Source organism: Methylocystis sp. (genome assembly GCF_021731785.1).
Taxonomy (GTDB): domain Bacteria; phylum Pseudomonadota; class Alphaproteobacteria; order Rhizobiales; family Beijerinckiaceae; genus Methylocystis.
The window spans coordinates 1-45,842 of record NZ_JAKFWS010000133.1 but is presented as its reverse complement, the minus strand read 5'-3'; the positions used below and the strand labels follow the sequence as shown (position 1 = coordinate 45,842).

Sequence of the window (45,842 nt, the reverse complement as noted above, 5' to 3'; positions counted from 1 at the left end):
AGAGCTGGCCGTTGCGGCCGATCATGACGCCGGGCGCGGCCGAGCCGCCGAAAAGCGAAAAGACGAGCTGATTTTTCGCGCGCACGGAAATCGGAAAAACCGGCGACATTCGGCCGAGATTTGTCGACACCGCCTTTTGCGTCTCGCCGGAAAGAAAAGCGTCGAGCGTCCAGGGCGCGGGCTTTGGCTTTGCGACGCCAGCGAGCGGCCAGGCGCTGCGGATGCGCAGCTTTGGCCAATCGCGTTCAACGGCGAAATTCCATAAATTGGCTAGGAAAAGAAAGGCGATGAAGCCCGCACAGCCAAAGATCGGCAAGCGCGCGAAGGTGAGCGACTTTAGAAAGGCGCGCGCGAAAGAGGCAGGCGCCGGCGCCGCCGCTCCCAGTTCCGCTTGATCTTTCTCGACGCGTCTATCCATTTCGGCTCGATCGCCCGTCCGCTTCAAAAGCGAAAGTAGATGAACGGCTTGAAGGGATCGGCCAGTCCCTTCGCCAGCGCTGCAAGAAAGAGCAGCGATAGCGCGCTGTTCGACGCCATCGCGTAACGCTGCGCCGCGCTTCCCCAATCGAAATCCTTGACATAAAGCGAGAGCCGCTGCGCGACGCAAATCGCCGCGGCGATCAGCGCCACCACGACATATTCTTCCGGAATGGCGATCTCAACGCTCGCTTGCGCTGTAGGATTCGCCATCAACGCCAGCAGCGCGCCCGCTTGAGACAGGGAGGTCGCGCGAAAGAACGTCCAGCCGACGATCACGACGATCATCGTGACGATATTGGCGCACCAATCCGGCAATCGCTGCAGGCGCTTTACCAGAAACAGCCGGTCGAGAACGAGAAACACGCCGTTATAGGCGCCCCAGGCGATATAGGTCCAAGCGGCGCCGTGCCAAACGCCTGAGGCGAAGAAGCAGATCCACAGATTGAGATAGGTGCGCGCTTCGCCGCGCCGATTGCCGCCGAGCGGAAAATACAAATATTCGCGAATCCAGCTGGTAAGAGAAATGTGCCAGCGCCGCCAGAAATCGGTGATGCTCGTCGCCACATAGGGCATGTTGAAATTTTCTAAGAGCCGGAAGCCGAACATGCGCGCAAGACCGATTGCCATGTCGGAATAGCCCGAGAAATCGAAATAGATTTGGAAGGTGAAGAACAGCACGCCCGCCCAGGCTTGCGTGAAGCCGAGAGAACCGACGTCGCGCGAAAAGATCAGGTCCGCGCCGCTCGCCAGCGTATCGGCGAAGAGCAGCTTCTTCACGACGCCGAGCATAAAGCGCGAAAAGCCGATGACGAAATCATCGACGTCGGCATGCGGCATCTCGTCGAACTGGCGCGCGATATCGTGATATTTGATGATCGGTCCGGCGAGGAGCTTGGGAAAGAAGAAGACGTAGAGCCCATAGAGCAGCGGCCCGCGCGCCGGCGCGGTGACGCCGCGATAGACGTCGACGAGATAGGTGATCTTTTCGAACACGATGAAGCTGACGCCGATCGGCAGAGCGATCTGGGGAATATTGATCCCGGGCAGCGTCAGCGCCTTCAAAATCGCATCGAGATTGAGCGCGAGAAAGCCCGTGTATTTGTAATAGACGAGGATCGCGAGATTGGCGACGACGCCAAGCGCGAGCCAGAGCTTGCGAGGTTTTTGTTCTGGCAAGGCGGCGATCTTTTGCGCCACATAAAGATCGAGCGCGACCGACGCGAAGACGAGGAAAATGAAGACCGGCTCGCTCCAGGCGTAAAAAATGACGCTCGCCGCAAACAGGATGATCGCCCGCCGTATGCGGACTTCGCCGAACGCCAGATAGATGAGGTAAACGGCCGGGCCGAACAGAAACAGGAACAGCGGCTCATAGAAAAGCATGATTGTCCTGCGTTCGTCGGCGCGCCGGCGCGAGCGCTAAGGCCTGCGGCTTCTATCAAAAGCCCCGGCATGGGGCAAGAAAGCCGCCTGCCGCGGGGACAATCTCTGAGAATTCTCGAATTCCTGTTGGCCGGCGCGGCGGCGGACCCTCCCCCGCTTCGCGGGAGACGGGGGAGGTTGCGCCCGTCATCACGAATGCATCGAGCCGCATTTGGGCCATTACTTCGGCATGTCCGACACCGAAGCGGAGCCATCGAACAGGCCGGCGGTTAACAACAAGCTTTGAGCGGCGGACGAAAAGCGGTCTTCGGATCGTTGCGATCGTCGCGCCATTGGGGATGATTGAAATGGATAACGTAATCGCCATTATAGGATGCGATAGCGTTGTCGAAGGTCAACCGGCCGATGCGCCGCCAGTTCTCGAATGTCCATTTGACGTTTCCAAACTTTCTCTTCTCGACGCCCTGATCGGTGACCTCCACGTTGAAAACGAGCTTGGGCTTTGGCCTCGGGTCGCCTCTGTCGAAAATCTGCGCCAAGATTTCGTCGCGAAAATCGAGGCCTTCCCCTTCGATCCTCGGCTGATCAGGCGCGACGGTGAGACGCAGGAAGGCAGGCGTCCGTGTCGGCTCGAAAGGCGGTTTGTCGAGTTCCGCAATCGTGTGCACCTGGCGCTGCGATGAGAACTTGTCGGTGAGGCTAAAAACGATGCCATTGACGAGCAGCACCGCTAGGCCAAGGCCTTGGCGCAATGGCGTTACATTCGGCGCGTTACGAAGCTCGGCGTCGTTGATATAGTCGGAGTAGGCGCCGCCGATATCCTCCTGGGTGAAAAAATTCGCTGTCCGCAGCGGATCGGCGTGATTGGGATCGTCGGTAGGATAGAGTTTTCCGACAAGCGAGAGAGAGCGCGTCTTCTGCCCGCGCCGCGGAAGCCTCGACGAATAGCGGGCAATGACGAGCGCACGGCTCCCGCGCTTAAAATAGCCAGAGTAAGCGGTCTCTTCGATAATCTCCCAAAGACCCGTGAGACAGACGCCGTTGGGATGAAGCAGGCGCAGGAATCCCTTGCCATCCGGCCCCCAGCGCAGATCGGCGTGCGAGTCGACCGCGCGCGCCGCAGCCTTGGCGAACCAATATCGCCGCCCGAATGTCCAAATCCCCCGCAGTACATTGGATAGACGCGTCGGCGTATCGGGCAACGGCAGTTCGTCCTCGACGCCCCAAACCTTGTAATAGGGATTGGCGGATACGGCTGCTCGGACATCGGCAAAACGCGAGCCGCGATAGTTGCGATCCTCATCGGTCACGCCTTCTTCGGCGCCAATTAATTTCTCGACCATGATGCTATCCCTTCTGTGAAATAATTTGCCCCGCAAAGTCGGCAAAAGCCTCACCTGCGGATTCCAACGAAGCAACTCGGGCGTAACGGGATAATGCCGCCCGGGATTTCTGAAAGATGTAATTACAATTACGCAATTACGTGCACTTACGCAATTGCGGTGACATGACGCCAATTCGCTTTTTCGTAGCGCGAGGCCCGGCCGCCGCCTTGCGCCGCCGGCGCGCAGCGCCTATCACCCAGCCTCATGACTTCCCCCAGCGATTTCACGCCAAAATCCGACTTCCTGCGCGCGCTCATCGAGCGCGGCTTTGTTCATCAATGCTCCGATTTCGAGGGCCTCGACGAGAAGGCGCGATCGGGGACGCTTTCCGCCTATATCGGCTTCGACTGCACGGCCCCGTCGCTCCATGTCGGTTCGCTGCTGCCGATCATGATGCTCGCCTGGCTGCAACGCGCCGGCGGCAAGCCCCTGCCGCTGATCGGCGGCGGCACCACGCGGGTCGGCGATCCTTCGGGCAAGGACGAGAGCCGCAAGCTTCTGACCGTCGAACAGATCGACGCGAACAAAGCATCGATCAGGACCGTCTTCGAACGCTTCCTTAGCTTCGGCGACGGCGCGACGGATGCGCTGTTGCTCGACAACGCCGATTGGCTGACCGGCTTGAACTACATCGATTTCCTGCGCGACGTCGGCCGCCATTTCTCCGTCAATCGCATGCTGACCATGGATTCGGTGAAGCTGCGGCTCGAGCGAGAGCATGAGCTCTCCTTCATCGAGTTCAATTACATGTGCCTGCAGGCCTATGACTTCGTCGAGATCAACCGGCGCCATGGCGCGCTGCTGCAGATGGGCGGCTCCGACCAATGGGGCAACATCGTCACCGGCCTCGATCTCGGGCGGCGCATGGGCTGTCCGCAACTTTACGCGCTGACCTCGCCGCTGCTGACCACAGCGTCGGGCGCCAAGATGGGCAAGACCGCCACCGGCGCCGTATGGCTCAACGCCGACATGCTGTCGCCCTATGACTATTGGCAGTATTGGCGCAATACGGAAGACGGCGACGTCGCCCGCTTTTTAAAGCTCTTTACCTTCCTGCCGATGGAAGAGATCGCGCGCCTCGCGGCGCTGCAGGGCGCCGAAATCAACGACGCGAAGAAAACGCTCGCGACCGAAGCGACAGCGCTCATTCACGGTCGCGCGGCGGCGGAGCAAGCGGCGGAAACCGCGCGCGCGACTTTCGAGGAAGGCGCGCTTGCGCTGTCGCTGCCAAAGGTCGCCGTTCCTGCTGAAGAAGTCGCCGCAGGCCTCGGCGTGCTGACGGCCTTCGTCAAAGCGGGACTGGTTTCGTCGACCGGTGAAGCGCGACGCCAGATCAAGGCCGGCGGACTGCGCGTCAACGACGCGCCGGTGACCGACGAACGCGGCGTGATTGGCGAAAGCGATTTTGCGAGCGAAGGCGTCGTCAAACTCTCGCTCGGCAAAAAGAAGCACGTGCTGCTTGAGCGCGCCTGACGTAACGCGCCAATCCTACCGCTGTTGCGGCATGCGCGCGGTGCCGTCGATGACGCCCATGATCTTGCGCATCAGGCCGGGCGCGATCGCCGACAGCGGATTGACATTGATCGAAGGCGACGACAGCGCGCCGTAAAGGCGATAGCTCAGACCGAAGACGCCTTCATGCTGTCCGCCGGCGAGCACCACGCCGACGACCGGAATGTTCGACAGGAGACTGTTCAACGCATAGGCGGGAACATAGGTGCCGACGAGATCGAGCCGCTCGTGCTGGAAGTCGATATAGCCGTCGAAGGTGAGGCCGATCTCAGGACCGGATAGCACGCCCTCGCGCACGGTGAGTTGTCCGCCTGACCAGCCGAACTCGCTCTCCAATCTGCCGACGCGGACGAGGTCGGGGTCGAAGCGGTAGTTGCCCCGATCGTCGGTTCGCGCCGTTCCGCTTTGGGCCATCAGCTGGCGGACGGTCGGCTCGCCGCGCACATAGAAGTCGCGGATGCGCAATGCGCCGTCGGCGCGGTTCTGGCCAAGCTGCACAGTCGCGCTCAGCGCGCCGCTGTCCATCTTTCGATAGATATCGAGGAAGGAGAGAAGCGAGCCGCCGTCGTTCGTCGAAATTTCCAACTGCGGTGGGCCGTTTGTACTGCGATCCAAGCCGACGACGATCGGTTCGCGGCCAAAAGCGCCCGTCAGCGCCACCGCACGCGGCTTGCCGCCGCGCCGCGCCAATTTCAGTTCCACGTTAGACAAAATTTGCTTGTTATGGCCGGTGACGATCGGGGCCTTAAAGTCAAGATCGAGGTCTTCGATCGATCCTTTTGCGCCGTGGTCGGCGCGCAGCAGCCCCTGCATCAACGGCCGCGCGTCAAAATTCGCGCCGCGCGCGACGATCTTGAGGGACTCGCCGCCGCGCTGCACGTCGACGCGCATGTCGTCTCCTGGCGAGAGCCGCGCTTGCGTGAGACGCGCGGCGCGGAAGGCGCCGTCGCGGCCGAATTCGATGACGCCCTGCGCCTGCGTCGGCCCCGCGTCAAACACGAACTGCTCGAGCGCCATCGCCTCGCCGCGGCGCGTCAGATTGAACGAGGCTCTCGCTGGCTTTCCCGCCGGCTTCGCCAAACCCGGGAGCGGATTGTCGAAAGTCGTCCGCGAAAGATCGAGTTCAATCTGCGTGTCGACGTTCTCGACCGGGATCGGCGTGCGTATCGTCGCCAGGATCGGGCCGCTGACGCCGGCGATGGCGTAGCCCGCGCGCTGGCGCGCCGCGTCGTCAAAGGTGAAGGCGACAAGCGCTTGGGCGGCGCCTTTGTCGCCAAAACCCCGGCGCAGGTCGAGAGTCGCCGGCGCGTTGAAGATGCGGCCGGCGCCGCTGATGCGCAATCCGGCCCGATCAGCGACGACGTGCAGCGAGCCGCCCTCGAGTTTCTCCTTGCCGATCAGATTGTCGACCACGAGGTTCGACGTCGTCGCATCGATGGCGAACGTCGTCGCGTCGTCGCGGGCGGTCGAGCCCGTCTCGAAATCGACGCGCAAACGTCCTTCGATCGACCCTTTCAACGCGCCCGGCGCAACGGGAACCGATGCATGTTCGGCGATTGCCGGCAATGTCAGAAGGTCAGCGACGGCTTCGACGTCGCCGGTCACATCGACCTCGACCACGGCGGGAGTTGGGCGCAGCGCGCTGTCGGCGATGATGAAGCGGCCCGAGGAGAGCGAGAGGCGCCGCCCAGGCCCCGTCTCCATGACTCCTGAAGTCGCGGCGAACGACACCGTTTGCCCGGTAATGCGCAGGCGTCCGTTGATGCCGCTGAGCGGCGCCATGCCCGGCAGAATATCGGTGACAGCGCCTTCGACAATGTCGCCTTCGGCGAACAGCGATCGATCCGGCGGCGCCTGTTCGTATCGCATCGCCGTCAACGCCGCGCTATCGAAATCGGCGGCGTAATTTGCCCGCTTCAATACGCCCGTTGGCACATGGTCGACAAACCAGGCGCGCACGGACGGCGCGACATGGGTCGGCCACAGGCGCGCCAGCGCGCCTATCTGCGTTTCCTCGATGCCCATTTTGAGCGTGATGCGAATGTCATCGCGCCAACTCATCGCGCCGCTGACGTCGATATGCGTATCCGGGCCGGCAAAGGCGAATTTGTCGAAAACGATTTGGCGTTCATCGCGAAAGAGCCGCGCGTCGAGCAACCCGCTGTCAATCCGAATGTTCTTTTCGCCCGCGCGCTCGGGCGCGACCACGGTTGGCGCTTTCAGGCCAAGCGCGATCGTCCACGGCCCGTCGAGGCGCGCCGCGTCAGCAATGCTCGTCGCCCCTGCGGGCGGACGCGCTTCGCCAACGACAGTCATGTCGAAACCGCCCGCCTTGAACACAAGCGGCGCAATCACCAGCTTGCGCGCGCCTCTGTCCCAGGTCGCAACGCCGGCGACCTTCTCGATCATCACCGGCTCATGGTCCGGTTCGTCAAAGCGGAAATAGCCGCGGCCCATCTCCGCTTGGCCGGACGCTTCGAGAACCTCATCGCCGGCGCCGAGCGCAAATCGCAGATCGAAGGAGAACGGCGCGTCAGTGTCGAAGCGGGCGGTACGGAATCCGCCGGCTAGCGCGATCTCGTCGATCGACAAGTCGCGAAACTGGGCATGAAAATCGCGCCGTCCGCCAGGCGCGCCCTTTGCGACGGCGACGGCCGTCCAACGCCCCGCGGGGCCCTTGGCCGCCGCAGAGAAGCGCATGCCGTTGCCGCCCTTGTCGAGACTGAGCGTCACGTCTTCATAGCGGATGGCGCGATCGATCGTGCGATCGTCGATGGTGAGCCGGCCATGCGCGACGCCAAGGCGATCGAGCGCGCCGATCGGACTGTTCGGACTGGTGGCGAGGTCCATCAGCGCCCGCAACGCCCCGGCAGCGTCGCGCCGCAACGTCGCGTGCTGCGTCCCCGCCTCTGACGGCTCGATTCTCGGCGCCTGGGCCGGGACGGGATGAGCGCCGGCTGAAATCGCGACCGCGCCGTCCCGATCGACGGAGAGCCGCAAATCCAGATCGAGCACCTCCAGCCGTCGCAGCTTTACACGGCCGATCAACAACGAATTCAGGTCCAGCGACAGCTCCGCTCGCGGCGCCGCGACGATCGGAAGGCCGTCCTTCTTGACGACGAAATTGTCGACCGACAGCGTGGGGCCGTGATCGCCGTTGCCGATCGAGGCGGTCGCCAGCGAAAATTCATAGCGTCCGCCTGCGAGCTCATCGAGCGATTTGACGATGTGCGGCGCGAGCCAGGCGAATGTGATGGAGCCCTGCGAGAGCAGCAGAACAAAGCTGCCGAACGCCAGCGCGCAAAGCAGCGCAACGGCAAGCCCGCTCAGCATGATCAGGCGGGGAAGTCCGCTACGCGGCGCCCAATATTTTGGTCGCCACGCTGCGCGACAGGCCCGCAACATCGCACGCCGCGCCATGTCGACGACGGCGTCGCCGCTAGGCTTGCGCCCCGTCCTGTCGGTCAATTGGCCTCGCTCTCGGCTCCCTGCAGCTTGGGCGCGGGCAAAAAGCCGGTGTTGAATAAAGCCGGTCTTGCCGGCTGGCGCGCAGTCTGCATTCTAAGCGCTGATTTTAGCTGCGGATGCGACGAAAGGAAGGCGCCATGAGCACGACCGTCGGGAAGGTGGGGGAAGCGGGGCTAAAGGAGGGCGAGTTGGCGCCCGAATTCGATCTTCCGGGCGCGGGCGGGGAAAAGCTCTCGCTCGCCGCGTTCAAGGGCAAGAAAGTCGCGCTCTATTTCTATCCGAAGGACGACACCTCGGGCTGCACCAAGGAAGCCATTGATTTTAATTCATTAAGCGACAAATTCGCGAAGGCGAAGACTGTCGTCGTCGGGATGTCGCCGGACCCCGTCAAGAGCCATGACAAGTTTCGCGCCAAATACGAGCTGTCGCTCCCGCTCGCGTCGGACGAAAAAAAGGACGCGCTCGGTGCCTATGGAGTCTGGGTCGAGAAGAGCATGTATGGCCGCAAATACATGGGGGTCGAGCGCACGACGGTGCTGATCGGTCCCGACGGCCGCATCGCCAGAATCTGGCGCAAGGTCAAGGTGCCGGGTCACGCCGAAGAGGTCCTGGCGGCGGCCAAGGCGCTGTAACGCCCTTTCGCCGCCGGGAATTGGAAGTGAGCATTTGTTCGATCACGCCTGCATACGGGCGTAATCGCCCGATCGCAGCAAAAGCCATCGATTCCAAAGTTTAGAGCGCGCCTTGCGCGAAACGCCGGCGTCGGCTTTCTGGCGGCGCGCTAGTTGTGGTCATGCTCGGCCGCGGGAGCAGCATCGGTCGGCGTCGCCCCGCCGGACTCCTTTTTGGCGATGAGCCTCGCCATGTCCGCGGCCCCCTTCTTTGCCGCGACGAGATCTGGCTTCACCGCCAGCGCCGCCTCGTAATCAATCTTGGCGCGGGCGAAGTCCTTCTTGGCGCGCCAGGCGTTGGCGCGGTTAACAAGGGCATGGACATAGTTGGCGTCGATTTTCAACGCGGCGTCGAAATCGCCGATCGCCTTGTCGAGCTCACCCTTGGCGTAGTGACAGGCGCCGCGTCCGTTGCGCGCCGCGGCGAGTTTCGAATCGCGCTTGGCGGCCTCAGAAAAGGCGGCGATGGCGCGGTCGTGATCGCCCTTCGCGTGGTGCAGAGCGCCAGCCGTGACAAGCGGCGCCGTCGATTTTGGTTCGGCCTTGGCGGCAGCCTCGAGATCGGCGAGCGCCTTCTCGACATCGCCCTTGGCGCGCCAGACGTGGGCGCGCGCCAGAAAGGCCGCGGCGTTTCTCTTGTCGAGCGCGATCGCCTGATCATAGTCGGCAAGCGCACGGTCGAGATCGCCCTTGGCGAGATGCGCGGCGCCGCGTGCGCCAAAAAACACCGAAGATTTGGAATCAATCTCCAGCGCCTTGCCGAAATCCTCGAGGGCGTGGGCGTAATCGGCCTTCGCTTGATAGGCGCCGGCGCGATTGACATAGGCCGCCGCCTGATTGTGTCGGTTTTCCTTTTCGATCTCCTGAATCACCTGCGTGCATCCGGCGATGCGCGCGTCGGGATCGGGGGCGCGGCATTGGTCCCAGCCTGGACTGACGCCCCCCTTATGCGCGGCCAGGGCCGGCGCGCCGATCAGCGTCGAGGAGAGAATAATGGCCGCTGAAAACCTCGCCCGCGCGGCCGCTCGCGCAGCGGAATTGAGACGTTGATACATGTGTCGGACGTGGCTCCCCGATAGAGTGGCGGCGGCATGCTATCGTAAGGAGCGCCGCCCGCAACTCGGAATTCTCCTTTTATGACGGTCCAGGCCGCCGCTGCGGCTCAAAACCAAAAAAGTTGCGCGCTGGCTTGCCCGTTCCGGCCTGGAACGGAGTCGAGGCCGCTGAAGCATAACAAACGCGCCTTTGATCACGCTGCTTTGGGGCGAACCGCTAAAAATCAGATAAATTGTTTGATCTCAAAGATTTAGCGCGCGTTTTGCGCAAAAAACCGGCTTCCACTTTTTTGCAGCGCGCTCTAGGACTTCAGACCGACGACAAAACCGTCTAAAATAAAACTCAAATGAGTCTGCTCACCACCAATACGGAACTGGTTGCGGTCTGCGATCGCTTCGCTCAGCATCCCTTCGTCACCGTCGACACCGAATTCCTGCGGGAAACAACGTTCTGGCCGCGCGTCTGCGTCATCCAGCTCGCGTCGCCGGAAGAGGCTGTGGCGATCGACGCCCTTGCCGACGATCTTGATCTTGCACCGTTTTTTGGCCTCATGGCCAATCCCGGCGTCGTCAAAGTGTTCCATGCCGCGCGTCAGGATCTCGAAATCATCTGGCGTCTCGCCCGACTCATTCCCGCGCCGCTGTTCGACACTCAGGTCGCGGCCATGGTCTGCGGATTCGGCGAACAAGCCTCCTATCTCGAGCTGGTGAAAGCGATCACGCGCGCCAATCTCGACAAATCGTCGCGTTTCACCGACTGGTCGCGGCGTCCGCTCTCGGGCGCGCAGATCGAATATGCGATCGCCGACGTCACCCATCTTCGCGACATTTACACAGCCTTGCGGGAACGACTCGAACGTTCGAACCGGCTCGAATGGCTCGCCGACGAGATGGAGACGCTCACCTCGCCCGCGACCTATGAGCAGCATCCGGAAAACGCCTGGGAACGCCTGCGCCACCGCGCCCGCAAGCCGCGCGACCTCGCCGTTCTGATGGAGCTTGCCGCCTGGCGCGAGCTAGAGGCGCAAATGCGCGACGTGCCGCGTTCGCGAGTCCTGAAGGACGACGTGCTGCTCGAAATTGCGCAAGCCGCGCCGCGCTCGATCGAAGCGCTCGGCAATCTGCGCTCCTTTCCAAAGGGCATGGAGCGTTCCCGCGCGGGGGCGGACATTATTGCCGCGGTTGAGCGCGGCGTCGCCCGCGATCCCGTCACGCTGCCGCGCATCGAGCGCGATCGTCGCAACTCGAACGGCGCGACGGTCGAGTTGCTGAAGGTGTTGCTGCGTTTGGTGGCGGAAGAAACGGGCGTCGCCGCCAAGATGATCGCTACCGTCGACGACCTCGAAGCCATCGCCCATGACGACCATGCCGACGTTCAGGCGCTGAAGGGCTGGCGCCGCACGATCTTCGGCGAGAAGGCCCTGGAATTGAAACGCGGCCGGCTTGCGCTTGCGGTTGAAAACGGCCGGGTCGTGACATTCGACTGGCAAGAGGCCGCTGAGCCCGCAACCGCCGAGTAACAGGGAACTTTTCTGCCGCAACGCAAAATATATTATCGCCGCGAGCAGAACGACGACCGCGCTGGCTAAAATTTGAGCAAGCGAAGAAATGTATATATTTCAGCTAATTATAGTACATAAAACATGTTTAATCGCGCCGCGCTATTGCTTGGGTGCAATGCAATATCCACTTCCAGTTCGAGCGGGGCGCGCTGTGGCCAAGCGCGATCGCGCGTCTTGCTCCGAAGATGGAAGGAAAAGACATGACCACAGGAAATCGAATTGTCGCGGCGGCGTTCGGCGGAGCGCTGTGCCTTGCAACAGGTTCGGCCCTGTCCGCCGCCGACGCCTCCGTGACGATGAAGCCACTGATGGCGGCGAGTTTTGACGCAGGGTCAAAGCATGTCGTGAGCTATTTCGCCTCGGGCGAGAACGGCTGCCGTCTTACGATGATGGTGATCGACTCGGCGCTGGATGAGCAGGCGACGCCCGAGACCCAGGCGACGCGGCTTGTCTTCACCGTCGCTGACGGTAAGGCCGCACACTTCGACTCGGCGGTGGGCACGTCCCTGCGCTTCAGTTGCGCCTCGGGCGCGGAGTCGATGCGCGTGGACAAGATCGATCGAGTCGCGGCGCATCCCGCGGCCGAATAAATCTCTCCTGGATACGGCGGCGCAAACTACGCCGCCGTAGCGTGGCCCTATCGAAACCCTGGAATTGGCGACGGCTGGCCTTTGCGTCTGCCGTCGCACTCGTGACTATGGTTGCGAATAAGACCAATTCCAGGGAGGAAGAGATGTCCAGCCTATACGAACGCCTGGGCGGCGAAGGCGCAGTCAACGCGGCCGTCGAGCTTTTTTATCGTAAAGTCCTCGCAGACGGCCGGATCGCGCACTTCTTCGACGACGTCGACATGGAGAGCCAGATCGCCAAACAGAAGGCTTTTCTCACCATGGCGTTCGGCGGACCCAACAATTACACCGGCGCCGACATGCGCAACGCGCATAAGCGGCTTGTCGACAAAGGTCTGAACGATTCGCATGTCGACGCGGTGATCGAAAACCTCAACTACACGCTGCGCGATCTTGGCGTTCCCGAAACGGCGGTGAAGGAAGTCGCCGCTATCGCCAATTCCGTGCGCGACGACGTGCTCAATCGCTAGTCTCGTGACGCTCGTCACACACGAGGGTCGTGCGGTCGACGTCGCGCCGGGCGAAACCGTTCTTGAAGCGTTGCTGCGCGTGGGCGTGAACGCGCCGCATTCATGCCGCGCCGGCAACTGCCATAGTTGTATGCATCGGGCGATTGAGGGCGCGCCGCCGCCTCAATCACAGTCCGGCCTGACCGACGCGCAAAAGGCCATGGGCTATTTTCTGCCTTGCATATGCCGGCCGACGACGCCGCTGACGATCCTGCGGCCAGATGATCTCGGCGCGAGTCTCGAAGCGATCGTTCGCGCCATCGATCCTTTGAGCGACGATATCGTCCGGCTGCGGGTCGAGGCGGCGGATTTCGCCTATCGGCCCGGACAGTTTGTCGAACTCAGCGCCAGAGAAGACCTGAAGCGCCATTATTCGCTCGCAAGCCATCCGGAAGAAGATCCTTTCCTTGAAATGCACATTCGCCTCCATCAAGACGGACGTATGAGCCGTCATTTGGCGGAAGAGCTGCACGCCGGCGACAGTGTCCACGTTGCGGGACCATCGGGCTCCTGCTTTTACGAGGGCGTCCATACGGATCAGCCGATGCTGCTGATCGGCGCGGGCACGGGTCTCGCGCCGCTGTATGGCGTGCTGCGCGACGCCTTGCGAAAGGGCCATCGCGGGCCGATCCGGCTGTACCACGGCGCGCGCAGCCGCAGGGGACTCTATCTTTCGGACGAACTGCAGACGATATCGAACGCGCGCGACAACTTCGCCTACCTCCCTTGCGCGTTCGATCCAGCGGCGCCGCACGGCGGCGACGTTGCGGCGACGGCGCTCGAAGCCGAACAAAGCATCTCCGACGCCGCGATTTTTCTGTGCGGCGGCGAAAATCTCGTGAAGCGCCTTAAGCGCGAACTGTTCATGCGCGGCGCGAGCCTGAAGAATATTCGATCGGACGCCTTCACGCCGGCGGTTCGATCGGCTGCTGCCTAATGCGATAAAAATTTGAACGGTTCGGTCGGCGTGAATTTGTCCGAAACTTCGCCAGATAAAATCGGATTGCCAACCAGATCGAGCTTCGCCGGCTTCTCGCCCGGTTCGAGCTTCAATTTCGTCACGTCCACCCAAAAGATCGCCGGGTTCAGCGTCGGCTCGAAATAATAGAGCCGATCCTTGATGTCGGTGACCGAACGCCAGCGCGTCGAGGCGATGTTGGGCTCCTGCGGCGTCGCGATCCCAAGCGGCACCGAGACGTTTCGAATGATCGAAAAGACGCTGGCGATCGCCAAGCGCCTGCCCGCAACCTCCGGCGTCGCGTTCAAATTCCAGCTGGCGCGCGCAAAGCGATCGGACGCGCGTTGCGTGCCGGGAAGGAAATTCGACCCGCCGATCTCGACCCAATAGGTGTTGAGCGCGAGCTGCTGATCGAACGGCGGCGAATTGGTCATCACCGTGTATTTGCGGTTGTGATGGATGATGAGTTTTCCGCCGAGATATTCGAGGATCGCGCTGTCGCCCGACCCGTCGGCGAGCGCCATATGGCTCGCCGCTTTGACGCCGCCGGGAAGGTCGGGCGCGACGATCGCGAAGGGCTCCTTTTGCAGCGCCTTCACCGCCTCCGCGACGCTCGCGAAATTGTCGAGCACATATTGCGCCCAGCCGCCGACGGAAAGCAGCGGCTTTCTTGACGCTTTCGGGTCTCCGTAATCCGCCTCGGCGAGATAGAGAAGGCTAACGACGAGGCCTGCCTCGTTGACGCCCTCTGCCGTAGCCGCATCATAAAAATCGGCGATGAGCGAACCCTGTTTCGACGTCCATTTGATCGAGCCGGGACCAACGCCGCCGTCGCGCGCCATGCCGCGCGGAAAGGACCACAGGTTTGTTCGCGGATCGACGTCCCAATCCATCGTCCGGCCGACGATATAGTCCTTATCGGCGGACTGATAGAGCACGCGCGTGCACGCCTGTGCGCCGGCGCTCATCAATGTCAGCCCGACGCAAGCGAGAAGCCAACTTGCAAAGAACTTTCTCATGCCGGATTCCTTTCAATCGAATCGTCTTGAACTTAGGGCGCCCGCGCCTTCAGGACCCGATTTCGATGCGCGCGTCGACGCCCATGAGCTTGCCGAGCGCCTTCAATCGATTGAGCACGCGCTCGCTCGCCAGATCGGCGAAAGCCTGCGGCAGAGTGAGCGTCGCCGCGCGGTCGCAGATCCGCAGACGCGTGCGCGGCAGCACGCCCGGCATCGACGCCGACAGCAGATAGCCGACGCGCATGAGCGCCCCGAGAATGCGCGCGCGCATGAACAGACGCGTCGTCAACAGGGTGCGCAGATCCGACAGCCCCTCAGCCCCGTCGAGCCCTTCGTGACGAAAGACGATGGCAAGAGAAAGGAAAGCGCGGCCCGGATGATCGATGGCGACGAAGGGCCCCTGCGTGACGATATTCATGGCGCGCTGCGCGCGATATTCCGGATGGGCGCGCCAAGCGATGTCGGAGAGCAGACAGGCGGCGTGACGCAGGCGGCGCTCGTCCTCGGTTTCGTCGATTCCGCTTTTGTCCATAAAAACGTCGGTCCAATCGACGAGATCATCGCCATAGCCTGGGGCGCGCGCGAATGTCGCCTCCAATTCGCGGGTCGCCGAGAGCAATGGATCGATGCGCCGCTCGGCTGACGGCAGCCGCTCATACAACATGCCTTCACGCACGCCTGCGGCGGAAATGACGATCTCGCGAGGTTTGGCGCGGCGGATGATTTCATCGAGCACGATCGCGCCATAGGCGAGCAACGGCCGACGCGCGGCCGAGACGACATTGATGTCTTCCAGGGCTTCGCTGTCGATATGCTCGACAAGCTCCGCAAAGTCGGCGGCCTCGCTCGTCTGGATGCGGTAATGATGCATCACGCCGAGGGGATAATTGCGCTGACGCATGTGGAGTTTTGCGAGCGAGCGCCAAGTGCCGCCCACGGCGTAAAACGTGCGGCCCTTGAGATGTTCGAGCGGCTTGGCGTCGGCGATCGCCTTGCGGGCGATGCGCGTCGCCTCGCGCATCGAGCGCTGCGACGCGTCCATGAGCGCCAATCCGCCGAGCGGCAGCGTGGCGCCCTTGCCGAGCGTCTCCTTTTGGACGTCGATTAGCTCCAGCGAGCCGCCGCCGAGGTCCCCGACGACGCCGTCCGGCTCATGAATCGCCGAAACGACGCCGAGAGCGGAAAGCTCCGCCTCGCGACGTCCCGAAAGCAAAGAAATGTCGCGCTGAATGGCGTCGCGCGCCGCTTCGAGAAACACCGTGCCGTTCTTGGCGTCACGCACCGCCGCGGTGGCGATAACCTCGATGTCGTCGACGCCCATCGTCTCGCAAAGCGCGCGATAGCGACGCAGCGCCTTGATCGCCTTGTCGACGCCCTCGTCTGGCAGCCGGCCTGTCGTGACGACGCCCTTGCCGAGGCCGCACATCGCCTTTTCGTTGAAGATCGGCGTTAGCGCCCGCACAAGCGCCTGATAGGCGACGAGACGCACCGAATTCGAGCCGATGTCGACAATGGCGACAGGTCGTGGCTCTGAATCTGGCCGCCGCGTCATGTGACGCTGCGGAGTCTCAAGCATTCTGCCCACGCTTCAGCAGCAGCCGCGGCCGCGAGTCCTTGAGCGACTTGCCGCGACCCGAAAGCGACGGGTTGGTCATGAAATATTTGTGTGCGTTGAATCGCTCCTCGCCCTCCGGCGGAACGATGCGCAACGAGGAGCCGTCCGGCAGGACGCGATAACTCTGCTCATTATCCATCAGATTGGCGAGCATGATCTGGTCGAGCACCTGCTGATGCACCGTCGGATTGACGATCGGCATCATCACCTCGACCCGGCGATCGAGATTGCGAGGCATCAGGTCGGCGGAAGAAATGTAGACATGCGCGCGCTGATGCGGCAGCGCATGGCCGCCGCCGAAAGCGTAGACGCGCGCATGTTCAAGGAAGCGTCCGACGATCGACTTCACGCGAATATTGTCGGAGAGCCCCGGAACGCCGGGCCGCAGACAGCAGATGCCGCGAACGATGAGATCGATCGAGACGCCCGCTTGCGATGCGGCGTAAAAGGCGTCGATGATTTCCGGATCGACGAGCGCATTGCATTTGGCCCAGATGACGCCGGGCTTGCCGGTCTTCACGAAGGCGATTTCCTGCTCGATATGCTCAAGAAGCTTCTTCTTGAGCGAAATCGGCGAGACTGACATGCGCTCCAATCCCGCAGGCTCCGCATAGCCGGTGATGTAATTGAAGATGCGCGAGATATCCCGTCCGATCGCCGGATCGGCGGTGAACACTGAAATGTCAGTGTAAATGCGCGCCGTCACCGGGTGATAATTGCCAGTGCCGACATGGCAATAGGTGACGAGACCCGAGCCCTCCCGGCGCACGACGAGCGACAATTTGGCGTGCGTCTTGAGTTCGATGAAGCCGAAGACGACCTGCGCGCCGGCGCGTTCGAGATCGCGCGCCCAGCGGATGTTCGCCTCCTCATCGAAACGCGCCTTTAATTCGACAAGGGCGGTGACGGATTTGCCCGCCTCTGCCGCCTCCACAAGCGCGCGCACGATCGGACTGTTATTCGAAGTGCGGTAGAGCGTCTGCTTGATCGCGATGACGTTCGGGTCGCGCGCCGCCTGTTGCAGGAACTGCACCACGACGTCGAAGGATTCGTAAGGGTGATGGACCGCAAGGTCCTTCTGCTTGATCGCGAGAAAACAGTCGCCGCCATTGTCGCGCACGCGCTCGGGGAAGCGCGGATTATAGGGCTTGAACTTAAGTTCCGGCCGATCGAGCGCGACAAGCTCGGAGAGATCGTTGAGCGCCAGCATGCCGTCGATTTCGAACGTCTCAGGCTCGTTGACGTCGAGTTCCTCGGCGACAAGCGCGCGCAAGCTCGCCGGCATGTCGGCGGCGACTTCGAGCCGGATCACCGAACCGCGCCGGCGCCGCTTCAACGCCGTCTCGAACAGCAGCACGAGATCTTCGGCTTCTTCCTCGACTTCGAGATCGCTGTCGCGGATGACCCGGAACAGCCCCTGCCCCCGAAGCAGATAGCCGGGGAAAAGCCGCTGCGCATTCATCGCGATCAGCGTTTCGAGAAGCATGAAGCGCTCGCGACCCGCGCCGCCGGTCGTCGGCAAAGGCACGAAACGCTCAATCTTCGGCGGCAGCCTGACCAGCGCCTGCAATGTTTTGCGATCGCCGGGACGCACCAGTTCGAGCGCCAAGGTGAAGCCGAGATTGGGGATGAAGGGAAATGGATGCGCCGGGTCGACCGCAAGCGGCGTCAGAACCGGAAAGACGCGGCTGAGAAAATAATCCTCAAGCCACTCGCGATCGGCCTTGGAGACATCGGCGGGCTCGACGATGACGATTCCCACTTCTTCGATCTCCGCGCGAAGTTCGCGCCAGCGCCGCAACTGCTCGCTCGTCAACAGCGTGACGCGCTCGGTGATCTTGGTCAGCTGCTCGGCGGGCGTCAGCCCGTCCTCGGAGCGCGCGGTCACGCCGGAGCGCACCTGCCCGCGCAAGCCGGCGACGCGCACCATGAAGAATTCATCGAGATTATTGGCCGAGATCGACAGAAACCGCAGCTGCTCGAGCAGCGGGTGATTGCGGTTGGAGGCCTCCTCGAGGACGCGACGGTTGAACTCGAGCCAGGACAATTCTCGATTGATGAAGCGTTGCGGAGAAGCCGCAAGCTTGGCGGGATCCTCAACGAGGATCTCATCGGCGCGATCCATGACAACGATATCGGCGCCGGTGCGCTCGGCGGCGAGTTGATCCTGGGCGTGGGGTTTCATTTCCATTTTCCGGTCGGGCCATCATGGCACAGGCTTGCGCCGCGATGAAAGGCGCAGCGTTAATCTCTGATGAATTCTTCCATAACCTTGGCCGCCAGCGCCCGTGTGACAGGCCGCCCCCTCGCCAAAGCCTCGCGATCGAGCGCGGCGACGAAGGAGCGCGCCGCGTCGAGAGACCGCTCCAGCCTCAGCGCCGCGAAAGCCAGCGCCGGCGGCTCGACGGTCAGTTGACGGTCCGCAAAAAGCTTCACCAGCACGGCGCGCACCAGTTCATCGTCCGGCGCACCGATTTCGACGGCCGGCGCACGGCGCAGGCGCGACAGCAGGTCGGGAAGCCGCACCCCCTCAGCCCGCGGCGCGCGCATCGCGCTCATGAGCAGAAAAGCGCCGCTTTCGGACACAAAATTCAGCAGATGAAACAGCGCCGTTTCGTCGGACGCGCGATCGACGTCGTCGATAAGGATCGCTCGCGGCGCCTCCGCGGCGAGCTGATCCAGCGTCGGCAAGGCCTCAGGCGCAACGGCGCGCGCGGCGGCACGCCCCGCCCAAATGGCGCAGAGGTGGCTTTTGCCCGCGCCTCTTGGACCGATCAGCATCAAAACGCGATCCGGCCAGTCCGGCCAACGTTCGATCAGTTCGAACGCTGCGCTGTTTGAGGCCGCGGGCAGAAATTCCTCGCGTCCGAAACGGGGCGTCGTTGGCAGATCGAGCGGCAACTGCTGCCCCCATACGCAGTCCTCTGGCGCGCCCGCCTTCGTCATGCGCGGTCCGGCACCGGGTGCTGATAGAGCGCGCTCGTGCGGTAGCGCTGCGCGAGAAAGCGCATGAAGGCGCCGAGCGCTGCCGCGACGGGCACGGCGACGATGAGGCCGGTGAATCCGAACAGCGCCCCGAAAGCGAGCAATGCGAACATGATCCAGACCGGATGCAAGCCGACGGACGCGCCGACGAGCCGCGGCGATAGAACATAGCCGTCCATGATCAGTCCGGTGGTGACGATCGCCACCGCCTCTATCGGCAAATTGATATGCGGCCAGCCCTGAACGATCGCTACGATGATCGACAATACAAAGGCGGTGATGGAGCCCACATATGGGATAAAGCTCAGGAAACCAGCGCTGACGCCGATGAGGAAACCAAAATTCAATCCGATCGCCGAGAGCCCCCCGGCATACCAGACGCCAAGAAACAGGCAGACGAGCGACTGTCCGCGGACGAAGCCTGCGAGCGCGCGGTCGATGTCGCGCGCCAGCGAACGGACGTCATCGCGATGGCGCGGCGGGATCAGATCGTCGATGATCGTGACCATGTGATCCCAGTCGAGCAGCATATAGAAGGCGACGACCGGCGTGATGACGATCAGAGAGACCACGTTGATGAGCGCATAGCCGCGCCACAACAGCGATTTCAGGAAATCGCCGAGCAGCGTGGCGGCCTGGCTCGTCAGATCGTTGATGTATTTTTGCGCGTCGAAGGTCGCCGTGCCGCCGAGTCCGAATTCCCGCAGCCAGCCATTGATCGAATCGCTGGTGACACGCTCGCTCCATTGCGTAAGCAGCCCGTGCAGCGTCTGCAGATAGCCCGGCAGCGAGGTGATGAAGCCGGCAAGCTGGTGCGAGAGAATCGGAACGACTATGACGGCCGCGGTTCCCACCACGAAAAGAAAGACGACGAGCAAAAGCCCCGCCGCGCCGAGCCGCGACAGGCCGAGCCGCTGCAGGCGGTCAGCGATCGGGTCCAGCAGATAGCCAAGCGCGGTTCCGGCGACGAAGGGCGCGAGAACCGGGCTCAGAAAATACAGGGCCAGTCCCAACGCCAGAAGCGCCAAGCCCCACAGCGCGAGCTGCCTTTCGACACTCAACCCCGCCCATTGCAACTGCCGCATCTCGGCGTCTGTGTCCGATTCGAGCGGCTGCGATGGGAGGGCGGCCGACTTCACAATGTCGGAACCGACCGGCGGCTTTCTCTGTGACATGTCACAGCCTCATATGCTGTACCCAGAGCCACAGATAGACGCAGGCGGAAGCCACGGTCAATGCGGCGACGAGCGCGACCAGCGCCACGTTTAGGGGCGGAATGTGAACGCCATATGCCTGCGCGGCCAGGATGACGCCGGCCAGCGCCAGTTGCGCCGCCGTGGTCGCCTTTGAAGAAAAATGTGGATGCACCTTCATCGGCCGGCCCATCAGCCAGGAGAGCGACACCGCGCCGGTGATCATGAAATCGCGAAACACGACCATAATGGCGAGCCAGGCCGGCAATGCGTCGACAATGGCGAGCGTCACGTACATGGAAACGATCAGCGCCTTGTCGGCGATGGGATCGAGAATCGCGCCGAGTTCCGATTGAAGCTTGAAGGTCCGGGCGAGCCAGCCATCGAGCGCATCCGAAAAGCCGGCGACGGCGAAAAGCACGAAGGCGGCGCTCCATTGACGCTCGACGATCAAGGAGACCGCCACCGGCGTCAGAATGAGACGGCCGATGGTGATGAAATTCGGAACCGAAGCGAACCAACTGTTGTTCATGGCGCCTTATCCGGCGAGTGCGAGGCAGTTTTCGGCACGCGTAAATTGCGGCCCGTGCGCCAGTAGGAAACAAGCGCAGCAAGTCCGAGCGATACGGCGACGAGCGCGAGAAGCAAAGTCGAAATCGCATTGATCTGCGGCGAGACTCCCAAACGCACTTGAGAATAGATACGCATCGGCAGCGTCGTCGCGCCGGGGCCGGTCGCAAAGCTGGCGATGACGAGATCATCGAGTGAAAGAGTAAATGCCAGAAGAAAGGCGGTGACGATCGCCGGCGCGAGCTGCGGCAGCGCGACGCGCGCAAAAGCCTCAGGCGGCGTTGCGCCGAGATCCATCGCCGCCTCTTCGAGCGTCGGATCGCAGTCGCGCAACGCCGCGAGAAGCGCGACTGTCATAAAGCACATCGTCAGCGTGACATGGCCGATGACAAGCGTGACGAAGCCTCGTCCAACGCCGAGCGCCACGAAACAGGTGAGCAGCGCGAGGCCCAGCACCACTTCCGGCAGAACCAGCGGCGCATGCACGGCGCCGAAAAACAGCAGGCGGCTGCGAAAGCCGCCAAAGCGCGCCAACGCGACGGCGGCAAGAAGGCCCAGCACAGTGGCAATTGCGGCCGAGGCCAATGCGGCGGCGAGACTGATTTTCGCCGAATGCAGCAGCTGCGCGTTCTGAAGAAGCGCCGCGTACCATTTCGTCGAAAATCCCCCCCATACGGAAACCAGACGCGAAGCGTTGAAGCTCATGACCGCTAGAACGACGATCGGCGCATAAAGAAAGACGAAGCCGGCAACAAGAGTTGCGGCACGCGCCCACGCGGCCGCCGCGCTCATCGCGCCTCCTCCTCTTCCTTAAGACGTGCGCGCTCCCACGCCAGCAGCGGGACCATCAACAGAGCGACGAGCGCGATCGCCGCGGCGGAGGCGGCCGGCCAGTCGTGATTGGAGAAGAAGTCGTTCCACAGAGTTCGCCCGATCATCAGCGTCTCGGAGCCGCCGAGGAGATCGGGAATGACGAATTCGCCGACCGCCGGAATGAACACGAGGAGCGACCCCGCAACGACGCCTTCGCGCGAAAGCGGCAATGTCACGCGAAAAAAAACCTGCGCCGGGGACGCCCCGAGATCAGCCGCCGCCTCGCGAAGACTCACGTCCTGACGCTCCAGCGCGGCATAGAGCGGCAACAGCATGAAGGGGAGATAGGAATAGACGATGCCGACGACGACGGCGCCGGACGTCGCATACATCTGCAGCGGCGCCGAAATGAGCCCAAGCGCCATCAGCGCGTTGTTGATCAGCCCTTCGTCCTTCAGGAGCGCAATCCAGGCGTAGACGCGGATGAGAAAGCTTGTCCAAAAAGGCGCGGCGGCAAGACCGATGAGAAGGGGACGCAGGCGCTCGGGCGCGCGCGCGATGGCGAGCGCGAAAGGATAAGCGACGATCAGCGTGATCAGCGTCGAAACCGCGGCGATCGTTAGCGACGAGAGATAGGATTCGACATAAAGCGTGTCGCTGACGAGCGCGCGGTAGGAGTCAAGCGTAAAATTTTGCGCCTTGGCCCAGAGGTCGGCAAAACTGTCGGAAAGCTGAAAAATCGGTCGATAGGGCGGACGCGCCAGCACCGACTGCGAGACGGAAATCTTGGCGACGAGCAACATCGGCGCAAGGAAAAAAGCGGCGATCCAGAAATAAGGCGCCGCGATCACGAGCCTTTCGCCCAACGAGAGTCTTCGTCGCCCGCTCATTCCGCAGCGCCGCCGTAAGCGCCCTCATCCTGAGGAGCCTGCGCAGCAGGCGTCTCGATGAGGAAATGCTCGTTACGCTGCGCGTTCGTTGTTACTCTCACCCTATTTCTCCTCCGCGAGAAGCGCGCCGGCGTCGGACGGAAAGCGCAGTCTCACCGCATCGCCGATCGCGTGGCGCTCGCCGTGGCCGGCCGCCGCGCGCAAAACGACGTTCTCGGCGACGCGCACCCGCAGCAGCGTGGTTTCGCCGCGAAACACGAAATTCTCGACGAAACCCACGATTCCTTCGCCGCCTTGCGCGACGCCGATGCGCTCGGGACGCATGCTGAGCGTCGCCCGCGCGCCGTCGGGAACGTCGCCGGGATCGCAGGGAATTGGTCCAAACTCGGTGATCAGCGCGGCGCCGGCGTTGCGCGCCAGCCGCCCCTCGATGAAATTGGTTTCGCCGACGAAGCCCGCCACGAAACGCGTCGCGGGACGATCGTAGATCTCCATCGGCCCCGCGACTTGCTCCACCCTGCCCGCGCGCATCACCGCAATGCGGTCGGCGAGCGCCAGCGCCTCGTCCTGATCATGGGTGACGATGACGAAGCTCGTTTGCGTCAGCCTTTGGATTTCCTTGAGCTGAAACTGGGTCTCCTCGCGCAGCTTGCGGTCGAGCGCGCCGAGCGGCTCGTCGAGCAGCAGCATTTTGGGGCGCGGCGCAAGCGCGCGGGCGAGCGCGACGCGTTGCTTCTGTCCGCCCGACAACTCGCCGATTCTTCGATGTCCATAGCTCGAAAGCTGGGTCATCGCGAGTAGTTCGTCGACGCGCGTGTTGATCGCGACTTTAGTTTCGCCCTGCCGGCGCAGACCGAACGCGATGTTTTCGAAAACGTCGATATGGGGAAATAGCGCATAGGACTGGAACATCATGTTCACCGGGCGCCGAAACGGCGGCACGCCGGAAAGATCGGCGCCGTTCAATATAATCGCTCCGGCGTCGGGCGTTTCGAATCCCGCGATGCAGCGCATCAGCGTGGTCTTGCCGCAGCCCGACGGCCCGAGCAGTGCGAAGAATTCGCCGGCCCCGACATCGAGCGACACGTTTTCGAGCGCGACGACTGCGCCGAATGTCTTGCTGACGTTGGCGATCGACAGCAACGGCGCGCTCACGCGCCAGCCTCGTCGCGACGAAACTCAGCGCGCCAGTGGCGAAGGAGATGGCCACTGGGGGGAATGTCCTCCAGCAAGACAAGCCGAAGGCCGTCGACGGCGAACGATTCGATGGTGGTTCGCGTGAGCGGCCATGGCGGGCCGCCAAGCGCTTCGTCCTCATTGCGCGCCCGCGAGATGACGAGCAGCGTGCCGCCCGGCGCGACAAAAGACGCGAGCGCCCGCGCGGCGTCGGGCAGAAGCGTCTCGGGAAGCGCCTGCAGCGTATAAAGCTCGTGCACGAGATCGAAGGCGCCGCGCCATTCATCCGGCGCATTGAAGAGATCAGCGACTTGATAGTCGACCTTACTCTGCGGAAAGCGCTCGCGCGCCCAATGCACGGCGCGCTCGACGAGATCGAAGGCGGTAACGCGCGCGCCGGCGCCCGCCAGCGCCTCGGCGTTGTCGCCAAGCCCGCAGGCGACGTCGAGCGCGCGGAGGCCTACGAGCGAACGAGACTGCAGCCAATCTTCAAGAAGCGGACGCGGTTCAAGATAGGCCCAAGGAACCCCCGCGGGATCGCCGTCCGCGAGCGTGTAACCCGCTTCGAACCATTCGCGGCGCTTGGGGTCGGCCTCGATCCCTCCGGGGCGCTTATGCGGATCGACGGCGTCGAGCTTTTCAAGCGCCCGGGCGCGGCGCTCGGCGAACTCTTCGCCTAGGACTTCGGTTCGCACGCCTTCTCTTCCCATCCGCCGCCCTCGCTCTGCTGGTGATAGACGAGGCTATAGCCCAGGTCGCGCAGTTCTTTCCATTGCGCCCGCGCATCGGCCAGCTCGTCATCGTCGCGCCCGTCGAACAACAGCGCGGCGCGTTGGCGCGGCGCGCCGGCGCCGGCGAGCGCCGGAGCCATGCGCGCGGTCTCGACGAAAAAGCGCGCATCGGCGTCGTTGGGATTGTCATTCTCGCAAGTCAGATAGATCGGCTGCGTCGCGGGCGCGCCGTCCGCCTTTGTCCCGTGCGGGAGAAAGCTCTCCTGACGATACGACCAGAGGTCGGCGTCGAGTTTGGCGAGGCAGGCTTCGCTCGTCGCCTGCACGATAGCGCGCCAGCCGCGCGCGCGGGAGCGCTCCAGAAGCTTCGGCAGCGTCTCCGCCACCGTCGCTCGGGTCAGATGATAGAAGGCGATCTCGGGCATGGCGCTTGGGGGCATCTTGGCATGATCGCCCCTATGTCGAAACTCTCTGCTTTGCGCAAGTTCGACGGCAGGCCGCGCGCCCTACGGGGCGCCTGTCACCCCGGCGTCCACGATGGCGGATCGCTCGCAGGGAAGGATTCCACCCCGGCCTCATAGACTGCGTCCTTTGGCGCCTCCCAAACGACGCTGATGTCGAGCGCATTTCTGACTTTGATGAAGGAAGAGGCGGTGGACGCGGCGTATTCCGCCTCCATCCATTCGGCCGCCGAGGCGACGGAGCCCTTGAGCACGACGTCGTCGCCCTCGATGTTGATCGAGATCGCCTTGGGGTCCGCCACGCCGCTTGCTTCCAGCGCCTCGCGGACCGCGGCGCGAATCCATAGCTTCTCTAACCCAGTCATCGCAGCCTCGGCCAAAAGCGCCGCAGCCCAAAGGCCGCGGCGCGCTTTCATCCTACATATGGGCCGTGGTCACCGAATGTTCCATCGGCTTGGTAAAGCCAATGAACAGAAGAACGATCGCCAAGGCCGCATGCAGCCAGTGGTCGGCGTGGTTCATGGCGATCGCCCCATCGAGAGAGGCGACGTCGGGCGCGACGAATCCGAGGACTGCGATCGCTGTATACGCGACGGCCAGCGTGCGGATCATGAGAACCGGGAAGCCGAAATAGGGGCTGAGGAGCAGGAGCGCGCCGGTGATCAGGTGCACGAAGTTATGCGCGGCATTCACCTGGAAGTAGCCGACGTCGGATACGAGCGGATTGGGAATAAATCCGAGAAGGCCAACCGCGACGAAGATGACGCCGAGGATGGTGGCTACAAACCTAGCGTTCCACTGAGACTCAATCATGATGCGTTCCTTTCAGTCCAGGACAACTGCACTGAGCATCAGATCGGGCGGCGCTGAAGCGTTTCCAATTAAAAAATGGAAATGCCATTAGATAATCCGTCGGTAAAAAGCTTTAGCGCCACTTGTTCCGGATTCTTAAGCTAATAATATCAGCTAATACGGAGCAATTCGGGGGCTACTGCAAGCGACAAGACCTCCACTACTTGAGGCCCGCCCAGTCGACTTGAACTGAAGCCCAGATCTCATGGCGCGCGCAAACGCCTAAACTTTGCGCTGCGGCATGTCGCCGGCTCAGCTCTCGTAATAGTCGCGCACCAGCCGGTCGAGCAGCCGCACGCCCCAGCCGGCGCCCCAGCTTTGGTTGGTGTCGCTCGTCGGCGAGCCCATGCCGGTGCCGGCGATGTCGAGATGCGCCCAGGGCGTCTTGCCGACGAAGCGCTGCAAAAAATGCGCGGCGGTGATCGAGCCGGCGTGGCGGCCGCCGGTGTTCTTCATATCGGCGAATTTCGAGTCGATCATCTTGTCGTAGGCCGGGCCCATGGGCAAACGCCACAGCTTCTCGCCGATGTGGCTCCCGGCTTTGGTCAGGCGATCGGCGAGTTCGTCATTGTTCGAGAACAGCCCGCCATATTCCTGACCCAGGGCGACGAGAATGGCGCCGGTAAGCGTCGCCAGATCGACGATCGCCGCGGGCTTATGCTTATCAATGACGTAAGTCAGCGCGTCGGCGAGAACGAGCCGCCCTTCGGCGTCGGTGTTGACGATTTCGATCGTCTGGCCCGACATTGACTTGACGATGTCGCCCGGCCGTTGCGCCTTGCCATCCGGCATGTTCTCGACGAGGCCGAGGACGCCGACGACATTGGCCTTGGCCTTGCGGCCGGCGATGGCGTACATCGCGCCGGTCACGGCCGCCGCGCCGGCCATGTCGCCCTTCATGTCCTCCATCGAGGCTGCAGGCTTGATGGAAATGCCGCCGGAGTCGAAAACGACGCCCTTGCCGACAAAGGCGATCGGCGCAGCGCCCTCGGCTCCGCCGCTCCAGCGCAGGATGACGAGGCGGCTGCCTGCCTCCGACCCCTGGCCGACGCCTAACAGGGCGCGCATCCCGAGTTCGGACATAGCCTTCTCGTCGAGAACCTCGACCTCGACGCCGAGCTTCATCAGCCCCGAAGCGCGGCGGGCGAATTCCTGCGGAGTCAGCACATTCGCCGGCTCATTGACCAGAGTCCGCGCGAGGATCACGGCTTCCGCCAGATGGCTGCAGTCGGCCATCGCGCCGCCGACGCCGTCGGGATCGGCGACGGCGACGACGACCTCCATCAAGCCGTCGCGATCCGCTTCGTCCTTCTTCTTGGTCTTGTATTGGTCGAATTTATAGGCGCGCAGCCAGCCGCCCAAGGCGAGTTGCGCAACCGCGTCTTGTGTGGCGGGCGTTCCCGCCGGCAGGTCGAACAATATCACGGCGCGCGCGCCCGGCCCGATTTTCCCGGCGGTCTGTCCGCCGAGCGCAAAGAAATCGTCGAACGGCTTGGCGGCTTCGCCGCCCTCTTCCTCGGCATCGTCGCCTTTGCCGACGCCAATGAGGATCACCCGGCTGGCGGGCGCCCCGGGCGCCGCGAGAATCTCGATCGATGTTCCTGATTTACCCTTGAATTTGGCCGCCGAGGCGGCGCGCGCGAGATGAGGGGCCGCGTCTTTAAGAATGCTCGCGGCGCGCTCGCCCATGGCGAGATCGCGGCCGACGAACGCCACCAGCGTGCGCGGATGCCCCTCCTCTTCCGGGTGGCGCAGCAGCGCTTCAGCGGCGTCGAATGGCTGGAGTTCATATTTCGCGTTGACGAGCATCAGGGCCTCTGCCTCCTCCGCCGAAGCGGAAGCCGTTCCGGCGCGATTGCGCCGGATTTTTGGGAAAGTTAGCGCCGGCGGGCGCGCCAGGCGCGCATTTTGACAGGATTGGCGCGCAATATCTTCCGGCGGGCGGCCGCGGTCAATCGCGGCCGGGTGGTTTTTGAGCCATTCCAGGCTCGATGTCCCCGCCGCGGAATCGCCGCGATCGTTCCGCAGAAATCCGACGTGGCGCAAAAGCAACGCTCGCAAATTGAATGTGTTGGAGCGGCTCGATGGAGCCGCGCCACGCTTGCGCGCAAAGATGCGAGCGTTTAGCGATCGTTAACTGGACAGTAGCTGCTCGCGCCTGGCGCGACGCGCCAAAAATACGAAGGGGGGAGCCGCAGCCATGATCGGGGCGACGATCACGCGCTATTTCGCGCTGCGGTTCATGCGCACGATCCTGGCGATTTTCTTCACCATATTCTGCCTGATGTTTGTCGTCGTTTTCGTCGAGATGCTGCGGCGCGCGAGCGACAATCCGCAAGCCGGCGCCGCGACCGTCGCCTTGTTGACGGCGATGCGGGTGCCCGCGGCCGCGGAGATGATCCTGCCCTTCGCGGTCCTGTTTGGGTCCATGGCGACTTTCGTCGATCTCACGAGAAAGCTCGAACTGGTCGTCGCCCGCGCCGCCGGCATGTCGGTCTGGCAGTTCATCGCGCCGCCGGCGCTGACCGCCCTGCTCATCGGCATTGTTTCTGTCGCGATCTACAACCCGCTGTCGGCATCGATGAAGCAGCGCTCCGAGCAGATGGAATGGGATCTTTTCGGCGTGCCAGGCAGTCTGCGCATCGATCACGGCGTCTGGCTGCGCCAGCACGGCATTGATGGTCTCGCCATCATGCACGCCATGAATTCGTCTAACGCCGGCACGGAGCTGGCGAATGTCAGCGTCAATATTTACGCGCCCAAGGGCGGCTTCCTTGAGCGCATCGAAGCGGACCGCGCGCGACTCGAGCCGGGAGTCTGGGTGCTCGAGAACGCGCAGGTGAGCATGCCGGGAGAAGCGTCGCGCAGAGTAGGCTCCTATATGCTGGCGACCGAACTGACGCCGGCGCAGGTCGCGGCGGCGACGACGCCCCCGCAGGGCACGCCATTCTGGTCGCTGCCGGAAATGGCCGCGCGCACCGCCTCAGCGGGTCTCGACGCGACCGGCTATCGGCTACAGTTTCAATCGCTTCTTGCGCGACCTTTGCTCCTCGTCGCGATGGTTCTCGTCGCCGCTTCCTTTTCATTAAGATTCTTTCGATTTGGCGGCGTCGCCAAAACCCTTTCCGGTGGCGTGGCCGCAGGCTTCGTGCTTTATATCGTTACCAAAGTCCTCTCGGATCTCGGCGGCGCGGGCATGGTAAGCCCTGTCGTGGCCGCGTGGTCGCCTGCGCTTGTCGGGAGCATGTTGGGCACGGTGATCTTGCTGTATTCGGAGGACGGCTGATGACGCTCGCCAGTTCCTCCCGACGCCTTCTCATTCTAGCGGCCGCGCTCGCGATCTTCGGGGCGGCCTTCGCGAATCGCTCCGCGGCGGCGCAGCCCGCGGCCGGCGAGCGGATGGTCGTCGAGGCCAAGGAACTCGTCTACGACGAGAAAAAGAACACGGTCACGGCGCGCGGCGACGTCCAGATTTACTACAAGGGCCGGCTGCTTGAAGCGGACCGGGTCACCTATGACCGCAACACGTCACGCGTTTTCGCCGAAGGCCACGCAAAGCTGACCGAAAAGGACGGCTCGGTCGCGCGCGCTGATCGTTTTGACCTCACCGACGACTTCAAGAACGGGTTCATCGAAAGCCTGCAGGTCGACACGGTCGACAACACGCATTTCACCTCGCCGCGGGCCGAACGGGCCGGCGAGACGACGACCTTCGAGATGGGCAGCTATACCGCCTGCGAAGCCTGTCGCAACGATCCTTCGAAGCCGCGAACATGGCAGATCCACGCCAAGCGGATCATCCACGATAACGTCGAGAAGATGGTCTATTACGAAGACGCATCCTTGGAAATGCTCGGCGTGCCGATCGCCTATGTGCCGTTCTGGTCCTCGCCGGATCCGTCGATCAAGCGCAAGTCCGGATTCCTGTCGCCGGTATTCGTGTATCGCTCGCAGCTCGGCGCTGGCGTCGGCGTGCCCTATTTCTGGGCGCTGGCGCCGGATTACGACCTCACCGTCACGCCGATCTATTTTTCGCGGCAGGGCCCGTTCGTCACCGCGGAATTCCGCCAGCGTTTTGATAGCGGATCTTACTCGATTCGCGGCGAAGGAACCCACGTGCAAGACACGAGCGCCTTCGCGCCGGCCCCGCTCGGCGCCGGCAACAAGCAGTGGCGCGGCGCCATTCAGTCCTTAGGAGACTTCTGGCTCAATGACCGCTGGCATGCCGGCTGGGACATCACGGCGCTTTCGGATCGCTTTTTCTTTCAGGACTACAAGCAGTATAACTATCTTCTGCAAAACTACTTCTTCCGCGAAGCGTCGTCGACGATCTTTCTGACCGGCCAGGGGCCGCGCAGCTATTTCGACATGCGCGGATATTATTTCCAGCTGCTGTCGCCCAATGACGTGCAGGCGCAGCAGCCCGTCGTGCATCCGGTCATCGACTACAACCGCGTCTTCGACATCGACCCGGCGGCGACGGCCGGCCTTGGCGGCCAGATCGAAGTCGACAGCAATGTGACGAGCACGTCCGCCGATCTCGCAAATTACGAATCAATCAATCCGCGTAGGCTGGACAGCATTTACGGCCTTTACAATGTCTGCGCGGTCTATGCGCGCGACGTCGTGCCTCAGCGCAGCACCTGTTTGCTGCGCGGCGTCGGCGGCGACTATCAACACGCAACGATCAGCGGCGCCTGGAAGCGAAAATTTATCGACCCCGTCGGCGGCGTTTGGACCCCCTTCGCTTTCGCGCGCTTCGTCGGCAGCTACCTCGATTACGACCGCCAAGGATTGTTTCCGATTTACAATCAATTTGGGCAGCCGATTCCCAACGGCGCGCAGGGTCAGTTCTTCGATGGCGCCGACAATCGCTTCCGTGGCCAAGCGCTGCCCGGCATTGGCGCCGAATGGCGCTATCCGATCCTTGCTAGAAGCTTTGTCGGCGACATCGTTTTCGAGCCTATCGCCCAGGTGGTCGCGCGATCCAATCAGACTTCGATCCCATCGCTCGTCAACCTGGACGCACAAAGCCTCGTTTTCGACGATTCGACCCTGTTCGAATGGAGCAAGTTCTCCGGCTATGATCGGTTCGAGACAGGCACGCGTCTCAACTATGGCGGCCAAGCCACCATGTCGCTGTCGAATGGAGGCTTCATCAATACGATGATCGGCCAATCACGCCAGATCGCCGGCGCCAACTCCTACGCGCAGGCTGACGCGGCGAATGTCGGCCTCGATTCCGGCTTGAATTCGCGCGCGTCGGATATCGTCGGGCGTTTCGCCTTTGCGCCCTCTTCGCTTCTCAGCTTCGTCGCCAAGGGCCGCTTCGACAAGGGCAGCTTGCGCGCGCGCCGGCTGGACATATTCGCAACAATGAATCTGGATCCGATCACGCTCCAGCTTCAATATGCCAATTACGCGTCGCAGCCGGCCATCGGCTTTGACTTGCGGCGTCAGGGACTTTCCGCGACCGCAAAATACGATATCACCAGCAACTATTTCCTGAACGGCACCGTCACCTTCGACATGAGCCGCTATCTCTATAATTCTCTGACCAGTCCGACGCTCGTTCCATTCACGACGACACTCACCGGCATCAATCTCACGGGCACCGCGCCCCTGTTTTCGGTCGCGACGCTGGGCGCCGGCATCGGCTACCACGACGAATGCACGACTTTGTCGGTCAATTATACGCAAATCTATCAGCCGCAATCCTACACCGGACTGCCGGCGCGCAACCAGACGGTGATGGTTACGCTCCAGCTGCGCACCTTGGGCGAGGCGCGGTTCAACTACGGCGTCGGTTCGGTGCTGGTGAACGACGGCGTGCGGTCCGCCGTGGCGCACTGAGCGGCTTTTTTTCGCGGAGCCGCTAGTTACATGTCGGATTCATCACGTCGGGAGGACGCCCGCCGTCCCCCATGTTAAAAGGCGCCGCGATGCGCGCTCCCTGCCGTCGGGGCGCGTTTCCAGCCGCCAAGCGTAGGGCGCCCGACACAGACGCGCTGTCGCGCAAAGGAGAACGCAATGAAGTTGTTTAGCTCGCTCGCCGCCGGCGCGCTTCTCGCCATCGGGGCGACCACGCCGGCTTTCGCAGAGGAATTGTCTGGCCCGCAAAAGGTCGCGATTGAGAAAGTCGTGCATGACTATCTCATTTCCAATCCGGAGGTGATCAAAGACGCGATTGACGAGCTCGGAAAACGCGAAAAGGTCGCCGAGGCCGCAACGCGCGAAAAGGCCGTCAACCAGCATGGCGACAAAATTGTGAACTCGCCCAACCAGGCGGTCGTGGGCAATCCCAGCGGCGACGTCACGCTCGTCGAGTTCTTCGACTACAACTGCGGCTACTGCAAGCAGTCCATGAATTCGGTCGCCAAGCTGATCGAAGCGGATCCCAAGCTTCGCGTGGTGCTGAAGGATTTCCCGGTCCTTGGGCCGGACTCGGTCGAGGCGGCCCAGGTGGCGACCGCTGCGCGCATGCAGCTCGACAGCCAGAAATTCTGGGATTTCCACCGCAAGCTGCTTTCGACGCGCGGCCACATCGGCAAGCAACAGGCTTTGGCGGCGGCAAAGGAGGTCGGCGCCGACATGGGTCGCATCGAGAAGGACATGTCCAGCGCGGAGACGAAGGCCGCATTGAAGGAAGTGGCGTCGCTGGCGGATGATCTGCGATTCGACGGGACGCCGGCCTGGGTGATCGGCAAGGAAGCGATCATCGGTGGCGTGCCCTACGCCCAGCTGAAAGCCAAAATCGACAGCATGCGCAAATGCGGCAAGACCGTATGCTAGCCGGGCGACGGGCTTCCTTTGCGGCGTCAATAAGGCTAAGAGAGACGGCCTGCCGCCCTTGAGATTTTTTGGGAACGTTTCGGAAGCGCTATGTCAGCCGTCCATGTGCTTAACGGACCCAATCTCAATCTTCTCGGCAGGCGTGAGCCAGCGATATATGGAACGGCGACTCTCGACGACATCCACGCAATGCTGGAGAAGCGTTGCGCGGAACGGGGCGTCTCGCTCGTCTTCCGGCAGTCCAACCACGAGGGCGATCTCGTCGACTGGATTCACGAGGCTGGCGGCGCCGGCGCGCCGGTCATCTTGAACGCCGGCGCGTTGACCCACACGTCGATCGCGCTCCATGACGCCATCAAAGGCGCGGACGCCGTCGTCATCGAAGTGCACCTTTCGAATGTGCATGCCCGCGAAAGCTTTCGCAGCCGCTCCTTCATCTCGCCCGCGGCGCGCGGCGTGATCGCGGGGTTTGGACCGCTCTCCTATATCCTTGCCCTCGAAGCTGTCTTTGAAAACGAACTGAGAAAGAGCTGAACCACTTATGGCGCGCAAAGCTCAACCGCCTCGAACCACTCCCTCCCGCAGGCCGGTGCCAGCAAGCGCCACCGCGATCGATGCGGACCTGCTGCGCACGATCGCCGAACTTGTCGCCGGCAGCGATCTGACCGAATTCGAGGTGGAAAAAGGCGATCTGCGCATCCGCGCGGCGCGCATGCCCGCCGCCGCGAGCGTGGTCGCTGCGCCGCCGCCGCTGGTTCAGCCCCTCCATACGGCTTTGCCGCCGACGCCAAAGTCAGCGGCCTCGCCTGCCTCGGCCCCAGCGGAGCCCGCCGAATTCGTCGACGCGGTGAAGTCGCCTATGGTCGGCACCGCCTACCTGCGGCCGAATCCGGACGCCAAGCCTTTCATCGAGATCGGCGCGCGCGTTTCGGTTGGCGATAAGCTGTTGCTGATCGAGGCGATGAAGACGTTCAACGACATCGTCGCCACGAAGTCAGGCGTTGTGACGGCCATACTGATCGAAGATGGCCAGCCTGTCGAATATGGCGAACCTCTCCTGGTGATCGAGTAGGCGGCGTCAGGAAATGTTCGACAAGATCCTCATCGCCAACCGCGGCGAAATCGCGCTGCGCATCCTGCGGGCGGCCAAGGAATTGGGCGTTGCGACGGTCGCCGTCCATTCCACCGCCGACGCCGACGCCATGCACGTCAAGCTGGCGGACGAGTCGGTCTGCATCGGACCGGCGCCGGCGCGCGATTCCTATCTCAATATTCCCGCCCTGCTCTCCGCCTGCGAAATCACAGGCGCGGACGCCGTGCATCCGGGCTACGGCTTTCTTTCGGAGAACGCGCGCTTCGCCGAGATTCTCGAAGAGCACAACATCACCTTCATCGGTCCGAAGTCAGAGCACATCCGTCTGATGGGCGACAAGATCGAGGCCAAGGCGACGGCGAAGAAGCTTGGCATCCCCTGCGTGCCCGGGTCCGAGGGGCCGATCCTCAGCGAGAAGGAAGCGCTGAAGGTCGCCGAAAGGATCGGCTTTCCGGTTCTGGTGAAGGCGGCGTCCGGCGGCGGCGGCCGCGGCATGAAAACGGCGCGCGACGCGCACGACCTTGCGATCGCCATCGCCACCGCGCGCACCGAGGCGAAGGCCGCCTTCGGCGACGACACGGTCTACATTGAAAAATTTCTCGATAAGCCGCGTCATATCGAGATTCAGATCTTCGGCGACGGCAGGGGCCAAGCCGTGCACCTTGGCGAACGCGACTGCTCGCTTCAGCGTCGTCACCAGAAGATCTGGGAGGAAAGCCCGTCGCCGGCGCTCAATGACGCGCAGCGCATGGAGATCGGCGAGATCTGCGCGCGCGCCATGCGCGACATGCAATACGCCGGCGCCGGCACAATCGAGTTTCTTTACGAAAACGGCGAATTCTACTTCATCGAGATGAATACGCGCATTCAGGTCGAGCATCCGGTGACCGAGTCGATCACCGGCGTCGATCTCGTCTGCGAACAGATCAGAGTGGCGGCCGGTTCTCCGCTCTCGTTACGCCAGGAAGACATTTGGTTCTACGGCCACGCCATCGAGTGCCGGGTCAACGCCGAGCACCCCGTCAGCTTCCGGCCTTCGCCCGGGCGCATCGCCTACTATCATCCGCCAGGCGGTGTCGGGGTTCGCGTCGATTCGGCGGTCTATCAGGGCTATGTCATCCCGTCGAATTACGACTCGCTTATCGGCAAGCTCATTGTTCACGGGCGCAACCGGACCGAGGCGCTGATGCGGTTGCGTCGCGCGCTCGACGAATTCATCGTCGACGGCATCGACACCACGCTTCCGCTGTTTCGAACGCTGGTGCGCAACGCCGACGTACAGAACGGCATCTACGACATTCATTGGCTGGAGCATTTTTTGGCGACGGGCGGCATCGAGCCAGGCTTTTGAGTTAACGACGACCAAGTCGGCGACGCCTTTATCGAATGGCGCGGAGCGAAGCTCAACCGTACGACCAAAATAATTTGGCTTCCCGATAGAAAGTCGGCCTCGAAGGGTGGCGCAGCCTTCTCGCGCCGCTATCCTTGAAGACATGTCGCGCCTCAACGCCCCCTATGCGATCACCCCGCATCTTCTGCTAAGAGCTTATTCCATCGGACTTTTTCCGATGGCCGAGAGCGCCGAGGACGATCAGCTCTACTGGGTCGATCCGGAGCGGCGCGCGATTTTTCCGCTCGATGGCTTCGCCGTATCGCGCTCCCTGGCCAAGACCGTAAGGTCCGATCGATTTGAGGTCGATGTCGATCGCGACTTCGACGCGGTGATCGACGCCTGCGCCGCGCCATCCTTCCGCCGGGAGCGCACCTGGATCAACGCCGAAATCCGCCGGCTCTATCGCGAATTGTTCGATCTCGGCTACGCACATACCGTGGAGTGCCGACGCGACGGCCGCCTGGTCGGAGGATTATATGGCGTCACTTTGGAAAGCGCCTTTTTCGGCGAAAGCATGTTCCATCTGGAGCGCGACGCCTCAAAGGTGGCGCTCACCCACCTCGTCGCCCGGCTGCGAACCGCCGGCTTCCGGCTGCTCGATACGCAATTCATTACCCCGCATCTCGCCTCGCTCGGCGCGATCGAGATTTCGCGCGACGCATATCATAGCGCCCTCGAACAGGCGCTGGCGGCGAACGCCAACTTCTATGTGTGGCCAAGAACCGCCCGCATAACCGGGACACAGGCGCTGGCCGCGCTGGAAAACTAGAACGGCACATTGCTCGGCGGCACAGGCGGCGCCGGCTGTTCGCCGCGCCGCTTCTTCCGTCGAGAGGGCGCAGCTGGGGCCGGAGCCTGCTCCGGCGGAGCCGCCGCTTCGGGGTCGATGGGGACTGGCGCGGCCTGATCGGCGGGTCCGATGGGCTGATTTTCCATCGGTGGCGGCGCCGTCGGCTCGACCCGGCGGGAGCGCCGCTTCTTGCCTTCGGGGGGAGTCGTCGCCTCAGCCTCGGTGGCCGGGGCTGCAGGCGCCGGCGCCGTTGTCGCCTCCGCGGGCGGCGCTGCGGTCTCCTTGCCGCCTTTGCAGTCGACGAGCCACACGTCATAGACCGGGTGTTCGACGCCGTGGAGGCCGGGGCTCGCAGCGAACATCCAACCCGAGAAAATGCGCTTGGCGTCCTGCTTTGCGTCGGTCTTGACGGCATCCGGCCTTAGATCGGCCCCACGCTCCGACTTGAGAACGAGTTCGTCGACCTCGACAAAGCTTGTCGTTTGCGGCGTTTCGGTCTGCGGCCTTGTGTTGCACAGGCGCGGCGTCACTTGCAGCGCCCCGAACTGCACGGTTTCGTCTATGGCGACGTCGAAATTGATGATACGGCCGGTGGTCTTGTCGAGACCGGCAAAGACCGCGGTCGGATGGCGGATCGGATCGGCTGACGCGTCGGCCGCAAAAAGCGCCCACGCGCCGAGGGCCGCCGGCGCCAGGGACAGGGGCAACTTCATCCGTTCACCGCATGGTTCTCCGCCGGCCCGGACAACAGGCGGGCGACCAGAACAGGCAACAAAGGCGTTTCCATGGAAACCGCGCCGCTCAGCCTTCAGGCCGCCAAGCCGCGTAATCGCCGCCGGCAGGCGGACGCTCGCCCAACGCGAGCTGGGAGCCCGGCGGCCGATAGGCCTGCGGCGTTCCCGTCAGATTTTCCTGATACGGCAGCTCCCATTGGCGCGACCGGTAGGACTCTTCCGTCGGCGGCGTGTCCACCGTGTGGTGCAGCCAGCCGTACCATCCTGGCGGCGTCGCCGAGCCCTCGCAATAGCCCTTGTAGATCACCCAGCGCCGTTCGAACCCCAGCGCCGGATCGATCTTGCCGCCGCGGCGGCGGTAATAAACATTGCCGAACTCGTCTTCGCCGACGCGCTCGCCGTAAAGCAGCGTCCACAGGCCGGTGCTGAGCGTGGCCTGGTTCCACCAGGTGAAGAAGCGAACGATGTAGGACATGTATTTGGAGTCCCCGAATTTTGTGGCCCCTTATTGCGTCTGATGGCGTCAATGTCCAGCGTCGCCGCAACCCCGCGACGATTCGGATCGAATTCGCCCGCGCTCGCGCCTGCCGGGGCAGAAACGGAGGACTGAATGTCGGCTACTCTTTCGGCCCAATGTTGCCTCATCGGCGGCGGTCCCGCCGGACTGGTGGCGGGGTTTCTCCTGGCCCGCGCCGGCGTCGATGTAATCGTGCTTGAAAAACACGCGGATTTTCTGCGCGACTTTCGCGGCGACACGATTCACCCCTCGACGCTGCGGATCATGGACGAACTCGGGCTGCTCGATGAATTCCTGCGCCTGCCGCACCATAAGGCCTATGAGCTTTCGGCCTGGATCGGCGATCGTCGATACAAGGTCGCCGATTTCTCGAGCCTGCCCGGAAGGTGCAATTTTGTCGCCTTCATGCCGCAATGGGATTTTCTCGACTTCATCGCCGAACATGCGCGGACGCTGCCCAATTTCCGGCTGTTGATGCGAACCGCCGGCGAGCGGCTCCTGTTGGACGGCGACCGCGTCTGCGGCGTCTCCGCCACAGGCGCCGAAGGAGAAATAAAGATAGAGGCCTCACTCGTCATCGCCGCCGACGGGCGCACCTCGCACATGCGCGACGAAGCCAGACTTCCGGTCAAGGACCTCGGTGCGCCGATGGATGTTTTTTTGGTTCAAGCTTCCGCGCAAGGACAGCGACCCGGACGAAAGCTTCGGCCGCATCGCGCCCGGCCGCATGCTGGCGATGATCGACCGCGGCGCCTATTGGCAATGCGGCTGCGTCATCCCCAAAGGCGGCGCCGAAGAATTGCGCCAGAAAGGCATCGACGCCTTTCGCGAGTCGATCGCGCGTCTGACGCCCTTCCTCGCCGACCGCGTCGATACGCTCAAGGATTGGACCAACGTGAGCCTGCTCACCGTCCAGGTCAATCGCCTCAAGAAGTGGAGCCGGCCGGGACTGCTCTGCATCGGCGACGCCGCCCACGCCATGTCGCCGGTCGGCGGGGTCGGCGTGAATCTTGCGATCCAGGACGCCGTCGCCGCCGCCAATCTCCTCGGCGCGAAGCTGCGCGGCAATTCGCTGAGCGATGCGGATGTAGCCGTGGTGCAGCGGCGACGGGAATTTCCGACGCGCGTCACGCAGGCGATTCAGCTCTTCATCCAAAATCGCGTTGTGCGCAGCGTGCTCGCGGCTGAGGCGCCGCTGGCGCTGCGGCTGCTCAACGCCATGCCGCTGCTGCGCCGTCTGCCGGCGCGACTCATGGGGCTCGGCGTGCGGCCGGAACACATCGAAACGTGACGCGCTTCACTCGGCGTCGCGAATAAAGGCGCCGAAGGCGCGCGGCCCGTCGCCGGTTTCGGCCTTGCCGAGGACTTTCAGCGTTTGCGCGTCGAGCGCCCAGAGCTCGTTCGAGAACCAATTGGCGACATAGACGCGCGCGCCGTCTGCGCTCGCGGCGAGACCTTCCGGATATTCGCCGACTTTCAGAGTCTCCACCGGCGCCAGCGTCTCCGCGTCGAAGACGCTGACGCTGTCGCCGTGCTGATTGGCGACGAAGACGCGGCCCTTGGCGAGCGCCACGGTGTAAGGCCTGCTGCCGCATTTGAGCGTCGCGACGACCTTGCGCCGGGCGAGATCGACGACGCTAACGTCGTCCGATTCGACATTGGCGGAATAGGCGCGCGCGCCAGAAGCGTCGATCGCCACGCCAAAAGGATGTTTGCCGACGGGCGCCGTCGCCACCCGAGAAAATGTCGCCGCGTCGATCAAGGAAAGTGCATTGTCGTCGCGATCGGCGACGACGATTGTCTTGCCGTCGGGCGCGACCGCCACGCCAGACGCCATTGCGCCGACGCCGACGCTGCGCTGCGCGCCGCTTGCGAGGTCAATCTCGACAAGGCGCCGGCCGTAGAGATCGGCGACATAGACGCGCTTGCCGTCCGGGCTCGCGGCGACGCCGAGCGGTCCGCCTTCGACCGGAATGCGTTTCTCGATTCTGCGCGTCGCGGCGTCGATTACGGTGAGAAACTTGCCCTCGGGACTGGTGACGAAGGCGCGCGCGCCGTCGCGCGACACGGCGATTCCCGCCGGCTTGCCGCCGATCGGCAGCGTCGCCACGGTCTCCATTTTGGAAAGATCGACGATCGACAGCGCGTCGGCTCCTTGCGCGGTGACGAAGGCTTCGTCGGCGATGGCAGGGGGAGCGAGGAAGGCAATGGCGAGAAACAATCCCGCCGTCATGGCCGGGCTTGTCCCGACCATCCACGCGCGCGCGAAGCGGTTGGCCCCTTTTCCTGCGACGCGTCGCGTCGTCTTGGCGTGGATGCCCGCGACAAACGCAGGCATGACGCGTTGAAGCCTCATCGCCCCTCCACCTTCGCCCTTAACGCCGCGAGACAGGCGCGCTCCAGCGCCGTCACCGCCGCGATGGCGACCTCGTCATTGAGTTCCGGCGGCGGATCGTTCGTCGGATGGCCGCGGTAGAAGCGCGCCTTCCACTCGACTTGCGCCTTGCCGTTCTCAGCCGGCCGCACGGTGATCAAGGCGGTGTAATTCGTCGCGGGCAACCGCTTCACGTCATCGCCTTCGCGATGCACGCCAAGCATCATGCGCTCGGCGTCGCGCTTGGTCAGCAGCTCATCGATGACGCCGCCGTCGGCCATGATAAGCCTGCGCCGCGCTTGATCGGGAACATCGCCGCCCGATGCTTCGACGCCGACGACGCCCGGCAACCAGCCGGCGTGGGCGAAGTCGCTGATCACCGCCCAAACCTTATCTGGCGGCGCATTGACGATCGCCGTCTCGACCACCTTCAACGGCGAAGCGCCATGCGCCGCAAATGCGGCAATCGGCAGGAACGCAGCGAGCCCCGCCGCGCCGCCAAGAAAGCGCCGGCGCGTCAGGGCGATTTTGACCAGTGCCTTGAGCATGGCGCGGCGCTTACTTGCCCTCCGCCTTGGCCTTCAACGCGGCGAGGCCTGATTTGTAAATGTCGGTCACGGCCTTCACCCCAGCCTCGTCGGAAAGCTCCGGCGGCGGATCATTGTTCATGAAGCCGCGATAGAACGCGCCCTTCCATTCGACGACGCTCTTGCCGCCGTCTTCCTTCACGCTGATCGTCGCAGCGTAATTATTGACCGGCAGCACTTTCACGTCGACGACGTCGATCTTGTAGCTCAGCGACTTGCCCTCGGCGTCGTATTTCGTCAGCGTCTCGTCGATGACGCCGCCGTTCTTCAAGGTCAGCTTGCGCTTGGCGTCGACGGCGTTGCCGCCCGTCCCTTCGGTCTTGGCGACCCCGGGATGCCAGTTCAGATCCTGGAAATTGCCGACGATCTCCCAGACCTTCGCGGCCGGGGCGTCGATTTCGATCTTTTCGACGACCTTCTGGCGCGACGGGCCGTGGGCCAGCGCTGGCCAGGCGAGCAGCCCGGCGGAAAGAAGCGACAGGGCCGCAACGACACATGCGCGGCGCGCAAGCACAAACGTCATAAGGTTCTCCCGAGAATCCTGACCTTGGCCGCCCTCTGAGGCGGCAGGCCGCACATAAGGGCGCCTGAAGCGGCGGCGTCAAGGGTTGCGCGGCGAGGCGAGAACTCGGCCGCGTCGGCGCCGGTAACCGGTTCGACCATCGCCACAAAAGTTGTTCCGCATGCCACTTGCAGCCGACACGTTGACCATCCATATACCATCCACACAGATGATGGAGGGATGGATTTGGCGGACATCTACAAATTGCGAGAAAAGCCGCCAGAGGCCGAGAAAATCACGATCAATCTCGGATACGTCGATCTTGGCCATATCGATCTCTTGGTGCGCGAGGGCTTCTACTCCAACCGCACCGACTTCATCCGCACCGCAATCCGCAATCAGCTCGGCGCGCATTCGGACGCGGTCAAACAGTCCATCGTGCGCAACACGCTGGAGCTCGGCTTACGCCACTACAGCCGCGAAGACCTCGAGGCGGTGAAGGCGGCGGGCCGCAGACTGCGCATCCAGGTCCTTGGACTGGCGTCAATCGCCGAAGACGTCACGCCGGAACTGGCGCGCGAGACCATCGAATCCATCAGCGTGCTCGGCGCGCTTCAAGCGAGCAAATCCGTCAAGGCGGCGCTCCACGATCGCATCAGTTGACCTTCCCACTCTCCCGCGAGGCGTAGACAAAATGAAAAACATCCTGACGAGCGCCTTGAACAGGGCGACGCAATTGACGCGCGAGCAAAATCTAACGGAAGCGACGCGCGTGCTGATGCGCGCGCTGAGAGCGGGCGGCGCAACGGCGCCAGCGCCGGAACCGGCCGCGCACGCCGAGCCGCATCCCCCAACCTTCCATCTGCGCCGCCCGCTCGGCGAGACAGTGGAGCTGCTGCGCCATGCCGGCCTTCCGGGCCTCGATCAAAACGGCGCGCTTGTCGCCCTGCGGAAAGCTCCGCAAATCGACGTTCCGCCAGGCGCTGCCTATGTGTCGCGCAGCTATGTCGGCCCGGCCGGCGCCCGCGACTATAAGGTCTATGCGCCCAACGGCGTTAGAGACAGCAAACGCCCTTTGATCGTGATGCTTCACGGCTGCACGCAGAACCCGGACGACTTCGCCGTCGGCTCGCGGATGAATGAGCTTGCCGAAGAACACGGATTTCTGGTCGCCTACCCCGCGCAGTCCACCCAGGCCAATCAGATGGGCTGCTGGAACTGGTTCAACCCTGCTGATCAGGCGCGTGAGAAGGGCGAACCCAGCCTCATCGCCGGCCTGACGCGCGCCGTCATGGCGGAGTGGCGCGTCGACGAGGCGCGCGTCTATGTGGCGGGATTGTCGGCCGGCGGCGCCATGGCGGCGACCATGGCCGCGACCTATCCGGAGCTCTACGCCGGGGTGGGCATACATTCCGGCCTCGCGCATGGCTCGGCGAGCGACGTCGCCTCCGCCTTCGCGGCGATGGGCGGCAATGCCGGTCTCGGCGCAGCGCGCATGGCCATGTCTGACGATCGCGTGCGGACCATCGTTTTCCATGGAGAAGCCGATCAGAAGGTGCATCCGACCAACGCGGAAACGATCGTCGCGAGGGCTCGCCTCGATCTTGCCGTAGCGCTCGCGCGTGAAACGCGCGAGACCGGATCGGCCGGCGGCCGCAATTACAGCCGCACCCTCATCGCAGATTCGCGCGGCATACCGCAGTTGGAGCATTGGACTGTCGAGGGGCTCGGCCACGCTTGGTCGGGCGGCAATCCCGACGGCTCCTTCGCCGATCGACACGGTCCCGAAGCATCGCGCGAAATGGTGCGGTTCTTCCTTTCGCATCCGCAGGCGCAGTAGCGACGCGCTGTCACACGCCCGTCTTAGAGGCGCTGCATCAGCGCGCCATGCTCTATCTGCGCGCGCTCGCCTTCGCCTTCACGCTGACGGGCGCTTTCGTCTTTCTGGTTCCACTGCAGGCGCTGGCGCGCCGGCGCGGCTGGCCGATTAAGCACACGATCCAGACGCGCTTCTGCCGCGCGATCTGCGCCGTCATCGGGATAAGGGTCGAGGCGCAGGGCGCCCTGCCCTCAAACGCCCCGCGCTTCGTGGTCGCGAACCATGTGTCCTGGACCGACATTATTGCGCTCGCGAGCCTCTACCCTTTCGTCTTTCTGGCGAAGCGCGAAGTGGCGAGCTGGCCCGTGCTCGGACTGCTGGCGCGGCTGCAAGGCACGGTCTTCGTCGAACGCGGGTTGAGGCAGGATGTCGCGCGCGTCAATGACGCGCTCGCTGACGCTATGCGCGCGGGCGGCGATCTCGTCGTCTTTCCCGAAGGCACGTCGAGCGGCGGCGCCGATGTTCTGCCGTTTCGCTCGACGCATTTCGCGCCGCTGGAAATGATGGCCGCATGCGGCGAGGCGCCGACGCTGGCGCCGGTCGCGATCGCCTATTCCGACGGCGCGCGCCGGATCGATGTCGGCTGGTACGGCGACATGACGTTTTTGCCGCATCTATGGAGCCTGATGAAGCGCGGCGACGCGCAGTGTCAGATTATCTTCGGCGATCCGATCCAGACAACTGGCAAGAAACGCAAGATGCTCGCTGTGGAGACGCGGGCGAGGGTGCAGGAGTTGCTCGCGTCACTGCAACCAAGCGGGCATCTTCCCGGAAGACCAGAATGAGATCGACGAACCCGCCCCAAAAAGCACCGCGAGACGATGGGCTAGGGCAGCGTAGAGAAATCGAATCATGACACGCTGCGCCGCAATATCTCGACTCAAATTTGTATTCCATGTTCCATCTTGCCAGCACCGGCATTTTGTTGCAGCCTAATGCGATCTTTTTCATTTCATTTGAAGATACGGAGAGCGCAATGCCTATTTCCATTAATCCCATTCGTAATTTCTTTTGCGGAAAATGTTTGTGCCGCGTGCCGCCGTCACCAGACGCACTGGCTCAGCTTTACGCGCGCTATCTCGAACTCAAGACGGCCCGGCGCTTGCCGGCCGATCTAACCTTCGACGAATATTATCAGGTCTGGCGATCGGGACGACGCGGGGAAAATGTCGTCGGCCTTGATGATGGCGCGGTGCATTCAGCGCCCAGCACCGCTCCGCAGTTGATCGACCGACCGAAAAAAATCTCAATGGAGTCATTCGCACTCTCGTGTTGCTCGTCGATTTTGCGGATCGCCCACATGACCAGAATCGTACTCCGGCATTCTTCGAGCAAATGCTCTTCAGCGAGAACGGCGTGTTTCCAACGGGCAGCATGCGAGAATATTATCGGAAGATTAGCAACTGGGATGAAGCGAACCAGAAAGGAATCGACATTCAGGGCAGCGTATTCGGATGGTTGCGCCTGCCTCAGACTCTCGCATTCTACGCAAACGGCGAATCTGGAATGGGCAACAACTTCCCACGTAACGCGGCGGGCATGGCGCGGGACGCGGTCGTGGCGGCTCAGAATCTCGGCGTCGACTTTACGCCCTACGACGCTCTCGGCGAGAAAATCGTGACGGCTCTCTTCATCATTCACGCCGGCGGCGGCGCCGAGCAGACGCTGAGCCGCGACGACATCTGGAGCCACAAATGGATTATCCCAGACGACGTGAAAGTCGGTCCCAACCTTAAAGTGCGAACATACCTGACGGTGCCTGAGGATTGTAACATGGGCGTTTGTGCGCATGAATGGGGGCATCTAGCCGCACGCTGGGCCGATTTCTATGACACAGGCCGCCTCCAACACATGCAGTCCAGCGGCTTAGGCAACTATTGCCTGATGGCGTCCGGATCATGGGGAAATAATGGTCTGACACCGACTCTTCCTAATGGAATGCTTCGAATGTTTCACGGTTGGATCACGTCGCAGCTGATAACCCGGACGACGAAAAACATCGAATTGAAGCCAGCCGCCGAAGGCGGATCGATGCTTTATCTGCGGAACCCAAGCACCATGGCCGAAGAGCAATATGTCGTTGTCGAGTATCGCCGCAGACGGGGACAGGATACCTACGCGCCTAGCGAAGGGCTCGCCGTCTACGTGGTCGACGAACGGATCGACAATGTGAATGACGAGGAGCGCCTCGCGATCGAATTGATGCAGGCGGACGGTCAGCGCGACTTGGCGAAAGTCTTCGGGCAGGGAAATCGCGGAGACCCGGAAGACCTCTACCCACAAGGCGCAAGACGCAAAATAGGCAAGACGACCAAGCCGGCCCTGGCCCTTCCTGACGGGAAGTGGACAGGAATCACGATTGACGTTTTGGGAAACGCCGGCGGAGAAACAATGAAAGTAAACGTGACGATTGAATAGCGAAGGATGGAGCGGCTATTCGCATACTGCAAACATTCATCCCGCGCCAGCAAGCAGTCCTCTTATTGAGGAGCCGCCGAAGGCGGCGTCTCGAAGGACGAGGACTGCCATAGGCGCACTGGTGGGTCCTGTTCTGTTGGCTTGTTAGATAAGTCCCAAGAACCGACCAGTCGCGACCAAGCCTGCGATTCCGGCTCCCGCGAGCGCAAGCGATTCCTTGTGTTCGCGAAGGAAAGTCTCAAACTGCTTCAAAGAGGATGGCTGCTCGGGAGCATTGCAATACGTCATACACAGCCCAACGAGGTGACGTGCAATCGCTGCGTTGTTTGCTCCCTTCCAATAATGACTCTCATCATGCGCTGGAAAATTTGTGCCGTCGCCTCTGAGGATGTGATCTCGTTCAATGGCTTTGTTTCTGATGGCTCCCGCAAAGCCGGAAATTATGGAGTGACACTCCGTGAGCCCTGTTGCTCGCAAGTTTGACGGATATGGCTGAATCGCGCACTCAACCTTAGAGAAAAGTTCGGCAACTTTTTTCCTTAGATAGAATTGAATTGAACTCCAATAAACTAGCCTAGAAGAGCCTCCATATCTCAGCCCAGAATATCTGATCTTTCCGCCTCGAAAATCATCCATTTCAACTGGCCCGTCAGCGCCAATGAAATGCCATTTGAAGAATCATTCATTTGCCATATAACTCGGCTCCAGTTTCGATGCTTATACCAACCCGCGTTGATTAGAACCGATAGGCCCATTCGCGCAGCCCGATGGACATTATGCGCCAGGGTTGTTCGACGAGGCTGTTCCACGCATCACAGCAGTGATCGACGATATCATCGTAGGATT

At 62.6% G+C, this 45,842-nt stretch carries 40 protein-coding genes and 2 pseudogenes; 18 read left to right on the top strand and 24 right to left on the bottom strand.

Going from position 1 to position 45,842, the window contains the following annotated elements; translation table 11 throughout:
• From QZ964_RS18245 to QZ964_RS18235, 3 genes and pseudogenes are all read right to left on the bottom strand, one after another.
• Positions 1–418, bottom strand: a pseudogene (locus QZ964_RS18245) (alginate O-acetyltransferase); the annotation flags it as partial.
• Between the two features lie 23 nt (positions 419–441).
• Entirely contained in the window at positions 442–1,863 is a 1,422-nt protein-coding gene (locus QZ964_RS18240; RefSeq protein WP_292533337.1) for an MBOAT family O-acyltransferase, read from the bottom strand.
• Between the two features lie 269 nt (positions 1,864–2,132).
• A complete protein-coding gene (locus QZ964_RS18235; RefSeq protein ID WP_292533335.1) occupies positions 2,133–3,206 on the bottom strand; it encodes a hypothetical protein in 1,074 nt (357 codons plus the stop codon).
• A gap of 246 nt (positions 3,207–3,452) precedes the next feature.
• Here QZ964_RS18235 and tyrS point away from each other — a divergent pair, with 246 nt between their 5' ends.
• Complete coding sequence (gene tyrS, locus QZ964_RS18230; protein ID WP_292533334.1) at positions 3,453–4,721, top strand: tyrosine--tRNA ligase; 1,269 nt, start codon at positions 3,453–3,455, stop codon at positions 4,719–4,721.
• 15 nt (positions 4,722–4,736) lie between these two features.
• Here tyrS and QZ964_RS18225 read toward each other — a convergent pair whose 3' ends face one another.
• Entirely contained in the window at positions 4,737–8,228 is a 3,492-nt protein-coding gene (locus tag QZ964_RS18225; RefSeq protein ID WP_292533333.1) for an AsmA-like C-terminal region-containing protein, read from the bottom strand.
• Positions 8,229–8,365: 137 nt separating this feature from the next.
• Here QZ964_RS18225 and QZ964_RS18220 point away from each other — a divergent pair, with 137 nt between their 5' ends.
• Positions 8,366–8,860 carry a peroxiredoxin gene (locus QZ964_RS18220; protein ID WP_292533332.1) on the top strand — a complete coding sequence of 165 codons (495 nt, stop codon included), beginning with the start codon at positions 8,366–8,368 and terminating at the stop codon, positions 8,858–8,860.
• A gap of 149 nt (positions 8,861–9,009) precedes the next feature.
• Here QZ964_RS18220 and QZ964_RS18215 read toward each other — a convergent pair whose 3' ends face one another.
• Positions 9,010–9,954, bottom strand: coding sequence for a tetratricopeptide repeat protein (locus QZ964_RS18215; RefSeq protein ID WP_292533330.1), 945 nt, complete (start codon positions 9,952–9,954; stop codon positions 9,010–9,012).
• A gap of 347 nt (positions 9,955–10,301) precedes the next feature.
• Between QZ964_RS18215 and rnd the strand changes: the two genes are divergently transcribed.
• The 4 genes from rnd to QZ964_RS18195 all read left to right on the top strand — a co-directional run bounded on the left by rnd (position 10,302) and on the right by QZ964_RS18195 (position 13,591).
• Complete coding sequence (rnd, locus tag QZ964_RS18210; RefSeq protein WP_292533329.1) at positions 10,302–11,474, top strand: ribonuclease D; 1,173 nt, start codon at positions 10,302–10,304, stop codon at positions 11,472–11,474.
• A gap of 242 nt (positions 11,475–11,716) precedes the next feature.
• Positions 11,717–12,106, top strand: coding sequence for a hypothetical protein (locus tag QZ964_RS18205; protein ID WP_292533327.1), 390 nt, complete (start codon positions 11,717–11,719; stop codon positions 12,104–12,106).
• A 143-nt stretch (positions 12,107–12,249) separates the two neighbouring features.
• Complete coding sequence (locus tag QZ964_RS18200; RefSeq protein ID WP_292533325.1) at positions 12,250–12,615, top strand: group 1 truncated hemoglobin; 366 nt, start codon at positions 12,250–12,252, stop codon at positions 12,613–12,615.
• A gap of 4 nt (positions 12,616–12,619) precedes the next feature.
• Positions 12,620–13,591: a 2Fe-2S iron-sulfur cluster binding domain-containing protein gene (locus QZ964_RS18195; RefSeq protein ID WP_292533324.1), complete on the top strand. Its 972-nt coding sequence runs from the start codon at positions 12,620–12,622 to the stop codon at positions 13,589–13,591.
• On the opposite strand, the gene QZ964_RS18190 is transcribed toward QZ964_RS18195, so the two are convergent.
• The 14 genes from QZ964_RS18190 to QZ964_RS18125 form a co-directional block, all read right to left on the bottom strand.
• A complete protein-coding gene (locus tag QZ964_RS18190) occupies positions 13,588–14,631 on the bottom strand; it encodes a linear amide C-N hydrolase (protein WP_292533322.1) in 1,044 nt (347 codons plus the stop codon). The genes QZ964_RS18195 and QZ964_RS18190 overlap by 4 nt on opposite strands.
• A gap of 49 nt (positions 14,632–14,680) precedes the next feature.
• On the bottom strand, positions 14,681–16,207 hold the full coding sequence (gene ppx, locus QZ964_RS18185) for an exopolyphosphatase (RefSeq protein ID WP_292533321.1): 1,527 nt from the start codon (positions 16,205–16,207) through the stop codon (positions 14,681–14,683).
• The gene (locus QZ964_RS18180) at positions 16,200–18,431 is read right to left on the bottom strand and encodes an RNA degradosome polyphosphate kinase (protein ID WP_292533320.1); all 2,232 of its coding nucleotides are present in this window, start codon (positions 18,429–18,431) and stop codon (positions 16,200–16,202) included. The genes ppx and QZ964_RS18180 overlap by 8 nt, the downstream gene beginning before the upstream one ends.
• Positions 18,432–18,490: 59 nt before the next feature.
• Positions 18,491–19,192, bottom strand: a complete 702-nt coding sequence (locus tag QZ964_RS18175) for a DnaA/Hda family protein (protein ID WP_292533318.1) — start codon at positions 19,190–19,192, stop codon at positions 18,491–18,493.
• A complete protein-coding gene (locus tag QZ964_RS18170; RefSeq protein ID WP_292533316.1) occupies positions 19,189–20,406 on the bottom strand; it encodes an AI-2E family transporter in 1,218 nt (405 codons plus the stop codon). Before QZ964_RS18170 ends, QZ964_RS18175 begins: the two co-directional genes overlap by 4 nt.
• A 1-nt stretch (position 20,407) precedes the next feature.
• Positions 20,408–20,956: a CDP-alcohol phosphatidyltransferase family protein gene (locus QZ964_RS18165; RefSeq protein ID WP_292533314.1), complete on the bottom strand. Its 549-nt coding sequence runs from the start codon at positions 20,954–20,956 to the stop codon at positions 20,408–20,410.
• Positions 20,953–21,786 (bottom strand): ABC transporter permease, encoded by an 834-nt coding sequence (locus QZ964_RS18160; protein ID WP_292533312.1) that lies wholly within the window; start codon positions 21,784–21,786, stop codon positions 20,953–20,955. The genes QZ964_RS18165 and QZ964_RS18160 overlap by 4 nt, the downstream gene beginning before the upstream one ends.
• Entirely contained in the window at positions 21,783–22,697 is a 915-nt protein-coding gene (locus tag QZ964_RS18155) for an ABC transporter permease subunit (protein WP_292533311.1), read from the bottom strand. Before QZ964_RS18155 ends, QZ964_RS18160 begins: the two co-directional genes overlap by 4 nt.
• 102 nt (positions 22,698–22,799) lie before the next feature.
• Complete coding sequence (locus QZ964_RS18150) at positions 22,800–23,852, bottom strand: ABC transporter ATP-binding protein (protein ID WP_292533309.1); 1,053 nt, start codon at positions 23,850–23,852, stop codon at positions 22,800–22,802.
• Positions 23,849–24,583, bottom strand: a complete 735-nt coding sequence (locus QZ964_RS18145; RefSeq protein WP_292533308.1) for a bifunctional 2-polyprenyl-6-hydroxyphenol methylase/3-demethylubiquinol 3-O-methyltransferase UbiG — start codon at positions 24,581–24,583, stop codon at positions 23,849–23,851. Before QZ964_RS18145 ends, QZ964_RS18150 begins: the two co-directional genes overlap by 4 nt.
• Complete coding sequence (locus tag QZ964_RS18140; RefSeq protein ID WP_292533307.1) at positions 24,550–25,044, bottom strand: DNA polymerase III subunit chi; 495 nt, start codon at positions 25,042–25,044, stop codon at positions 24,550–24,552. Before QZ964_RS18140 ends, QZ964_RS18145 begins: the two co-directional genes overlap by 34 nt.
• A gap of 80 nt (positions 25,045–25,124) precedes the next feature.
• On the bottom strand, positions 25,125–25,430 hold the full coding sequence (locus QZ964_RS18135) for a BON domain-containing protein (RefSeq protein ID WP_292533305.1): 306 nt from the start codon (positions 25,428–25,430) through the stop codon (positions 25,125–25,127).
• Between the two features lie 52 nt (positions 25,431–25,482).
• A complete protein-coding gene (locus QZ964_RS18130; protein WP_292533304.1) occupies positions 25,483–25,878 on the bottom strand; it encodes a DUF4383 domain-containing protein in 396 nt (131 codons plus the stop codon).
• Between the two features lie 291 nt (positions 25,879–26,169).
• Complete coding sequence (locus QZ964_RS18125; protein ID WP_292533302.1) at positions 26,170–27,726, bottom strand: leucyl aminopeptidase; 1,557 nt, start codon at positions 27,724–27,726, stop codon at positions 26,170–26,172.
• A gap of 391 nt (positions 27,727–28,117) precedes the next feature.
• Here QZ964_RS18125 and lptG point away from each other — a divergent pair, with 391 nt between their 5' ends.
• The 7 genes from lptG (at position 28,118) to aat (ending at position 35,964) form a co-directional block, all read left to right on the top strand.
• Positions 28,118–29,203 carry an LPS export ABC transporter permease LptG gene (gene lptG, locus QZ964_RS18120; protein WP_292533300.1) on the top strand — a complete coding sequence of 362 codons (1,086 nt, stop codon included), beginning with the start codon at positions 28,118–28,120 and terminating at the stop codon, positions 29,201–29,203.
• Positions 29,203–31,770, top strand: coding sequence for an LPS assembly protein LptD (locus tag QZ964_RS18115; protein ID WP_292533299.1), 2,568 nt, complete (start codon positions 29,203–29,205; stop codon positions 31,768–31,770). The genes lptG and QZ964_RS18115 overlap by 1 nt, the downstream gene beginning before the upstream one ends.
• 177 nt (positions 31,771–31,947) lie before the next feature.
• Positions 31,948–32,709 (top strand): DsbA family protein, encoded by a 762-nt coding sequence (locus tag QZ964_RS18110; RefSeq protein ID WP_292533297.1) that lies wholly within the window; start codon positions 31,948–31,950, stop codon positions 32,707–32,709.
• A 90-nt stretch (positions 32,710–32,799) separates the two neighbouring features.
• Positions 32,800–33,243, top strand: coding sequence for a type II 3-dehydroquinate dehydratase (aroQ, locus tag QZ964_RS18105; RefSeq protein ID WP_292533295.1), 444 nt, complete (start codon positions 32,800–32,802; stop codon positions 33,241–33,243).
• Between the two features lie 7 nt (positions 33,244–33,250).
• Positions 33,251–33,781 (top strand): acetyl-CoA carboxylase biotin carboxyl carrier protein, encoded by a 531-nt coding sequence (gene accB, locus QZ964_RS18100; RefSeq protein WP_292533293.1) that lies wholly within the window; start codon positions 33,251–33,253, stop codon positions 33,779–33,781.
• Positions 33,782–33,794: 13 nt separating this feature from the next.
• Positions 33,795–35,153, top strand: a complete 1,359-nt coding sequence (gene accC / locus QZ964_RS18095) for an acetyl-CoA carboxylase biotin carboxylase subunit (RefSeq protein ID WP_292533292.1) — start codon at positions 33,795–33,797, stop codon at positions 35,151–35,153.
• A gap of 142 nt (positions 35,154–35,295) precedes the next feature.
• Complete coding sequence (gene aat / locus QZ964_RS18090; protein ID WP_292533340.1) at positions 35,296–35,964, top strand: leucyl/phenylalanyl-tRNA--protein transferase; 669 nt, start codon at positions 35,296–35,298, stop codon at positions 35,962–35,964.
• Here the strand turns inward: aat and QZ964_RS18085 are convergent.
• Positions 35,961–36,698: a DUF2155 domain-containing protein gene (locus QZ964_RS18085; protein WP_292533290.1), complete on the bottom strand. Its 738-nt coding sequence runs from the start codon at positions 36,696–36,698 to the stop codon at positions 35,961–35,963. The genes aat and QZ964_RS18085 overlap by 4 nt on opposite strands.
• Positions 36,699–36,786: 88 nt before the next feature.
• Positions 36,787–37,194 carry an NADH:ubiquinone oxidoreductase subunit NDUFA12 gene (locus tag QZ964_RS18080; RefSeq protein WP_292533289.1) on the bottom strand — a complete coding sequence of 136 codons (408 nt, stop codon included), beginning with the start codon at positions 37,192–37,194 and terminating at the stop codon, positions 36,787–36,789.
• Between the two features lie 135 nt (positions 37,195–37,329).
• On the opposite strand from QZ964_RS18080, the pseudogene QZ964_RS18075 reads away from it, so the two are divergent.
• Positions 37,330–38,527 (top strand): annotated as a pseudogene (locus tag QZ964_RS18075) (FAD-dependent oxidoreductase).
• A gap of 6 nt (positions 38,528–38,533) precedes the next feature.
• Here the strand turns inward: QZ964_RS18075 and QZ964_RS18070 are convergent.
• The 3 genes from QZ964_RS18070 to QZ964_RS18060 all read right to left on the bottom strand — a co-directional run bounded on the left by QZ964_RS18070 (position 38,534) and on the right by QZ964_RS18060 (position 40,720).
• A complete protein-coding gene (locus tag QZ964_RS18070; RefSeq protein ID WP_292533338.1) occupies positions 38,534–39,469 on the bottom strand; it encodes a YncE family protein in 936 nt (311 codons plus the stop codon).
• Positions 39,470–39,588: 119 nt separating this feature from the next.
• Positions 39,589–40,158 (bottom strand): SRPBCC family protein, encoded by a 570-nt coding sequence (locus tag QZ964_RS18065; RefSeq protein WP_292533287.1) that lies wholly within the window; start codon positions 40,156–40,158, stop codon positions 39,589–39,591.
• Positions 40,159–40,168: 10 nt separating this feature from the next.
• A complete protein-coding gene (locus QZ964_RS18060; RefSeq protein ID WP_292533286.1) occupies positions 40,169–40,720 on the bottom strand; it encodes an SRPBCC family protein in 552 nt (183 codons plus the stop codon).
• A gap of 219 nt (positions 40,721–40,939) precedes the next feature.
• On the opposite strand from QZ964_RS18060, the gene QZ964_RS18055 reads away from it, so the two are divergent.
• The 4 genes from QZ964_RS18055 to QZ964_RS18040 all read left to right on the top strand — a co-directional run bounded on the left by QZ964_RS18055 (position 40,940) and on the right by QZ964_RS18040 (position 44,996).
• Positions 40,940–41,362 carry a CopG family transcriptional regulator gene (locus QZ964_RS18055; RefSeq protein WP_292533284.1) on the top strand — a complete coding sequence of 141 codons (423 nt, stop codon included), beginning with the start codon at positions 40,940–40,942 and terminating at the stop codon, positions 41,360–41,362.
• A 31-nt stretch (positions 41,363–41,393) separates the two neighbouring features.
• A complete protein-coding gene (locus tag QZ964_RS18050; RefSeq protein ID WP_292533283.1) occupies positions 41,394–42,539 on the top strand; it encodes a PHB depolymerase family esterase in 1,146 nt (381 codons plus the stop codon).
• Between the two features lie 47 nt (positions 42,540–42,586).
• Positions 42,587–43,363 (top strand): 1-acyl-sn-glycerol-3-phosphate acyltransferase, encoded by a 777-nt coding sequence (locus tag QZ964_RS18045; RefSeq protein ID WP_292533281.1) that lies wholly within the window; start codon positions 42,587–42,589, stop codon positions 43,361–43,363.
• 484 nt (positions 43,364–43,847) lie between these two features.
• Positions 43,848–44,996: a M6 family metalloprotease domain-containing protein gene (locus QZ964_RS18040; protein WP_292533279.1), complete on the top strand. Its 1,149-nt coding sequence runs from the start codon at positions 43,848–43,850 to the stop codon at positions 44,994–44,996.
• The last annotated feature ends 846 nt before the right edge of the window (positions 44,997–45,842 follow it).

What these genes read in the sequence shown, in the direction of transcription:
- QZ964_RS18240 (WP_292533337.1), bottom strand. Translation starts at nt 1,863, where the DNA reads ATGCTTTTCTATGAGCCGCTGTTCCTGTTTCTGTTCGGCCCGGCCGTT.
- QZ964_RS18235 (WP_292533335.1), bottom strand. Translation starts at nt 3,206, where the DNA reads ATGGTCGAGAAATTAATTGGCGCCGAAGAAGGCGTGACCGATGAGGAT.
- tyrS (WP_292533334.1), top strand. Translation starts at nt 3,453, where the DNA reads ATGACTTCCCCCAGCGATTTCACGCCAAAATCCGACTTCCTGCGCGCG.
- QZ964_RS18220 (WP_292533332.1), top strand. Translation starts at nt 8,366, where the DNA reads ATGAGCACGACCGTCGGGAAGGTGGGGGAAGCGGGGCTAAAGGAGGGC.
- QZ964_RS18215 (WP_292533330.1), bottom strand. Translation starts at nt 9,954, where the DNA reads ATGTATCAACGTCTCAATTCCGCTGCGCGAGCGGCCGCGCGGGCGAGG.
- rnd (WP_292533329.1), top strand. Translation starts at nt 10,302, where the DNA reads ATGAGTCTGCTCACCACCAATACGGAACTGGTTGCGGTCTGCGATCGC.
- QZ964_RS18205 (WP_292533327.1), top strand. Translation starts at nt 11,717, where the DNA reads ATGACCACAGGAAATCGAATTGTCGCGGCGGCGTTCGGCGGAGCGCTG.
- QZ964_RS18200 (WP_292533325.1), top strand. Translation starts at nt 12,250, where the DNA reads ATGTCCAGCCTATACGAACGCCTGGGCGGCGAAGGCGCAGTCAACGCG.
- QZ964_RS18190 (WP_292533322.1), bottom strand. Translation starts at nt 14,631, where the DNA reads ATGAGAAAGTTCTTTGCAAGTTGGCTTCTCGCTTGCGTCGGGCTGACA.
- ppx (WP_292533321.1), bottom strand. Translation starts at nt 16,207, where the DNA reads ATGCTTGAGACTCCGCAGCGTCACATGACGCGGCGGCCAGATTCAGAG.
- QZ964_RS18180 (WP_292533320.1), bottom strand. Translation starts at nt 18,431, where the DNA reads ATGAAACCCCACGCCCAGGATCAACTCGCCGCCGAGCGCACCGGCGCC.
- QZ964_RS18175 (WP_292533318.1), bottom strand. Translation starts at nt 19,192, where the DNA reads ATGACGAAGGCGGGCGCGCCAGAGGACTGCGTATGGGGGCAGCAGTTG.
- QZ964_RS18170 (WP_292533316.1), bottom strand. Translation starts at nt 20,406, where the DNA reads ATGTCACAGAGAAAGCCGCCGGTCGGTTCCGACATTGTGAAGTCGGCC.
- QZ964_RS18165 (WP_292533314.1), bottom strand. Translation starts at nt 20,956, where the DNA reads ATGAACAACAGTTGGTTCGCTTCGGTTCCGAATTTCATCACCATCGGC.
- QZ964_RS18160 (WP_292533312.1), bottom strand. Translation starts at nt 21,786, where the DNA reads ATGAGCGCGGCGGCCGCGTGGGCGCGTGCCGCAACTCTTGTTGCCGGC.
- QZ964_RS18155 (WP_292533311.1), bottom strand. Translation starts at nt 22,697, where the DNA reads ATGAGCGGGCGACGAAGACTCTCGTTGGGCGAAAGGCTCGTGATCGCG.
- QZ964_RS18145 (WP_292533308.1), bottom strand. Translation starts at nt 24,583, where the DNA reads ATGGGAAGAGAAGGCGTGCGAACCGAAGTCCTAGGCGAAGAGTTCGCC.
- QZ964_RS18140 (WP_292533307.1), bottom strand. Translation starts at nt 25,044, where the DNA reads ATGCCCCCAAGCGCCATGCCCGAGATCGCCTTCTATCATCTGACCCGA.
- QZ964_RS18135 (WP_292533305.1), bottom strand. Translation starts at nt 25,430, where the DNA reads ATGACTGGGTTAGAGAAGCTATGGATTCGCGCCGCGGTCCGCGAGGCG.
- QZ964_RS18130 (WP_292533304.1), bottom strand. Translation starts at nt 25,878, where the DNA reads ATGATTGAGTCTCAGTGGAACGCTAGGTTTGTAGCCACCATCCTCGGC.
- QZ964_RS18125 (WP_292533302.1), bottom strand. Translation starts at nt 27,726, where the DNA reads ATGCTCGTCAACGCGAAATATGAACTCCAGCCATTCGACGCCGCTGAA.
- lptG (WP_292533300.1), top strand. Translation starts at nt 28,118, where the DNA reads ATGATCGGGGCGACGATCACGCGCTATTTCGCGCTGCGGTTCATGCGC.
- QZ964_RS18115 (WP_292533299.1), top strand. Translation starts at nt 29,203, where the DNA reads ATGACGCTCGCCAGTTCCTCCCGACGCCTTCTCATTCTAGCGGCCGCG.
- QZ964_RS18110 (WP_292533297.1), top strand. Translation starts at nt 31,948, where the DNA reads ATGAAGTTGTTTAGCTCGCTCGCCGCCGGCGCGCTTCTCGCCATCGGG.
- aroQ (WP_292533295.1), top strand. Translation starts at nt 32,800, where the DNA reads ATGTCAGCCGTCCATGTGCTTAACGGACCCAATCTCAATCTTCTCGGC.
- accB (WP_292533293.1), top strand. Translation starts at nt 33,251, where the DNA reads ATGGCGCGCAAAGCTCAACCGCCTCGAACCACTCCCTCCCGCAGGCCG.
- accC (WP_292533292.1), top strand. Translation starts at nt 33,795, where the DNA reads ATGTTCGACAAGATCCTCATCGCCAACCGCGGCGAAATCGCGCTGCGC.
- aat (WP_292533340.1), top strand. Translation starts at nt 35,296, where the DNA reads ATGTCGCGCCTCAACGCCCCCTATGCGATCACCCCGCATCTTCTGCTA.
- QZ964_RS18085 (WP_292533290.1), bottom strand. Translation starts at nt 36,698, where the DNA reads ATGAAGTTGCCCCTGTCCCTGGCGCCGGCGGCCCTCGGCGCGTGGGCG.
- QZ964_RS18080 (WP_292533289.1), bottom strand. Translation starts at nt 37,194, where the DNA reads ATGTCCTACATCGTTCGCTTCTTCACCTGGTGGAACCAGGCCACGCTC.
- QZ964_RS18070 (WP_292533338.1), bottom strand. Translation starts at nt 39,469, where the DNA reads ATGACGGCGGGATTGTTTCTCGCCATTGCCTTCCTCGCTCCCCCTGCC.
- QZ964_RS18065 (WP_292533287.1), bottom strand. Translation starts at nt 40,158, where the DNA reads ATGCTCAAGGCACTGGTCAAAATCGCCCTGACGCGCCGGCGCTTTCTT.
- QZ964_RS18060 (WP_292533286.1), bottom strand. Translation starts at nt 40,720, where the DNA reads ATGACGTTTGTGCTTGCGCGCCGCGCATGTGTCGTTGCGGCCCTGTCG.
- QZ964_RS18055 (WP_292533284.1), top strand. Translation starts at nt 40,940, where the DNA reads ATGGATTTGGCGGACATCTACAAATTGCGAGAAAAGCCGCCAGAGGCC.
- QZ964_RS18050 (WP_292533283.1), top strand. Translation starts at nt 41,394, where the DNA reads ATGAAAAACATCCTGACGAGCGCCTTGAACAGGGCGACGCAATTGACG.
- QZ964_RS18045 (WP_292533281.1), top strand. Translation starts at nt 42,587, where the DNA reads ATGCTCTATCTGCGCGCGCTCGCCTTCGCCTTCACGCTGACGGGCGCT.